Source organism: Peptacetobacter sp. (assembly GCF_029264495.1).
GTDB lineage: Bacteria > Bacillota > Clostridia > Peptostreptococcales > Peptostreptococcaceae > Peptacetobacter.
Window position 1 is genome coordinate 1 of the sequence record NZ_JARIBH010000040.1, and the last position, 57,671, is coordinate 57,671.

A 57,671-nucleotide genomic window follows, 5' to 3' on the forward strand; every position below is an offset into this window, starting at 1 on the left:
CCGAAGAATTCAGCGTAAACTTCATTTAAGTCATTGAATTCATTCATATCTTTTATGAAAACTGTAGTTTTTACTACATTAGAGAAATCAGCACCTGCTTCAGCTAGTACGTTTTTTATATTAGTTAAAGATCTAGTAGCCTGTTCTTTTATTCCACCTTCAACAACTGTCATTGTTTCTGGATCTAGTGGAACCTGTCCTGATAAGAATAATAAGTTTCCTGCTTTTATAGCCTGAGAATATGGTCCTAAAGCTGCAGGAGCATTGTTAGTGTGTATTACTTCGTGTTTCATTTTAAACTCCTCCTATATTTTATATATTGAGATATGTATATTTATTAACACTCTATATATATTATACTATTTTATTAATATTCATTCAAACTTTATTTTTATTAATTTTTTTAATTCTAATTTAATTTGTTTTTTAATTTTTATATTTTAATTATATTTCTTTTACACAGAAACCAGCTTCTACTAATGCTGATTTTACTCTTTTTATATGATCAAAGTCTAAAGTTTCTAATATAAATTCCGCTGTTTGATCTGTTAAACTTTCTCCAGATGCTAAACTTCCCTGATTTGCAGAAAGTATATTTGCACCTGCTTCACTTATTATGCTAGTAACTTTTGAGAAATTACCTGGTTTATCACTCATATTTACTTTTAAGCTAACTCTTCTTCCTTCTTTAGCTAAAGCAACTCCTATTATTCTGTATAATGTATTTACATCTACATTACCGCCAGATACAACACAAACTACGTTTTCCCCAGCTTCAGGTTTATATTTTCCACTTAATAATGCTGCTGTTGAAACTGCACCTGCTCCTTCTGAAACTATTTTTTGACTTTCCATCATAAATAATATTGCTTCAGCTATTTCAGATTCTTCAACAACTACTACATCATCAACTAATTCTTTTATTATTTCAAAAGTTAAATCTCCAGGAGTTTTAACTGCTATACCATCAGCTACTGTTGGTGCATTGAATGCAGATGTAACTTCTCCATTATTAAATGATTCTTTCATTGAAGGTATATTTGCTGTTTGAACACCTATAACTTTACAATTAGGATTTAGTGCTTTTGCAACTACTGCTACACCAGCTACTATTCCCCCTCCTCCAATAGGACATAATACTGTATCAACTTTATTATCTAGTTGTTCAAAGAATTCTAAAGCTAATGTTCCTTGTCCAGCTATTACAAATTTATCATTAAATGGATGTAGGAAAGTTGCTCCTGTTTCTTTTTGAACTTCTACAGCTTTAGCATATGCATCATCATAAACTGTACCATTTAATACAACTTCTGCACCATATCCTTTTGTAGCACTAACTTTTGCTAATGGTGCTGTTGCTGGCATTGCTATTGTAGCTTTTATTCCTGTTAATTTTGCACCTAATGCAACTCCTTGTGCATGGTTACCTGCTGAAGCTGCTATAACACCTTTTGCTTTTTCGTCTTCAGTAAGATTTGCTATTTTATTACATGCTCCTCTAACTTTAAAAGAACCTGTTTTCTGTAAATTTTCACATTTGTAATAAACATGAGCACCTGTTTTTTCACTTAATTTTATACTCTCTAAGACATCAGTTTTTTTAACTATATCTTTTATAGTTTCTCTTGCTTGTTTTACATCTTCTAAAGTAACTTGTAACATTTAAATCAACTCCTGTAATTATATATATTTTTTATTATTTCATTTTTTATTCTATAACCTTTTCCATAAAATTGCAACAAGTTTTGTTTTATTTTATTTTTATAGAAAAAACGCTATTTTACATTAATAAAATATCTTTTTGCTTGCTATTTTAATATATTTTTTTATTTTTTAACTTTTATTTATATTTTACATTTTAAAATTTCATTTTTTAGCATTTTAACTTTATTTTTACTCTTTACTTTTATAGTTTTTCTATTATAATTAAAGTTGGATATTGAGTTTTTAATTGATTATATTAGAAAATATTTCGATATAAAAATTTTATTCGATTAAATATATTGTAAAAATAAAATTTATTTAAGGTTATTAAAAGGAGATTTAAAAATGGTCAACTACACGAGAGAAGAAATTAATAAAATGTACAATAAGTTAAGTCCATTTGAATTTAAAAATGAGCTTATTGAAATAGCTAAAAATACTTCAGAAGAAAAAAATATAGCTTTACTAGATGCTGGTAGAGGTAATCCTAATTGGACTTGTTCTTCTGCTAGAGAAGCATTTTTTACATTTGGGCATTTTGCAGTTACAGAAACTAGACTTAATTGGGATTTAGGAAATCTTTCTGGTATGCCACAAAAAGAAGGTATAACTGAAAGATTATTTAACTATATAGAAGATAATAAAAATATGCCAGGCTCTTTCTTATTAAAAAATATAATTAATTATGGTATAAATGAAATGGAATTTGAACCAGATGAATTTGTACATGAATTAGCCGATGCTATAATAGGTGACAATTATCCATTACCAGATAGAATGTTGCCTCATATTGAAAAAATAGTTCATGATTATTTAATTCAAGAAATGAAATACAATATAGATGATGAGTATGGAGATATACAAGTTTTTGCTGTTGAAGGTGCTACAGCTGCAATGTGCTATATATTTGATTCTCTTATGGCAAATGAACTTCTTAAAAAAGGCGATAAAATTGCTATGATGACACCTATATTTACTCCTTATCTTGAAATTCCAAATCTTCCAAGATATGAATTTGATATAGTTAGTATAAATGCTGATGTTGTAGATGAAAATGGCGTTCATACTTGGCAATTTTCTAGAAAAGAGCTTGAAAAATTAAAAGATAAGAATATAAAGGCTTTATTTGTTGTTAACCCAAATAATCCTGCTTCTGTTGGAATGGATGAAAATACTTGTTCTGAGTTAATAGATGTAGTAAAAACATATAATGAAGACTTAATGATTATATCTGATGATGTTTATGGAACTTTTGTTAATGATTTTTCTTCTTTAATGGCTAAACTTCCTTATAATACATTAGGTGTTTATTCTTATTCTAAATACTTTGGTGTAACTGGTTGGAGACTTGGTACTTTTGCAGTGCACGAAAAGAATGTTTTTGATAAAAAAATAAAAGAATTAAAAGGTGAAGCTAAAAAATTAGTTGATAAAAGATATAGTGATATGTGTCTTAATCCTTCTGAACTTACATTTATGGAGAGAGTTGTTGCTGATAGTAGATTGGTTGCTCTTAACCATACAGCTGGTCTTTCAACTCCTCAACAGGTTCAGATGGCCTTTTTCTCAGCTTTTGCATTAATAGATAAGGTTGATGCATATAAAAAATTAAATATGAGTATTTGTAGAAGAAGACAAAGACTTTTATTTGAATCTTTAGGTATTGATTATGTAAATCTTGAAAACAGTGCTGCATATTACTTCCAGTTTGATATAGATGAATGGGGTAAACTAAATCATGGTCAAGATTTTGTAAACTTTATGCATTCTAACTTTGATGCATCTGATATATTATATAGATTAGCAAAAGATTATGCTATTGTTCTTCTTGGTGGTAATGGATTTGCTGCTCCAAAATGGTCAATTAGAGTATCTCTTGCAAATTTAGAAGATGAAGCTTATATAACTATTGGCTCTGCTATAAAAGATATATTAAATTATTATGTAAATTTATGGAATAGTAAAAAATCTAATTAGTTATATGAAGTGTTTTTTGCAAATCTCAAATAAAAAGATGTAATTATTGTAGTTTTTTGTTATAATCACTATTGGAATATTAATTATATTAGAAAGGTATGAATTACTATGACTACTAAAAAGAAAGTTGCTATTGTATTTACTGGTGGAACAATTTCCATGACAGTAGACAATAATGTAGGTGCAGCAATACCTACTTTATCTGGAGAACAAATACTTTCTATGGTTACTAATATAGATAAAGTTGCCGATATAGAAGTACTTAATTTTGCTGAAATCCCAGGACCTCATATGACTCCTTATAGAATGATGGAGCTTAAGAAGTATACAGAAGATCTTTTAGCTAGAGAGGATATAACTGGTGTTATTATAACTCATGGTACAGACTCATTAGAAGAAACAGCTTATTTCTTAGATTTAACTATAGACAATCCAAAACCAGTTATCGTTACTGGTGCTATGAGAAGTAGTTCTGAACTAGGATATGATGGTTCTAGTAATTTATCTGCTGCTGTTTGTACAGCTGTGTCAAAAGATGCTATTGGAAAAGGTGTTTTAGTTGTTTTAAACAATGAAGTTTTATTAGCCTCAGAAGCTACAAAAACTAATACCCTTGCTTTAAATACTTTCCAATCTTTAGTTGGAGGACCTCTTGGATATATTGACTGTAATGAATTAGTTTTATTAAGAGATATAGTTAATAGAAGAGTTATAAAAACTGATAAAATCGAATCTAAAGTAGCTCTATTTAAAGCTTGTGCAGGAGAAAATAGTGATTTTATTAAAGCTGCTGTAGATTTAGGTTATAAAGGTATAGTTATAGAGGCTATGGGTAGAGGTAATATTCCTCCTGAAATGTTAACAGGTGTTGAATATGCTAGAGAAAAAGATTTACCTGTAGTAATAGTTTCTAGATGTCATTCTGGTAGAGTATTTGATAGCTATGGTTATCATGGTTCTGGTAGAGATCTTAGAAATCTAGGATGTATATTTGGTGGAGATCTTCCAGGACAAAAAGCAAGAATAAAATTAATGCTTGCTCTTGGAGAAACTAATGATATGGATACTATAACTGATTATTTTGAAAAAGGTATTTATTGTTAATAAATTTGATACTTAAATATAAAAGAGGACTTCTATTAGAAGTCCTCTATTTTTATATCATCATCTGAATCATTATTTTTAGAAAAATATTTTTTAAAAGTTTTAATTATCCTACTAAGCAAGTCATTTGTTCTTCTACTTCTAAATAGTGTTGTTATAAATACTAATCCTAGTGATATAGCTCCTGCTATCATTAATGTAGATATTCCAGTTTTTACAGCGTTATCATAATCATTAGTTAAAAAACCATATAGTGTATTATATACACCATATCCAGGGACTAATATTATCATTGCACATACACTCATAACGGTTGATGGTGCATTATATATTCTTGCACATATTTCAACATAAATTCCAAAACATATTGTTGCAAAGAAAAAAGATAAATTATTTTCAAGTCCTGCTGTCAAGAGAAGTTTATATGATAACCAAGCTATACCTCCACCTATAGCTGATATTTTTAGATATCTACCTTTTATATTAAAAATCACTCCAAAGCTATATGCTGCAATTATACATAATAAAACTTCAAATGCTAATCTCATTTTAAACTCCTCCATATCTTATATATATATTTAAAACAAAACACATTCCTACCGTTACAGCTATTCCAATTAATAATACTTCTTCTATTTTCATAGCTCCAGATAGCAACTCACCATCTAATATATCTCTTATTGCATTTGTTAGTGGTAATCCTGGTACTAAAAGCATTATAGAACCCATTATAACTTTATCTATTGATGATATGAATCCAACCTCTAATAAAAGTATTGCTATAATAGGAATTATAGCAGCTCCTATCATATTTATAAAAAAGTCATTTATAGATATTTTACCGAACATACCTGTCATATATTTTACTGTACAACCTATAATAAAACTCGCAAGCATATCCATAAGTCCACCACCAAATAGTACAGTAAGAACAGCTGTACCTATACCAGCAAAAAGAATTTTTCTTTTTTCTGAATAATAGTTTCCTTTTTCTATCTCTTTTAAAATTTTTTCACATACATCTATATTAAATCCATAATTTGTTATAGTCCTTGAAAGAGCATTTATTTCAAATACTTTATTTAAATCTGTACTCCTCTTTACAATTCTTTTTACAACAGACCTTATTTCTCCATCTACAGTAGCTGAAACTATTACAGCTGTTGGTGTTGCAAAAACTCCTGTTTTTTCAATTCCAAATGCTGAACATATTCTAATTACTGTTTCTTCAACTCTATACGTTTCTCCTCCACTTTGAAGAAGTAATACTCCTACATCAGATGCAAATTCTAAAATCCTATTTACATCCATAAAAATACACCTCCTATTTGATTATCTTATGAATACATTTATCTACTTTGTATATTGTATATCTTGGTTAAAAATATTTCAATATTGTTATCATTTTTTATTTGAAAATTATCTTTCAATTAATTTTTGTATATAAAAAAGGATATCATATTTTGATATCCTTTTTAGATCTACTGTTATAACAATTATTTTACAACAATATTTATTAATTTTTTAGGCACTGCTATAACTTTCACTATATTTTTGCCTTCAACTAATTCTTTTATTTTTTCATCTTCTAATGCTGCTGTTTGCATTTCTTCTCTTGATATTTCAGTAGGAACATTCATTCTTCCTCTAACTTTACCATTTATTTGAACAACAACCTCTATTTCATCTTTAACTAGAGCTGATTCATCGTATTCAGGCCAACTTATATCAAATACGCTTCCTTCTTTACCTATCATCTGCCATAATTCTTCCCCTAGATGTGGAGTAAATGGTGCTATTATTGATACTATAGCTTCAACACCTTCTTTTATAACAGCTGAATTTCTTCCTTCAACTTCTTTGTATTTGTACATTTCATTTATTAATTCCATTAAAGATGCTATTGATGTATTAAATCCAAATTTTTCATCTAAGTCAGATGTTACTTTTTTGATTACAGTGTTTATTGTAAATCTCATATCTTTATCAGCTGAAGATAATTCTCCAAATTCACCTTTAGAATTTTTAACTTCTTCTGCTAATTCATCAACTAGTCTATATACTCTATTTAAGAATTTAAAGCATCCTTCAACACCTTGATCAGACCAATCAAGATCTCTTTCTGGTGGAGCTGCAAATAATATGAATAGTCTAGCAGTATCTGCACCATATTCATCTATTATTTTTAAAGGAGAAACTGTATTTCCTTTTGATTTACTCATTTTTGAACCTTCTTTTAAAACCATTCCCTGAGTTAATAGATTTTTAAATGGTTCGTCAGCTTCTACCATTCCCATACTATGGAATGCTTTCATAAGCCATCTAGAGTAAAGAAGATGCATTATAGCATGTTCTACACCACCTATATATTGATCTACTGGAACCCATTTATCAACTGTTTCTTTTTTGAATGGTTCTTCAGTATTTTTATTGTCAGTATATCTTAGATAATACCATGATGAATCTATAAATGTATCCATAGTATCTACTTCTCTTCTAGCAGGTTTACCACATTTTGGACAAATAGCTTCTGTAAATGTTTTTGAAGTTGTAAGTGGAGATTCTCCTTTACCTGTAAATTCAACATCTGTAGGAAGTAATACTGGTAAATCTTCTTTTTTTACTGGAACTATTCCACAATCATCACAATATACTACTGGTATAGGACAACCCCAATATCTCTGTCTAGATACTAACCAGTCTCTTAATCTATAATTTACTGTTCTCTTACCTTTTCCTTCTTCTTCCATTTTATCAATTATTTTATTAAATGCTTCTTTAGATGACATACCATTGAATTCTTCTGAATTTATCATTATACCATCTTCATCTATAACTGGAACTATTGGTAAATCATATTTTTTAGCAAAATCTTCATCTCTTTCATCATGAGCTGGAACTGCCATTACAGCACCTGTTCCATAATCAGCAAGAACATAGTTTGCTATCCATATAGGTACTTTTCTTCCATTTACAGGATTTATTACATATTTTCCTATAAACATACCTTCTTTTTCTAAATCAGTAGATGTTCTTTCTATTTCAGTCATTTTATGCATTTTTAATACAAATTCATCTACTGATTTTTCATATTCTGTTCCTTCAACTAATTCTTTAACTAGTGGACTTTCTGGAGCTAATACCATAAATGATACTCCATAAGCTGTATCTGGTCTTGTAGTATATACAGTTATAGTATCTTCTGAACCATCTATTTTAAATGTTAAATTGGCACCAGTACTTTTTCCAATCCAATTTTTTTGCATTGTTTTAACTTTTTCTGGCCAACCATCTAATTTATCTAAATCATTTAACAATTCTTCTGCAAATGCAGTTGTTTTGAAGTACCATTGTTCTAAATCTTTTTTTATTACAGTTGTTCCACATCTTTCACATTCTCCTTGTACAACCTGTTCATTTGCAAGAACTGTTTCGCAAGATGGACACCAGTTTACATAAGATTTTTTCTTATATGCTAATCCTTGTTCTAATAATTTTATAAATATTTCCTGAGTAAACTTATAGTACTCTGGAGTAGATGTTGCAACTTCTCTATCCCAATCATAGCTAAGACCTAGAAGATTTAATTGTTCTCTCATTTCAGCTATATTTTCCATTGTCCATTTATGAGGATGTATTCCATGTTTTATAGCTGCATTTTCAGCTGGTAACCCAAATGAATCCCAACCCATTGGGTGTAAGACATTAAATCCTTTCATTTTTTTAAATCTAGCTATAACATCACCTATAGAGTAATTTCTAACATGACCCATATGTAATTTTCCTGATGGATATGGGAACATTTCTAATGTGTAGTAATTAGGTTTTTCTGTTTGCTCAGTATCCATTTTGTACTGATTGTTTTCTTTCCAAGTTTTCTGCCATTTAGTTTCAATAGCTTTAAAATCGTATGTACTCATTTTTTCCTCCTTATATTTGATATACATATTTTTATCTATGTTGTATCAATAAATTTATAATTTAAAATAATTTCTATGTTGTTATATAATAAAAAAATCCTCAGCCCCTAAACAAAATGTTTAGGGACGAGGATATTATATACTCGCGGTACCACCCTAATTAGCCCTAAAAGGACTCTCTTAGATAGTCTTTATACCAACTACGGACGATAGATTCTATCTGACAAGTTCAGAAATTCATTATATTGATTCTCAGCTACCATCAACTCTCTGAAATAAATCCAATCTTACTACTTCAGTCTATCAAACATATAAAATTAATAAGAATATTCTAACATTTTTATTTTATTGTGTCAAGGCTACACAAATTTTATTTATAAAGATTCTACATCTATTACAGGTGCATCTTTCCATAATTTTTCTAAGTTATAGAAATCTCTGTTTTCTTCATTAAATACATGAACCATTATATCTCCATAATCTAATAAAACCCATTCTTGAGAATCTATACCTTCTTTTCCTCTTGGCTCTATTTCATATTTTGTCATTTCATCTTCTACACTATCAGCTATTGCTTTTACTTGTCTTGATGAAGATGCACTTGTTATTATAAAATAATCTGCTAAACTAGATAATTTTCCTATATTTAATACTATTGTATCTTTACCTAATTTGTCATCTATTGCTTTATATATTTCTTTTACCATCTGTTCTACTGTTAATTCTATTGCCATTACGTTCCTCCTAATTATTTTTATAATTAATTAATAAATTTATTATTTTTTAGATTAAAACTATTATATCATATAAATCTACAAATTTATTTATCATTTTTTTTAGAATTTTCTTCTTTTCTTTTTATTATCATAAAATTCCTAGCTGCTACTGATCTTGGATGTATTGTATTTCCTTTTTTTAGCATAAGAGCTATTGTGTTATCAAATGATTTTATCATAGCATCATCTAATTTTCCATTAGACACCAATTCTCTTAACTCTTCAACTCCTGGATAATCTCTCCCAACTTCTATTAAATCTGCTATATATATTATCTTTTCCATAAGATTCATATCGACTTTACCTGTTGTGTGGTATCTAACCGAACTTATTACATCTTCATCATCAATTTTAAAATCATATTTTGCTACATATGCTCCTATAACACTATGTGATAAAGAAATATTTCCAGTTTCTAATTCATCTAGTTCTATGTTGTATTTTTTAACATATTCCTCTACTTTGTCATTTTTAAAGTATTTTGCACAATCATGTACTACACCTGCTAAATATGCTTTTTCTTCATCTTCACCATAAATTTTAGCCATTTCTCTAGCACAATTTGCTACATTAATCGAATGTACATATCTTTTTTCTGTAAGCATACCTTTTAGAATTTCTTTTATCTGATTTAAATCCATCAATTTTTTGTCCACTTAACTTTTATATAAATTTTAGTGAACTTACCTCCCCTATTATTTTATTATTTTTTATATAAATTTTTAGTTTCTAAATATTTTTCTACAGATTCTGGTATTAAATATCTAACTGTTTTTCCATCTTCTATCTGTTCTCTAATGTAGGTAGATGATATATCCAATGATGGTACATAAACACTTATTATAGATGTGTTATATTTTTTTTCAAGTTGTTCTATTTTCTCTTGTGCCTTTAAAAGACTTATCCCCGGTCTTGTTGCTGCTATAAAGGTAGCCATTTCAAAGTTTTTTTTCATACCTTTCCAACTTTCAACTTCACATATTGCATCTGCTCCAGTTATAAAATAAAATTCAGCTTCAGGATATTTATTTTTTAAATCCTTAAGTGTATCTACGGTATATGTTCTTTCTTTTCTTTCTATTTCTAAATCTAAAGCTATAAATTTTGAATTTGTTTCAGTAGCAAGTAAAACCATATTATATCTATCATATTTATCTGTTTTTATACCAAGTTTATGTGGTGGATTTCCTGTTGGTATAAAAAACATCCAATCTAAATTATATTTATCCTTTATAAATTCAGCCGTAGCTAAATGAGCATAATGTATTGGATCAAATGTTCCACCTAAAATTCCAACTTTTTTTTTATTTTTTATATTTGAAAATTCTTCTATTTTATTATCATTTATTTTTCTGGCACTATCTACCAGTTCTAAAATACTCATTTATTTTAAAATCTCCTTTTATATTTATCATAACTATTGTATCATATATTTACTTTTTCTTGAATGCTTGTATTTTGTCTGTTTATACAATTATTGACTTTATATATCAAGTAGATTAAAATTAATCTATTATAATTTAGGAGGTTGATGAAAATGTCTACTATCACTAAAATTGAAGTTCAAAAAAGAAAAAAAGATAGAGTTAATATATATGTAGATGATGAATTTTTTATTGCTATTTATGCAGAGTTAGTATATACACACTCATTAAAAAAAGGACTTAGTATAGATAAAGAACATTTAAAATCTTTACTACATGATGAAATGTATATGAAAGCAAAAAATAAAGCTCTTTCCATATTATCAAAGTCTGACCAGTCAGAAAAAAAAATTCGTGAAAAATTATTAAATGATTTTGATGAAAATATAGTAGAAGAAGTTGTAGAATTTTTAAAAAGCTATAAACTTATAAATGATAATCTTCTTGCCGAAAAAATTGTTCATGATAATATGAATTTGAGTAGATTTGGCAAAAACAAGATAAAGCAAAATTTATATAATAAAGGTATTGAAAGTTCTGAAATACAAAATGCTATTTCTCAAATAGATCCTGATGAAGAATATAATAATGCAAAATATTTAGCATCAAAACGTCTAAAAAGACTAAAAGGTGAAGATAAAAATAAAATAAATCAAAAAATTTATCAACATTTAGCGTATAAAGGCTTTAGTTATGATATTATAAAAAGAGTATTAAGAGACCTTTTAAATTTTGATGAATTTGATTGTTAAGGAGGAAAATATGAAAAAGTTAATAATAGGAGTTTTATGCTTTGCCCTTGGTATATATAATTATTACCAATTAAAAAAAAGAGATACTATGAGATAATTAAAATATAAAACTTTATAAAAATATATAATTCTTAATTTTATTTTTCAACTAAAAAGCTCTTATGATTAGTTTAATATAATCATAAGAGCTTTTTTAAGTTATATATTCAAGTTATATATTCATAATACTTATATTAAATTTTTATTTATTTTTCTTTTTTCTAAGTATACCTAATCCTCCTGCTGCTACTAAAAGTGTAGACACAGAAGTCATTAATGATGAAGTATCTGCTGTCTTTGGAGATTTCTGTTTTTCTGTTTTATTACTTCCTGGTCTATTTGAAGATGATTGGTTATTATTAGAAGAAGACTGATTTCCTGGTTTATTTATACCTACACCATCTTTTCTTAAATAATCTGCTATTTTTATAAGTCTTTTATAATTAGTTACTTGTTTTCTTTCATCTTGATTTAATTCATTAAATAATTTTATTGTATCATTTACAGCTTTTATATTTGCTTTATTTTTATCAAAAGTTAAATTATCAATAGCCTTAACTACTTTTTTTACTTTTTCTCTATTAATATTAACTTTTGATATTATTTTTATTCTACCATCATTTTTATAATTTAAATTTTCTTTAGATTTTATGTATTCAGCTATTATTTTATCTAATTCCCCATAATTCTTTTCTGTACTTACTCCTGAAATAGAGTTATAGTCTGTAGACATATAATCATTCATTGCCACTAGATATTGTTTTGAATCTTCAAGATTTTTCCCTTTTACTTTGACATTTGTAACTCTATTTCCAGAAACTTTATTTGCATCTATTGTGTATGTTACATTTCCAAAATGTAAAAATGTAGAACTTGATTCTGGATATATAGATACACCTAATTCTATTGCATCTTTTATCTGCTTACCAGTTAATTTTTTTGTTATAACTGTATTACCAAATATAACTGATTCTACTACATCACTATATTTTATTTCACCTTTTGCTATATTTCTAAGCATACTACCAGCACTTGTCATTGATATTTCTGCATTAGTCTTTTTAAGAAGTGCATCATTAATCAAATTAGCAAGATTACTTTCTTCCTTACCAGCTATATAATAATCTCCTATCAATTCAGTTGATGTTTTACCAATAACATCTTCACTATTAAAATTATTTTCTAATTTGTTTTCTTTATTTGATTCTGATTTATTTACTTCCTCTTTTTTTAGGCTATTATTTTCTTCTTTTTTATTTTCAATATTGTCTTTTTTATTTACTTCTTCTTTTTTTGTATTTTCTAAATTTGAATTATCTTTTATATCTATATTCTTTAAAGATATTATTTCTTTAGAAGAATCTTTTTCTTTATAAGCAACTTCTACTTTTATTTTTTTTAATTCTTTATCTGATTTTATTTCTTCTTTTTTTATTTCTCTTTTAGTTTCAATACTTTTATTATTTTCTTCTTTTTTTGGAATACTGTTCTTTTTCAATTCTCTAGTTATTTCAGTAGAACTAAGTGCATTTATTTTATTATTATCTATATATATAAACATTTCTGCACCATCTTTTATTAATTTATCAACTTCTAAATTTATATCTTTTTTATTTGATTCTATTACAGCTAAATCAATTCCATTTATTATTTCATACACTTTATCATTTGTAACTTCTTTTTTAGTTTCTTTTCCATTTGCTAATATATCTAAATAATTTTTAAATTCTTTTCTTTCAAATGTAAAACTAATTTTTTTAATATTGTTATTTTCATCTTTCTCTTTTGCAAATACAATAGCATTTTGAGAAATAACCATTGATATCACTATTGCTGTACTAAATAATTTTTTATATAATTTCTTCATAATTATCCCTCCTTTATAATATCTTTAGATTAACCATTTATAAAGTTATACATTAAAAATTATATTATATACTTTTATTATACCAAATTTACATTTTTTTATTTATATTATTAATATTAATGTTACAATTATTATATTATATATTTACGTATTTATAATTACAAATAAGTTACAATTTCATTTTATTTTAATTATTTTGTACTTTTAAATTTATTTTAGTAAATATACTTAATTTTTAATTAATTATTAATATGGAGGAAAAAATGGTAAATTTAACACTTTTGGGATGTGGAGGAAATGTTCCTCTACCAAATAGATTTTTATCTTCTCTTTTTATAAATTTTAAAGGCAGAAAAATTTTAGTGGATTGTGGAGAAGGAACTCAAGTATCTATGAAAATGAAAAATTGCGGATTCAAGGATATAGATTTAATTTGCATAACTCATACACATGGCGATCATATTATAGGTCTTATTGGTCTTTTATCTACTATGGGAAACTCAGAAAGAACTAAACCTGTTACAATAGTAGGTCCTATTGGTATAAAGGAAGCTATGAATGCAATTACTACTCTTATAACTCTTCCATATAAGCTAAATATAATAGAAAATCCATCTGGTTTATTTTCATTGGCAGATCCGATTTTAGCAGATTTATCTATTGAAACAATAAATTTAGATCATTCAACAGAGTGTATTGGTTATAATTTTCATTTTGCTAGACATCCTAAATTTGATGTCGAAAAAGCTTCTAAAAATTTAGTCCCTAGAAAATATTGGAGTATTCTTCAGAGGGGAGTCAGTATTATGGATGATGAAAAAACTTATTATCCTGAGATGGTTCTAGGTGAAAGTAGAAAAGGTATTAAAATTTCTATGATTACAGACACAAGACCTATAGAATCTATACCTTCATTTATAGATGGAGCTGATTTATTTATTTGTGAAGCTATGTATGGAGACGATTTAGATATATCAAAAGCCATAAAAAATAAACATATGCTTTTTAGGGAAGCTGCTTCTTTAGCTGTACGTGGTAATGTTAAACAGCTTCTTCTTACACATTTCAGCCCTTCAGTAGATGATCCAAAAGTCTTTGAGAATAATGCTAAATCTGTTTTTAAAAATACTATATTAGGTTACGATCGTTTTAGTATAGATATAAATTTCCAAGAATAACAAGAATTGTATAGAAATAGAAATTATAATCAATATAATAATTTTATTCTCATAATTGTTTAAATATATAAAAAAGAGTTATCATACTGTTTAAAATCAATATGATAACTCTTTTTTTATAAACTATTGAACCGATCTTTTTGTAACTCTTTTTCTATCAGTATCTTTTTTAGCTTTTGCTGGTTTTTGTCCTGGGAAAAGTATTTTAGGATTTTCATTATTTTTTTTATATAAAGTAAACTTAAATCCTATAGCTTGAACAAATTCTGCTCTAATTTCTTCGCATATCGCATTTGCTGTTTCTTTAGCATCTAATCCTGCATTTTCTAATATAGTTACTTTAACTAATTCTCTAGCTCTAAGCTGATTTTCAATTTCTTCTAAGAAAGCCGCTGTAACACCTTCTTTACCTATCTGAGCTGTAGGTTTTAATGTGTTAGCAAGCGATCTTAAATAAGCTCTCTGTTTTCCTTTTAGCATATTTTTTCTCCTATTCTATGATTTTTTAATTGTAGAATTCAAATTCTAATTCATAAATTCTTACTAAATCTCCATCTTCTATACCCATTTCTCTAAGTTTATCAAATACACCTTGATTTTCCATAGCATTTTGGAAATATTGTAGTGATTCCATATCATCAAAGTTAACTGAGTACATAATTCTTCTAAGTGCTTTTCCTGTAACTTCGTAAACTCCATCTTCACCAAGTTCAATTTTAAGGCCTTCTTCTTCATTATTATCAAGTTCAGGTCTATATAATTCTTCTTCTGAAACTAATTCTATCTCTTCTGCTTCTGAAAGCATCTGAGTTACATATTTTATAACATCATCTACTCCATCTCTAGTAGCTGCTGACATTTTAAATACTTTGTATCCTCTTGATTCTATTTCTTCTTTAAAATTATCATATATTGTTTCATCATAAAGTAAATCAGATTTATTGGCAACTACTACTTGAGGTCTTGTTGATAATCTTTCGTTATATAGCTTTAATTCATCATTAATTTTTTCAAAATCTTCTATTGGATCTCTTCCTTCTAATCCAGATATATCCACTATGTGTATTAAAACCTTTGTTCTTTCAACGTGTCTTAAAAATTCATGTCCAAGTCCTATTCCTTCTGAGGCACCTTCAATTATTCCTGGTATATCTGCTAACACAAAACTTTCTCCAAATCCAGTTTGTACAACACCTAAATTTGGTGTAAGTGTTGTAAAGTGATAGTTAGCTATCTTTGGTTTTGCTTTTGTGACAACTGATAAGAATGTTGATTTTCCTACATTAGGGAATCCAAGTAATCCTACATCAGCTATCATTTTCAATTCTAAAACTACCCATCTTTCTTCTCCATCAGTACCTGATTTTGCAAATGCAGGAGCTTGTCTTACAGCGTTTGCAAAGTTCATATTACCTTTACCGCCATATCCACCTTTTGCTATGACAGCTCTATCTCCTTCATTTTTTAAATCAGCTATTACAAGACCTGTAGCTTCATCTCTTACAACAGTTCCTTGTGGAACTTTTAAAATAAGATCTTCACCATTTTTACCAGCTCTTCTTTTTTTAGATCCGTCTCCACCATTTTCACCATTGTATTTCTTTTTATATTTAAAATCCATTAATGTTCTAAGTCCTGTATCAACTTCAAATACTATACTTGCTCCTCTTCCACCGTCTCCACCATCTGGTCCACCAGCAGGAACATATTTTTCTCTTCTAAATGATACTGCACCATTTCCACCATTTCCAGCTTTTACGAATATTCTAGCCTTATCTATAAACATATCTTTTCACCTTCTTTTCATTAATTTTATTTATTTTATTCCGTTCTTTATAATATCTTAATATTATAAACTCATATATAATATTTTTATTTGTATATTATAAAAGGAGTGTTATATACACTCCTTTTCATTCTTAGCTGTAGTCCTGTAATTATTCAGCTATTGAAACTGGGTATACAGAAACTTTTTTTCTTTTTTTGTCTTTTCTTTCGAATTTAACAGTTCCGTCTATTAATGCGAATAAAGTGTCATCTCCACCTTTTCCAACATTGTTTCCTGGATGTATTTTAGTTCCTCTCTGTCTAACTATTATACTTCCTGAAGTAACTAACTGTCCATCGAATCTTTTAACACCTAATCTTTTAGAAACAGAATCTCTACCATTTTTTGAAGACCCTACCCCTTTTTTAGATGCTAATAACTGTAAGTTCATCTTTAACATTTGGAAGTCACCCCCTATTTTTTAAGAATTTTTATATTTTTTGGGTATTCCCGTTTGATTTCTTGAATCGCTAATTGAAAATGTTGTAATAAAAGCTGTGCTTTATCTATACATTCTTCTTCTACAATACATAATATATTGCCTTCTGAAGCTTCAACACTTTCAAATTTGACTTTCTGTAGAACATCAAGAGAATTTATAGTTGCTATTGCATGAGTCGTAACTGCTGCACAAACTATATCTTTTCCATATTCTGCATATTCTGCATGTCCTTTTATAGAAAATCCTTTTAACTGGAAATCGTCATTGTAGAAATATTTAACTTTAATCATAATAATTAAGCGTTTATTTTTTCAACTACTATTTTAGTGTATGGCTGACGATGTCCCTGTTTTCTTCTGTAGTCTTTTTTAGCTTTGTATTTGAATACAATAACTTTTTTAGCTTTTCCCTGTTCTAAAACTTTAGCCTGAACAGATGCTCCTTCAACTACTGGGCTTCCTAATACTAATTCACCGTCTTTTGAACAAGCTAATACATCGTTTAAAGTAACTACGTCACCAGCATTAGCTTCTAATTTTTCAACGAATAGTACGTCACCTTCTGAAACTTTATACTGTTTTCCACCAGTTTTTACTATAGCGTACATAAATACACCTCCTCGGTCACAAACTCGCCATTAAAGGTACCTTTTCAGGTTTTAAACCTTATCTGAGCGGCATTACAGTTATTTATTATACGTTATAAACTTTACTATGTCAACGTATTTTTTGCATATTTTTTATAAGTAATTTATAAATATATTTTACTATTTTACTAAGTCTACTATAAACTCTTTAATATTCGGACTACTAGATATTTCTATTTCGACTTTATATTTCAAACCTATTTGTTTTATAACATTCATATAACTATTTATTATTTTTTCTTTTATATTATCATTAAATATGATTTTAACTTTTCTATAAACAGTATTTCTTGTTATATTCATTATTTTTTTCTCAATAGAATCTAATATTGCATTATTTGATGCTTCTCCATATTTAGAACCACATCTAAAACAATCTGTTGAAAAATAGCTTTCTAATTCTTCTTTCTCTCTTCTTCTAGAAATTTCCATCAATCCTAAAGAAGTCATTCCTTTTACTTCACTTTTTCTTTTATCTCTTTTTAATTCTTCTTTCATTATATTTACTAATTTCTTTTTAGATGTATTTAGGATATTATCATCTATAAAATCAACTATAATTATTCCAGCAATATCTCTTATTATTATTTGATTTACTATCTCTTTTGCTGCTTCTTCATTTATTTTCATAGCTGTTTTGGCTAGATCTAAATTTCCAGTAAATTTACCACTATTTACATCTATAACAGTAAGTGCTTCTGTTTTTTCAATTATTAAATATCCACCATTTTTTAGCCAAACTTTTTTTGACAAATATCTATTTAGTTGTTTTTCTACTCCATATACATCAAATACATCTATATTTTTTTCTAATTTTAATATGTCCATATAATCACGATTGATATCTTTTAATAATTCTTTTATGTAATTATATTTTTTTTCGTCATTTATAATAATATTTTCAAATTCATTTGATATATTATCTCTTATATATTTTATAGCACTATCTGAATTTGTATATAGAAGTTTTGGTCCTTTTCCTCTTTTAAATTCTATTTCAACATTACTGTATGCAGCATTTAATTCTTTTATATCATTTTTAAAATCATTCATACTGCATCCTTGAGCTTCAGTCCTTATTATATATCCAGTTTCATTTTTACAATTACTGTAAAATAATCTTTTTAATCTAAGTCTTTCTTTTTCATCTACTATTTTATTGGACATTGTTACTCTTTTATTACTTGGAATGTAGACTAAATATCTTCCGGAAAAACTTATTTCTTGAGTAAGTTTTGCACCTTTTGTTCCAATTTCATCTTTTATTACTTGTACAATAACATCATCGCCTGTTTTTAAATTACTTTCTTTATTTAATTTTAGATATCCGTTCTTTTCTCTTCCAATATCTACAAAGCAAGCATCCATTCCTGATAATACTTTTTGAACTTTTCCTCTATATATATTAGATACTATACTTTTTTCTATCATATTATCTATATATATTTCTTTTAATTTTCCATCTTCTAAAATAGCAGTTTTTTGAGATGCTTCTAGTAATTCTATTATTATTTTTTTCAATAATAACACCACCTAATTACTATAATGGTGTAACTAACTGACCATCTTCAACATAATATAAATCTCTTCTTAATATATCTACATCTAAAGGATCTAGTTCTATGTTAAATAAAGATAATATCTGAGGAATAAATATATTAGTATTTAAATTTTGTATTGAACCTGTTGCAATTACTGCATTTAATGTTATTGATTCATCTTCTAAATCTAATACATCAAATGTTTTTATAAGTGGTCTTATATTCACCTCTACTATTTTTCCTTTTTTATTCTTCTTTGTTATTATTATTTCTTCTTTATTCATAAAATCTAATATTTTTGATTTAACAAATTCTTTTGAAAGTTTTCTTTCTAGGGGTATAGTCAATAAATATTCACCCCATTCAATTATTGAAGAAAGCGCTGGAGTTGTTTTATCAATTTCTTTACATTTTATAAATTCTATTCCTTTTGGAAGTTCTGGAGTTATTTTTTCTAAGAATTCTTTTTCTGTTAATTCATCTTCTATTTCTATATCTACATATTCTCCATTACTTTCTGTTCCAAGAGCTAATGCATTTCCATAACTCATTTTAGGATGTGGATTAAATCCTTGAGAATAAGATAATTGTATTTCTGCTCTTCTAAAAGCTCTTTGAAGTGTTCTCTGTAAATCTAGATGAGATATATAAATCATATCTCCTTCTTTTTTAAATTTTACTCTCATTATTTTCATTAGCAAAGTCCCCTTCCTATATCATGTATATTTATTCCACAACCATTGCATCCTTTTCTACAATCTGGTGTAATTTCTCCATTCAATGCTTTTTTCGCTTCTCTTATAAGGAATTTTTTGCTCACTCCGACATCTATATGGTCCCAAGGGAATACTTCATCTAAATCTCTTGTTCTATGAGCATAGAATGAAATATCTAAACCACAAAATTCCATAGCACTTTTCCATATTTCTAAATCAAAATGTTCATCCCAACCGTCAAATTTAGCTCCTAGTTCATGTGCTTTTAAAAGAACTTTCCCCAATCTTCTATCTCCTCTTGCAAATACCGCTTCCATAAGACTTGTATCTGAATCATGATAATTGTATTTTATGTTTCTATTTTTAAGTTTTCTTACTAAATATCTTTGCTTATCAACAACATTTGATTTTATTTCTTGTGGATTCCATTGGAATGGTGTAAATGGTTTCGGTACAAAAGTAGACGTACTAACAGTTACATTAAATTTTCCTTTTATTTTTCCATTATGAACATCTCTATATATATCCACAACCTCATATGCTAAATCAGATATTCCATCTAAATCTTCATAACATTCTGTTGGAAGTCCTATCATAAAGTATAATTTTATATTATTCCATCCCATTTCAAATGCTTGTCTAGATGCTCTTGTTAAATCTTCTTCTGTTATTCCTTTATTTATAACATCTCTTAATCTCTGTGTTCCCGCTTCTGGTGCAAATGTTAATCCACTTTTTCTAACTTTTTGAATTTTATTTGCTATTTCCATAGAGAAATTATCTAATCTTAATGAAGGTAATGATATACCTACATTTTTACTCGCATATTCATTTACTAAATAGTCAGTTAGCTGTTCTAATTCACTATAATCACTTGTACTTAAAGACACTAGTGATATCTCATCATATCCAGTAGTTTTTATTAGTTTTTCTAATATTTCTTTTAGCCTATCAAAATTCTTTTCTCTTATCGGTCTATATATCATTCCTGCTTGACAGAAACGACATCCTCTAGTACAACCTCTGAATATTTCAAGAACTATTCTATCATGTACTGTATCTATATAAGGAACTATAAATCTTTCAGGGTATTCAACTTTATTCATATCTCTTATTATTCTTTTTCTTGGATTTCTTTTTGCACAATCTCTATTTGGAGTTACACTTTTTATTGTTTGATCTTCATTATATTCAACATCATAAAAAGATGGAACATAAACTCCTTCTATCTTTGCTATTCTTTCCAAAAATTGCTCTCTAGTTTCTCCACTTTTTTTCCATTCTTTATATTCATTTATAACTTCTATATTCATTTCTTCCCCTTCTCCAAGAAGAGCTGCATCTATAAAATCAGACATAGGTTCACTATTGTATGCACATGAACCTCCAACCAATACAAATGGATCGCTTTCTTTTCTATCTTCTCTTAAAAGAGGTATTCCTGCTAATTCTAGCATATTAAGTATATTTGTATAACATAGTTCATATTGTAATGTAAATGCTACTATATCAAAATTTCTTATTGATTCTCTTGATTCAAGTCCAAAAAGAGGTATATTATTTTCTCTCATTTTTTCTTCCATATCTACTTGTGGAGCATATACTCTTTCACAAAATACATCTTCTTGTCTATTTATAACATCATATAAAATATGACTCCCTAAATGACTCATTCCAACTTCATAAATATCAGGAAAACAATGTGCATATCTAATAAGATCAGAATTGCTTGTATCTTTATGAATTGCATTTATTTCATTTCCTAAATATCTAGCTGGTTTTTCGACTTTTTTTAATATTTTTTTTAAATTTACTTTTCCCATATATTACTTATTTCCTCCAAATTTATTTTTATTTAATTAATGTTTTAATTTTCCATACAAAAATACTTATAATTATTCCAATTTAACATTTTCTTTATATATATTATACAATTATAAACTAATATTTACCATTATAAAATCTCACAAGATAATCAATTTGTTTTTAACCCCACGATTATATCCAAATAATTCTAATTTTCCACTATAATAGTTAAGTAATTATCTATGATTATGTTAATATAATTTTTTGTAATTTCAATATTATATTTTTTTATAATAAAATTTTAATTTATCTATTAATGAGATGTGATATAATATGTTTATACATATAGGATTTTAAAAAGCTAGTTAGCTTTTGTTAAATATTTATAAATTAAAAAGGAGGTAAATTTCAAAATGACTAATACTTTTGAAATAAAAAAAGATCTTTATTATACAGGTGTCAAAGATAAAGATCTTAAAGTTTTTGATATCATAATGGAAACTGAATTTGGTACTACTTATAACTCTTACCTTATAAAAGATGAAAAAACAGTTCTTTTTGATACTGCTAAAAAAGAGTTTAAAGATGAATTTTTATCAAATTTAAAAGAATTAACAGATATAAACGATATAGATTATGTTGTAGTTCATCATACAGAACCAGACCACGCTGGAAGTCTTAAAGCTTTATTAGAATTAAATCCTAATATAGAAGTTTATTGTACTAGAGCTGCAAAACTTTATCTTGATAGTCAATTAAATATGGAATTTAAGGCACATGTTGTTAAAGATGGAGAAACTCTTAATATAGGAAAAAGAACACTTACTTTTATTCATGCTCCTTTCCTTCATTGGGTTGATACAATGTTTACTTATGATGAATATGATAAAGTTTTATTTACTTGTGATGCTTTCGGTGCACATTATGCTTGTACAAGTTTAGATGAATCTGATCATAATGATTATCATAAAGCTAATAAATTATATTATGATTGCATAGTTAAACCATTTGCTAAACATGTTTTAACTGCTTTAGATAAAGTTAAAAAATTAAATTTAGATTTTGATACAATATTAACTTCTCATGGTCCTATATTAGATAGAAATATAGCCCATATAATTGCAATGTATTCAAAATGGTCTAAAGATACTGTTGAAGCAACTAAAAAAGATAGAGTTTCTATATTCTACTTATCTGCATATGGAAATACATTAGCGATGTCTAAAAAAATAGCTGAAGGACTTAAATCAGAAGGTGTTGATGTTGAAATATTTGATTTAGAAACTACTCCTCTTGATAAAGTTCATGATGCTTTAATATCTTCTAAAGGTATTATGCTTGGATCTCCTACAATAAATAAAACTATGGTTAAACCTATGTGGGATTTCTTCTCTATTGTTGATCCTGTTGCAAATACTGGTAAACTTGCAGCTGTATTCGGTTCTTATGGCTGGAGTGGAGAAGGTATATCTATTGCTCAAGCAAACGCAAAAGCAGTAGGATTTAAAATGCCTCTTGACCCACTTAAAAAGAAATTCTCACCATCAGAAGAAACTTTTGAAGATTGTTTAGAATTTGGTGTAAACTTTGCAAAAAATTTAGGTTTATAATATTTAAATAATTTTTATAGTATATAAATTTAAATAAACAATATTAATTATATAAAAAAAGAGTTATCTTTATAAAAGATAACTCTTTTTTTAGAAGTTTATTTTTTTTCTTCTCATATATATATTCATAACTAATCCTAAATTTGCCATAGATGTAAGCATTGAACTACCACCGTAACTAACAAAAGGCAATGTTACACCTGTTACAGGTATAACTGCTACTGTCATTCCTATATTTTGTATTATTTGATATCCAAACATTCCAAGTACACCTATTGCTATCAAAGTTCCATAAAAATCTCTAGCTTGTTGTGCTGCATATATAATCCTAAATATAAAGGCTATATATAGACCTATTAAAATTGTCATACCTATCGCACCAAGTTCTTCTCCAACTACAGCAAATATAAAGTCAGAATCTTGTACCGGTAAGAAATCTTCTTGGTTTTGACTTCCCTGATAAAGACCTTTACCTGTTATACCTCCAGATCCAATTGCTATTAAGGATTGCATAACTTGATAGTTCCCTTTTAAAGTAACATCTTCTGGATGTAAAAATGCTTCTATTCTTACTTTTTGATGGTCTGCCATAAGCATATACATTATAGGCATCATAGCTATTACTATTATAATCGTTCTTTTTATTATTTTGCTATCTAATCCAGCTGTGAATAACATTGCTGCTATTATACACATAAAAACAAGTGCTGTTCCAAGGTCTGGCTGTGCTAATAATAAACCTAAAAATGGTATTGCATACACGATTAAAGGCATTATATCTTTCAAAGTTCTCAATCTATCTCTTTTAGATTCTACTATTTTTGCATAACTAAGTATAAAGGTAAGTTTTACAATTTCTGAGGTTTGTAAATCTAGTGGTCCTAATTTTAACCAAGATCTAGCTCCTCCTCTTTCCGCCCCTATACCAGGTATTAAAACTACTGCAAGAAGAATCAAACTCACAAGATATAATTCTTTATAATATTTTCCAATTAAAGTATAGTCAACTAATAATATTAGTCCTATAATAATTGCTCCCATTCCAAACGCTGCACATTGTTTACCTATTTGGAAAAGAGCCCTTGTTGAATTTGTATTTAAATGAGTCGCACTACTCAATATAACAAGACCAAATCCAAATATCATAAGAACTATTGCAATTAATTTCCAATCTAATTGTTTAATTAATTTTAAACTTGATTTGTAATTCACCTAAATATCACCGTCCTTTTATTTAAGCTTTTGACTTAAACTAAGACCTAATTATTTATACTCTTCCTTTTAATGCTTTTAAAGGAATATTTGCTACAAGTGCAGACACTGGTTTATCAGTATCTTCCCCTCTGCATTTAGACATTTTTATTTCAAGTCCCTCTTTGTCTATTTCTGCATACTTAGATATAACTTCAATTATATCATTTTGTATTAACTCTACAAGCTCCGGAGAGCAGTCCACTCTATCGTGAACTAATACTAATTTAAGTCTTTCTTTAGCTATATTTTTACTAGATTTTTTATCATTTGAAAAACTTTTAAATATATCGAACACTAATTATTCACTCCCTATATTTATTTTGAAAAAACTCTTTTTAATTTTTGAAGGAAGCTTTCTTCTATTCTTAAATCTAATAGAGGTATTTCTTCTCCCATTATTCTTGCTGCAATATTTTTGTATGCTTGTCCTGCTTTAGATTTAGGATCCATTATGGCTGCTTCACCTTTATTAGTAGATATAATTACAGTTTCATCATCTGGAATCATACCTATTAATTCTATCCGTAAAATTTCAACAATATCATCTTTATCCATCATATCGCCTCGTTCTACCATATCATATCTAACTCTATTTATAGCCAATTTTATATCAGATATTTCATTTGCTTCAAGTAATCCTATTATTCTATCTGCATCTCTAACTGCAGAAACTTCTGGATTTGTTATTACAATAGCCTTATCTGCACCAGCTATAGCATTTTTAAATCCTTGTTCTATTCCCGCTGGACAATCTATTAATATATAATCAAAACTTTCTCTAAGCTGAGTGCAAAGTTTTTTCATTTGTTCTGGAGAAATTGCATCTTTATCTCTTGTTTGAGCAGCTGGTATCAAGTATAAATTTTCAAATCTTTTATCTTTTATTAAAGCTTGTTTTAATTTGCAATTTTCTTCAACAACATCTACTATATCATAAACAATTCTGTTTTCAAGTCCCATTACAACATCTAAATTTCTAAGTCCTATATCAGCATCTAAAACTACAGTTTTTTTCCCTCTAAGACTAAGTGCTGTACCTACATTTGCGACAGTAGTGGTTTTACCAACACCACCCTTTCCTGAAGTTATAACTATTACTTCTCCCATTTTATTCACCCCACACATAAATTTATTTACCAATTTGTGTTTCTAATATTATTCTATTTTCTGAAATAAAGGCTATTTCTGATTCTACCTTATCATTAACTTCATCTGATATTTCATTTTCTTCTGGTGCTTCAGCAATAACATCTGCAATTTGAAGAATAGTTGGACTCAAATTCTTAGCAGCTATATATGAAGATTTATCTCCGTCAGAACCTGCATGTACAAATCCAAATAAATTTCCAAATACAACTACATTTCCAGCTGCTACTGCTTTTGCACCTACATTCATATTTCCCATTATAAGAATATCTTTTCCAGAAACTATTTTAGAACCAGAATTCATATCAGACATTACAACTACATTTCCATCTGATTCTATAAAATCTCCAGATCTCATTTTACTTATATATTTAGTATATATTTTTTTCATTTCTATTGAAATATCATCTTCACTTTTTTTACTACTTTCTTCAATAAGTTTATTTTCTTGAATCTTTATATCATCTTTTTGTTTTTTATTTATTTTATATTTTTCATCTTCAGGATTATAAATATCTATATTGAACTTTGTAGTAATTAATTTTTTCAAATTATCTTTATTTTCTTCTGGTAAAAACTCTGATTCTATTTTATAAATTTTAGCACCTTCAAAAAATGATTTTGATGATTCTATTTTAGATATAACTGATTTTACAATAAAATCATAATCTTTTTCATCTTTTAAATCAATTATTATCCCTTTTTTACTTCCTTTAAATTCTATTTTTTCATATTCTGAATTCTTCAAAATATCCATCCTCCAAAATGTGCATTCTTAATCTCAAAATTAATTTTTAGCTTTTACACCATAATTTACCTGTTTTTCAGATTCTTCCTGCTGTTTTTTTTCTAGATACTGTTTTTCTTGTTCTTTTGTCATATTTAACTTTTGTTCTTTTGTTAATTGTCCATTATTATTTAAAAGACCAAAGTACTGACCTAAAACTTCTCTAACTGGGAACATAGAATAAACACTACTATCACCTTGTGGTATCATACATACTACTGCAATTTCTGGATCGTCTGCAGGAGCAAAGGCAACACTCCATGTGAATGTTCCATAATCATCTTTAAATCTATCGATTTGTTCGTCTGTTAAAGTCGGTTTAAGTTCTTTTATTGCTTTTCTTAAGTATTGAGAATTTATTTTATCAGTATCTTCAAGTTTAACTTCTATTTTTTTAGATAGTTGTTTTTCAATTTCTTCTTTTTCTTCTTTTTTTATAGACTTATCTTTTAATTTATTCTCTAATTCTTTTCTTTTTTCTTTAGATAATTCTTTTTCTTTTTTCGCTTTCATTTTATTTGCAAGTTTTTCAGCTTGTTTAATATCAACGCCATAAGAAGATGCATGAGATTTTAAGTATTGATACTCATTAGCTGTTGGTATTTTACCTGTCATTTCTGCTGATCCAGTTTTTGCTGCAACTGGTATTGGGAACTTAGACATTACTTTTGAACCAGTCCCTTTTGTAGCAACAAGCTTCATACCTTTAGTTAATTCTTTAAGTGATTCTGGATTTTTAAACGCTATTTTTTCTTTTTCTTTATTTTTATCAATTGTTACTGAACTATAATCACTAGAAACTATTTTATCAACTACTGATATATCTACTAAATATCCTCCATTAGCTATTGCTGCAACATATCTAGCTACCTGTGCTGGTGTATATGCATTTTCACCCTGACCTATACTAAGGTTGAAGGTATCACCAGTTCCCCACTTAGCTGAATTGAAATAGCTATATACTACTAAATCTGCTATTTCTTCAACTTTATCTTCTTTTACTTTTAATTTTCTTAATCTATCCATAGTCTCAACTCTTCCAGGTGTTTTTTCTTCACCTGACCAACTGACTATTTTGTCGATTCTTTTTTCATATTCATCTTTGTTTTTAGCTCTATTTATATCAGAAAAATCATTAGCCATTCTTTTATCTATATCAGCTCTTAACATATTTTGAACTGATTTTAATTTATCTCCAGTATTAGGAACTCTTCCAGCACTTTCTCCGATTTCGTCATCAAGACCCACTTTTTTATCAAAACCAAATAACTTAGCATATTTTAATATTTTTTCAGCACCCATATCAATATTTAAATCTTTATTAAGCATCCAGTTTCTTCCACTTCCTAATACAAAGAAATATATATTACATGATTCTTGTATTGCTTTGTATAAATTTGTCTGTCCGTGATTTCCGTGACCGTGGTTCCATACGTAATCCCCAAAAGTTTTAGTTCCAAATCTAATCACACCTGGGTCATTTATTGTATAACTAGGTTTTAGTCCACTTTCTAAAGCTGCCATTCCTGTAACCATCTTAAATGCAGATCCTGGCTGGAATGCACCATGAGTAGCTAAATTTATTAAAGCATTTGGAGCAAGAGTATCATTTTGATTTTCAGGTTGTAATGCTTTATAATCTTCTGTGCTAATTCCATTTGCAAATTTGTTCGGATCGAAGTCAGGATAACTCGCCATAGCCAATGTATCTCCAGTTTTTACATCTATAGCTATAATAGCTCCTGATTTTGCTTTAGGTACTGCCCCAGCACTTGCATCACCCAATTTACTATTAAGTGTTGCACCTGATTGTGCTTTTTTAATAACTTGTGTCAGAGCATCCTGTGCTACTTTCTGTAACTCCATATCAAAACTTAAATAAACTGTATCTCCAGAAACTGGTTCTTTTGAATCTAGTTCTCCACTTATACGTCCAAAAGCATCTACCTGTACTTGCTTATATCCATCTTTTCCTTTTAAGCGTTTTTCATAGTATTTTTCTATACCAGATAGCCCTACCATATCTTCTTTACTATATCCTTCTTTTAAGTAATCATCTATTTTTACAGAAGGTATTTTACCTAAATATCCTATGACGTGAGATGCCAATTCTTTATTTGGATAATATCTAACTGGTTGAGAATCTACACTTACTCCAGGTAAATTTATAGAATTTTCCTCTATTTGTGCGATTGTATTTTCCTTTACATTTTTTGCAATTGTAACAGGATTATACTGTGAATAACCTTGTGATTTAACCAAATCTTTTACTAACATTATCTTTCTAGCATCTTGGTTATTCATATCTTTATCTATATTCATTTTTTTACTATTTCTTAATTCTACAAATGCTTCTCTTGCTGTGGCTGTTTTATCTATTTTATATGATTCTAGCCAATCATATTTATCTCTTTGATCTGTAAATAGCCATTTACTTACTAATATAGGTGGATAATATCCCTTTTCGTTTAATTTTGATTGTAGTTCAACTGGATCTAAATCTCTATCTTCTCTTTTAAGTGTCCCTTCAGATATCAATCTATCTACAATTTCATAAAATGTCTTTTTTGCATTATATTTAAGTGGAATATTATTATCTTTTTTATAGTCGTTTATTGATTTATCAAATGTATAAAAATAATTTCCATTTTCCATATATATTGGAAATTCATCTATATATTCTTCTTTATTTTTTTCAAGAAGATTTATTATATTTAAAGCTATATCATTTGAAGTGAATTTAGACTTTTCATCTTTGTCCCTTTTGTTTAGACTATCTCCTGATATTTTAACTGCAAACTGATTCTTATTTCCTGCTAGAAGTCTTCCATATCTATCTCTTATTTCACCTCTTGGTGCTTCTATTGTAAGATTTTTATATGTTTTATTTTCTGCAAGTTCTGTATAATGCTGATTTTTTACAGTTGTAAGATATAATATTTTAGCTAATATTACAGCAAAAACAACAAGCACTATTTTTTTTATAGTGTCGAGCCTTGGTATATTTTTCTTTTCTTCCATAAAATCACCAACTATTCTTTACTTAGTTTCATAATAATTCCACCAAATAATTTATATATTAAATACCCTATAATAGTGTTTAATATTGGAAGTATTATAAATCCTTTTAAAATCATTATTAAAAATCCATCAGTTTTATAAGCTATAAGAGATGCTATAATCATTACTAATGATTGAAAAACTGTGGATATAGCTATTAAAGCCATTATCATACTAGTACTATTTATATAAAAATTCTTTTTATAGTGAGATATTGTATATGATATAACAGATAGTATAAGTGCATTTATTCCAACTATACCACCTACTGTGATATCAATTATAAACCCTAAAAGCAATCCTATTACACTTGCTTCTATTTCATCTATATAAAGAGATGACATAACTAGTACTGGCAAAAGTATACTAAAAGTTACTCCAAATATATCAATATAATTTATGATACTATTTTGAATAATTATAAGAAGAACTCCAGTAATAAAAAGCACTAATCTCTTCATAACATAATCTCCTTAACTTATTTTTCTTGGTTTTATAATCATTACATCATCAATATCTTTAAAATTAACATATGGTTTTATGACTACTGATTTAAGAGATTTGTTCTTATCATCTATAACTTTTTCTATTTCTCCAATAGGAATATCTTCAGGATATAATCCCATTCCTGATGTAACTATTGTATCACCTTGAACAACTTCATATCCAGAATCAAACATATAACCATTTAAAGTTCTATTACTTTCATATACTTTTTTATCTACTGCTGATGATGTATTACTTATAACACCTTTTGCTGCTGTATTATTTACTATTTTAAAACTTACTGCTGACTTGCTATCTAGTAAAGATATGGCTTTGCTACTATTTTTAGATACTTCGTATACTATACCTACTAGTCCTTTTCCATTTATAACTATACTATTTTTTTCAACACCATCGTTTTTACCTACATTTACAACAAAAGACTCATACCAATTTCCATCATTTTTTTCTATTATTGTTCCTGATACTATGCTTTTCATTCTATCTGTACTAACATAGTTTAATCCCTTTTTAAGTTCTTCAAGAGAATCTACTTTTGCAGATTTAGAATTTAATTCTATAATCTTTGCTTTTAGTTTTTCATTTTCTTTTTCTAATTCTCTCATTTTATTTCCATTTTTTCTAAAATTTGTAAAATCAGATATCCCTTGTTTTATAAATTTAGAAGCTGAATCTATAGGAGATGACGTTTTTGCGACTCCATCTGAAACAACACCTATAGAAAATGGAGACATTCCAGAATTTTTTATTGTAGATATGCCTACAATTCCAATTAAAGTGATAGCAACTACAATAGTTGCTACCACTTTTAAATTAACTTTCTTTTTCTTAAATTTATCAAATTTCAATTAAATCACCAACTTTATTTTCTAGCATTCATCATTAAAACTTTTTCAAATATTTCCTCATCTTCAACTGATTTACCTGTTCCTAAAGCAACACAGTCTAGAGGTGAATCTGCTATCTCAACTTTCATTCCTGTTTCTGATGCTATAAGTTTATCAAATCCTCTAAGTAATGCTCCTCCTCCAGTAAGCATAATTCCATTTTCCATTATATCTGATGCTAATTCTGGTGGAGTTTTTTCAAGTGTTGATTTTATTCCATCTATTATAGCATTTACAGGTTCTTTTAAAGCTTCTCTTACTTCTGTAGATGATATCATTATTGTTTTTGGTAATCCTGATATAAGGTCTCTACCTCTTATTTCCATTTCTTTTTCTTGATCATCTTTATAAGTTGATCCTATATTTATTTTTATATTTTCAGCTGTTCTTTCACCAATCATAAGGTTATATTCTTTTTTAACATATGCTACTATAGCATCGTCAAATTCATCTCCACCTATTCTTATAGATTTTGCTGCTACTATACCTCCTAATGATATTACAGCTATTTCTGAAGTACCACCACCGATATCTACAACCATATTTCCTTCTGGTTCTTCAACCTTAAGACCTGCACCTATTGCAGCTGCCATTGGTTCTTCTATTAAGAAAGCGTCTTTTGTTCCTGCTTGTCTAGCAGCATCTTCTATCGCTCTTTTTTCAACTTCTGTAACTCCAAAAGGTACACATATTGCAATTCTTGGACTTACAACACCTTTATTATCCGCTGCTTTTTGTATGAAATAGCTAATCATAGACTGAGTCACATCAAAATCCGCTATAACACCATCTTTCATAGGTCTTATAGCTACTATATTTCCAGGTGTTCTACCTATCATTCTTTTAGCTTCTTCACCTACTGCTAAAACTTCTCTACTATCATCTCTTATAGCAACAACTGAAGGTTCTCTTAATACTATTCCCTGTCCTTTTATATAAACAAGAGTATTAGCAGTCCCTAAATCTATCCCCATATCTTTTGTCATTTTTTGGAATCCACCAAATAATCCTTTTTTTTCTTTCTTTGCCATTTTACTTCTCCTTCCAATCTTAAAAGTATAACTAAATTAACTAAAATACTTAATTACATTTTTCCTTTTTCTTTAAAACTAAAATAAATTCCATCGCCAATTATTATATGATCTATTACTTCTATACCTATTATTTTACCACATTCTACCAATCTATTTGTAATATTTATATCTTCTAAAGAAGGTTCTACACTACCTGATGGATGATTGTGTATAAGAATAATTTTATTGGCACTTTTTTTTATAGCTTGTTTAAAAACTTCTCTAGGATGTACCAGTGAAGAATTTAAAGTCCCACAAGATATATTTATATCTGTTATTATTTCATTTTTAGTATTTAAAAGAACAGTCTTAAATACTTCTTCTTTTAAGTATCTCATTGATTCCATATAATATATGTATATATCCCATGGATTTTTTACTTGATACCTAATAACTTCAGATTCAGATACTCTTATACCTAGTTCTAGGGCAGCTTTTATAAGAGTTGCTTTAGATAATCCAATTCCTTCTATTTCACATAGTTCCTCTATTGATGCACTTTTTAAAAATCTAATTCCTTCATAATCTTTTCTTAATAATTCATAGGATAATTCTAAAACAGACTTATTTTTACTTCCTGTCCTTAAAAGTACAGCAATCAACTCTGCATTAGAAAGACTTTCTACACCATCTTTTAGCATTTTTTCTCTTGGGAATTCATCTTTAACACTATATTTTATATTTTGTTTTTTATTATCTTTCAATTTTTTAATTAAATAAATCTATTTTTATTAATTTCAAATAAATTTATACCAAATTCATTTTTAAATATTTCAGATGCATAAGATATTGGAAATCCAACTATATTGAAATAATCACCTTTTATATATTCTACAAGTATAGACCCTATTCCTTGTATTCCATAAGCTCCTGCTTTATCTTTGTATTCTCCAGTTTCTATATAAGCATTTATATCTTTATCAGATAACTCTTTGAATTTGACCTTACTTACACAAAAGTCTTTTATCTCTTTATTTTCATCTAAATAAATCATACTTATACCTGTTATTACACTATGTTCTTTTCCAGACATATTTTTTAACATTTCAAAAGCTTCTTTTTTATCATTAGGTTTTCCTAGTATTTGATTTTCTAATACAACTATTGTATCCGATCCTATCACTATACTACCTTTATTTTTCTTGGCTACATCAAAAGCTTTTTCATAAGAAAGTCTCTTTACCAAATCTTTTGGATTTTCATTTTCAATAATTGTTTCTTCAATACTACTTTTTATTATATCAAATTTTAGGTTCATATTCTCTAGAATTTCTTTTCTTCTAGGCGACCCTGATGCTAATATAATCTTCACTATCTCACCTCTTTAATCGCACTGTTTACGTACTTATTTAGTCTATCATTATATTATAAAAATTTCAATATATATGTCATGCTTTTTAGTTATACTGCGAATATTTAAATATTTTTTTTGAATATTATATGTATTTATTTTTGGTTTTAATTTTTCAGTAAATTTAATTTATATAATGTAAAATGGCAAAGAAAAATAAAAAATTATATTTAATTTTCAAAGAAAAAAAGAGATGTAGAATATTCTACATCTCTATTATTTACAAAAATAATCAATTTTATTTAATTACACTAATTTTATTGCTTTTTTAGGACATTTTTGCATACATAAGTGACATCCAACACATTTATCCTGATCTATTTCATGAGCTACTTTAAGTTCTCCTGATATAGCATCAAATTTACATTGTTTTGCACATATTGTACATCCTACACATAGATCTTTATCTATTGTTACTTTTTGTCTTTTTGCTAAATCTCCTGCTATTACTTTTGTTGGACATTTTTCAACACATACCATACATCCAACACATTTTTCAGGATCTATTTTAGCTATATTGTTTTCAACATGTACTGCATCAAATTTACAGTTTCTTTCACATAAACCACAACCAATACATCCAGCAGAGCAATTATCTTTAACTACTTTACCTTTTTGGTTATTGTTACAGTTAACTATTATTTCCTGAGAAGCTGGTTTTTCAACTATTAATCCTTTTGGACAAACTTCTCTACATTTACCACAGTTTACACATTTTTCTTCATCGACTACTGCTACACCATCTATTATATGTATAGCATCAAAAGCACAAACTGATACACATGTACCAAATCCTAAACAACCTTGTGCACATGATTTTTGTCCACCATTTAAAACTGATGCTGCTCTACATTCTTTAACACCATCATATTCAAATTTTTCTTTTGCTTTATCACAAGTTCCTTTACATATTACATGAGCTACTTTTCTTCCGCCTGATTCAGCTTCTACACCCATTATTGAACCTATTTTTTCAGCAACTGCAGCTCCACCTACTGGACATGCGTTTATTGGAGCTTCTCCTTTTACTATCGCTGCTGCACATCCACCACAACCTGGGTATCCACATCCACCACAGTTTGCTCCTGGAAGTGCACCAAGTATTTCTTCTTCTCTTGGGTCAACTTCAACAGCGAATTTTTTTGATGCAAAATCAAGAATTAATCCGAATATTAATCCTAATGCACCTAATAATACTACCGCTTTTAATATTTCCACTATTCTTCGCCTCCCCGTTTTATAACTTAATAAGTCCTGTGAATCCTAAGAAAGCGATTGACATTAAACCTGCTGATATTAATGTTATAGGGAAACCTTTGAAAGCTTCCGGAATATCTGACAATTCTAATCTTTCTCTTATACCTGCAAATATTACTATTGCAAGAGTAAATCCTATACCTGCTCCAAAACCATTTATTATAGTTTCTATTAAGTTGTATCCTTTATCTATATTAACTATTGCTATACCTAAAACCGCACAGTTAGTAGTTATAAGAGGTAGGAATACTCCTAGAGCCTGATATAAAGATGGACTCATTTTTTTGATTACCATTTCAACGAACTGAACTATAGATGCTATAACAAGTATAAACGCTATAGTTTGAAGATATTCAGTTCCAGTTTTTACTAATAATATCTGAATAAAATATGTTATAACTGATGCAAGTGTTAAAACGAATGTTACCGCAACTCCCATACCTACAGCAGTGTCAACTTTCTTTGAAACCCCAAGGAAAGGACATATACCAAGGAACTGAGATGTTATAACGTTATTTACAAGAACTATACTTAAAAATAATAGTACTAAATTCATTCACTTACACCTCCATTATGCCTTTTTATTTTTTATTTTATTGAATCCTGCGAATAAGAATCCTAAAGTTAAGAATGCTCCTGGAGGAAGTATGAATATTAATATTGGAGTAAAGTGTGCTCCAAATAAACTAAACCCAAATAAGCTTCCATTTCCAAGTAATTCTCTTACTGCTCCTATTACTGTTAGAGCTAATGTAAATCCTATACCATTTCCAAGACCATCTGCAGCAGATGCCACTGGTCCATTTTGACTTGCAAAACTTTCTGCACGAGCAAGTATTATACAGTTAACAACTATAAGTGGTATATATAGACCTAGTGCTTGGTCTAATACTGGTATATACGCTTTTAATAACATACCAACAATTGTAACGAATGTAGCTATAACGACTATAAAAGATGGTATTCTAACTTTATCTGGAATTACCTTTCTTAAAAGTGATATCGCTATATTTGAACATGTAAGAACTACCGCTGTAGATAGACCCATACCCATACCATTTATTGCTGAAGTAGTAACGGCTAGAGTAGGACACATACCTATTACCTGTACAAATGTTGGGTTTTCATCTATTAGTCCATTTTTAAAGACTTTACCGAAATTCATATAAAACCCTCCTTATTTATTTAGTGCATTAAATACATCTATTGCTGCATTTACACCATTTGTAACTGCTGTAGATGATATTGTAGCACCTGATATTGCAAGTATCTGATTATCTCCTGATGCACTTCCTTTAGCTACTTCAAGAGGTTTATCTATTTTTTTACCGTCATACTGTCCATTGAATGCTTCATCTTTAGATTTAGCACCTAGACCAGCTGTTTCTGACATTGTTCCTATATCAACACCTTTTATTGTTCCGTCGTTTGATATACCTATTATTACTTCTATTGGTCCACCATATCCACTTGGAGTGGCTTTAAAAGTGTATCCAACATTTTCTGAACCATTTAAAGCTTCATAAGCTTCTACAACAAGTCCATCCCCTTTTCCATCGAATTCAGAGGCGTCTATCTGTTTAAAATCAGTAGCATCTGGAAGCACAGACTGTCTAAGTTCATTGTTAGCCTGAATATTTCTTTCTTCAATTACAGGCGCTGTTATAGCATTAGTTCCTGCTAATAAAAATGATGCTACAGCACTTATAACTAATAATGTTCCACCAACTTTTACTGCACTATTCATTATTTAGCCTCCTTCCCAAATACTCTATTTTTAACAAATTTATCTATTAAAGGAGCTAAACAGTTAACAAGAAGTATTGAATATGATACACCTTCTGGATATCCACCATATAATCTTATAACTGATGTTATTATACCTGCAAGTACTGCATAAATAACTTGTCCTTTTTTAGTCATTGGAGATGTAGCGTAGTCTGTTAACATGAAGAATCCTCCAAGCATTAGACCACCTGCCATTAATTGATACATAGCAAACTGTAAGTTAAATCCACCTAAAAGGAAAGTTAAAACAAATACTGTTACTATATAACAAACTGGCATTACATAACTTATTATTCCTTTATATATAAGGTATACTCCACCTAATATAAGTAATATTGCACATGTTTCACCTATACAACCACCTGTTTTACCAATAAACATATCTGTTAATGATATATTATTAGCTGCTAAATCTGCTAAACCTGATGGTCCTGCTTTTAAGAAACTAAGTGGTGTTGCAGTTGATACAGCATCAAGATTAGATGCAGAAACCCAATTAACACCTGTTTTTGTCCAAGCTGTCATTGCAACTGGGAAAGATGCTAATAAGAAAGCTCTAGCTGCTAATGCTGGGTTGACAAAGTTACAACCTATACCACCGAATACCATTTTAACAACTATCATAGCGAATATTCCACCTAATAAACACATCCACCAAGGAAGTGAAGCTGGAACATTGAACGCTAATAATAAACCTGTTACAACAGCTGAAAAATCACCTATTGTACTTTTCTTTTTCATTATTTTACAGAATATGTGTTCTGATCCTACTGTACCAAGTATACAGAAGAACATTGCACTTAAAGCATTAAGTCTGAAGTAGAATAGACCTGCAAGTGCTGCTGGAACAAGCGCTATTACAACTTGTTTCATTATATATGATGTATCTTCATTACTTCTTACATGTGGAGAAGATGATACTATCAATTTATTTTCCATTGTTTTTCCTCCTGACCTTATTATTTTTTCTGTGCTGCCTGTTGTTTTCTTCTCTTAGCACCGATTTCTCTCTTAGCTGTTCTTATAGTTTGAACAAGAGGTCTTCTAGCTGGACAGATAAATGAACATGAACCACATTCTATACAGTCCATAGCATTTTGTTCTTCAGCTCTATCGAAATCATTTTGCATTGAGTATGCACTTATTAATAATGGCTGTAAAAATGCTGGACATACATCTGTACATCTACCACATCTTATACAGTTTTGCATTTCTGGAGTTCTAGATTCTTCTTCAGTTAAAAGAAGTATACCTGAAGAACCTTTATTAGTTGAAATTTCTGTATGCCACTGTGTGAATCCCATCATAGGTCCACCCATTATTACTTTACCTAGGTTTGTACCTTCTTTATATCCACCACACTGATCTATTATTTCATTAACTCTAGTACCTATTTTTGTTATAAGGTTTTTAGGTTCTTTTATACAAGGACCTGTTACAGTAGTTATTCTTTCAACTAATGGCATACCAGTTGTTATAGCATCTGCTATAGCAGCCGCTGTACCAACGTTGTCAACAACAGCTCCTGCAGCTATTGGTAGTCCACCTGATGGAACTTCTCTTCCAGTACATGCATATATTAACTGTTTTTCAGCTCCTTGTGGATATTTTACTTTTAATGTAACAACTTCAATATTTTCGAAAGCTTTTGCAGCTTCTTGCATTGCAGCTATTGCATCTGGTTTATTTTCTTCAATTCCTATAAACCCTTTGTTTACTTCTAAAACTTTCATTAATGCTCTACAACCTAAAACAACTTTTTCTGGTTGCTCTAACATTAATCTGTGGTCAGCTGTTAAATAAGGTTCACATTCTGCACCATTAAGTATTACAAACTCAGCAGTTGAACCTGGAGGAGGACATACCTTAACGTGAGTTGGGAATGTTGCACCACCCATACCAACTATACCAGCTTCTTTTATTATTTCTACGATTTCTTCTTTTGAAAGATTTTCTAACTCACCATGAGGTTTAACGCTTTCATGAAGTTCCTCTTTAAAATCATTTTCTATAACTATACACATTCCTTTACCATTAGGTATTTCATGTGGTTCAATAGCTATAACTTTCCCTGATACTGAAGAGTGTATATTAGCAGATACAAACCCACCAGCTTCAGCTATTTTTTGACCAAGTTTAACTTCATCACCTACTTCAACTATAGGTTTTGCCGGAGCACCTATATGCTGCTGAATAGGAATGTAAACCACTTTTGGAGCTTCAGCTCTTTCAATTGGCTTCTTGTTAGAGTACTCTTTTCCATGTGGAGGATGTGTACCTCCCTTAAAAGTTAAGAGTTTCATTGTTTTACCCCCTATCTATAATAAACAATTTTTCTATCATATATTAGTATACTATATATAATAAAAATACTTAAGCATTGTTAAAAAATTATCCTCTATTTTATATTATAGCTTCTAAAATATCTTTTATCCATTAGATATTAACTATATTTTTATTTATATTCAATACAAACTACACATAATTTGTATATATTTTTTATAAATATTCATCATATTTGTCTATTTTTCAACAATTGTATCTTGTATACATTTGTTTATATACATATCTTCTTTTAAAAACAGATATTCAAATAAATACATCCAAAATATTGATAATTATCCATACAACGCTATTTTACAACTATATTATTATAATTTAATTTAGAATTTTTTTCAATATTTTTCATGTTTTATCGTCATTTTTTATTTTAAATGAAATTTATTATTCATTGAAATTATTTATACTTGTCTAAAATAATGAAATTTTCTATAAATAAAAAGGAGACTATTTAAGTCTCCTAATTATTTTTCTATATTAAACAAATCTTCTTGCACCTAAAAGTGCATTTGCATAAAATCCACTTAAAGAACTAACTTTTACACATCCTGGTTTTGATTGTGTTCCACTACAATGTATAAATTTATCTCCACCTATGTAAATTCCAACATGACTTACAGAACCATTTCCACTTGTGTCGAAGTATAATAAATCTCCTTTTTTATAATCTCCTCTAGAAACAGGACTTCCTGATTGAGCTTGATCTCTAGATACTCTTGGTATGCTTATTCCAGCAGCATTTCTGTATACCCATTGAGTATATCCTGAACAGTCAAAACTAGATGGTCCATTTCCACCCCATTTATATGGAACTCCTAATAGAGTATATGCATAATCAACTATTTTATCTCCTGTAGCTGATGTTTCACCATTTCCATATGAGGTATCAGTATTATTTCCTTGATTGTTAGAGTTAGATGATGTTGAACCAGTTAGTGGCTCATTTGTAGAAGTTACATAATCTCCACTTATCCATCCTTTTACTCCATTTGCAGTTTCTATTTTATACCATCCATTTGATTTTTCTTTTACTTCTACAACACTTCCGCCAGATAAAGAACCCAAAATTGAATTATTCGTACCAGGTCCAGTTCTTATATTTAATCCTTTTGAAATAGTTACTTTTACCCTTCCTGAAACAGTACTTGAAGAATTATTTTGTGATGTATCCTGGCTATTTCCAGATTCATTTGTAGATGATACATATTTTCCACTTATCCATCCTTCTACTCCATTTGCAGTTTCTATTTTATACCATCCATTTGATTTTTCTTTTGCTTTTACAATACTTCCACCTGATAAAGAGCCTATTACACTATAATTTGTTCCCGGTCCTTTTCTAACATTAAGACCACTAGATACATTAATTTTTAAATTTCCTGAAATAATTTCTGATTCTTCCTGAGAACTTGTATTCCCAGAACTTGGAGATGAAACTATGTATTTACTACTTACCCATCCTATTTGACCATTATCAGTTTTTATTTTTGTCCATCCATTATTACTTTTTTCTATAACTTGTACTCTTGTGTTATTTTTTAATGATGTTATTACAGAACTTGATGTAGAAGCTGAACTTCTAACATTTAAACTTGAACTAACAGAAACATATGCCATATAGCCTGATTCTGTATTAGAATAAGATGAATCTGATTCTTCTATATTACTTGAAGCTTTTAAATATTGCCCACTTACCCAAGCAATTTTTCCTGAAGATGTCTTTATTTTTACCCATCCTTTTGATTTTTCAAGTATTGTTACAGTAGAATCTTTTTGAATTGTTCCCCGTTTACTATAATTTATTCCTGGTCCAGTTCTCATATTAAGTGCTTCTGCTATAACTTTAGCTGTTTCTTGAGCACTTGTATCTGTAGAAGATACTATTAATGTTGCTGCACTTATACCTAATGTAGCTATTGCCTTCTTCATCAAATCACTTCCTAATAATATATTTTTGTAACTTTATTTTTAAATTTCAATCTAGTTATTATTTTTTAATTTTAATCTAGTTAACTATAGAATAAATCATTTTAACAATTTTTTCTACATTTATTTAACAAACTTTATATTTTTATATTATTTAGCTTGTCTAAACATTTCTATTCCTCTATATTGGTCATAGTCATTTAGATAATTATTTGTTTCCAATCTTTTGTTTATTATCATATAATTATCTTTAATCCCTATACTTATAAATAAAGCTTCATCTATACAGTATTTTTCAATATCTGCATAAATCTTTTTAACTTCTTCTTCATTTGTTGCATTCTTTAATTCATCTAATTTTTTATTAAGTTCTGCATTATTTGGCACAATATTTTTCATTATTTCTGTTATATTTGGTACACTAGATATTTGCCATCCTGTTACAGCTAAATCATATGACTTGTTCTGTAGGGATTTTTGCATTCCTAAAGAATCTAATAAAACTACCTCTGATTTTATATTTGCTGCTTTTAAATTTTCCATTATCATATTGGCAGTTTTTACTCTTTCACTATTTTCTCTATTTACTATTATTTTTAATGTTATTGAAGATATCATTGATTTTATTTCTTTTTCTGTATAGTAAGGATTTTTTTCTTTTACTACTTTATTATTCTTCTTATCCTCAATATTATTATTGGCATCTTTTCCATTGTTTACGTTATTAATGTTATCTTTTTGTATATTTTCTTCTATATTTTGTTCTTTTTCTTCCTGTTTTTTGGTTCTTCTAATTATATTATTGTTTGTTTCAGGAGTAAGTTCTTCTTTTTTATCTTCTGTATTTTCATATACCTCTTGTCTGTCTTCATCCAAATAATAAACACTATTTCTTTGTATATTTCTTGTTTGATCTGATGAACCTGAACTTGATGAAGTATCATTTCCACCACTACTTGGTTTGTTTTCAGGTTTTACATCTTGATTTGGAGCTTGTGTTTCCCCATTACTAGGTTTATTTTCAGAACCATTGCTTTCAGGTTTTTTATTTTGAGTTGATGTATCTTTTGAAGTATTTTTTCCAGAATTAACCTTATTATTTGGCTTATTTGTTGCATTTACTTGTGTTTCTTTTACTTTATCTTTTTTATTTATTTTTATTTTTTTTATATATTTATTTACATTCTCTGGATTATATTTTTCAACTTTCAATGATTTTTCATAGTATTTTGAATTTGAATTTATAGGTATATAAACTGGTTTTATATTTCCCATATATCCATTTTCTATAATTGCATTTCTATCAATTGCTGAAAGTATTGCTCTTCTAAAATTAACATTTGATAAAAGAGGATTTGATTGATTAATTAATACAGCATCATAATCTCTTCCTTCATATTTCATTATTTTAAACCGCTTATTTTGAAACCGACTTAAATTATTTGAATCTGCTTTTACCATATCACTTTCAAGAGCTTCTACTGTAGATACAACAGCTTCTTCATTAGGAACTATATTTACATTTATATCCATTGCAGATTTTGGAATTTCTCCGTAATATTCTTTATTAATTTTTAAAGATATTCCTTCTCTTTCTGAGTAGTTTCCTATCTTATATATTCCATTTCCAATTTTATTTGCATCTATATTATTTATATCTTTTCCTTCTAATTGTTTTTTACTTATTATAGGGAATGTTAAATTTTCTTTTATAAACGGATTGTTTGTATTGAAATTTATAGTAAGTTCCTTATCTCCAGTCACAACTACATTTGCTATATTTTGAACCATATAGTTGTATGGACTATTTTTATTAGCTTTTATCGATGAAACTGTAAATGCAACATCTTCTGATGTAATAGGTGTTCCATCATGCCACTTTGCATTTTTTAATACAATATCTATTTGCTTTGAATCTGGTGATATCTTACTATTTTTTACCAATTTAGGTACTGCATTATAATTTTTATTTAATTCAAAAAGCCCGTCATATACTAAGTTTAGTACATTTAATACGCTTTCATCAGTATTTGTTATTGGATTTATAGTATTTGGTTTTTGTATAGCCAACTGTATTTTATCCGAATATGTTTTTTCAGAATTATTTTTTATTGCATTACTTTCTTTTTCATCACTTTTTAAATTTGTACATCCCCCTACTGCAAGAGATATCGCTAAAATAATACTTAAAACTTTAATTTTTTTCATCTATTTATCTTCCTTCCCGCAGTATATTCTATTATACATAGAATAGTTTTTATTAACTTTATCTACATATTTTAATGTTTCTTCAAACGGAATATCATGTAAGTTTATTCCATCTTTACTATACTTTTTATCTTCTAGCCACTTTCTAACATTACCCGAACCACCATTATATGCAGCTATTACTAAATCTTTTTTGCCAAATTCTTTATATAATCTAGATAAATACCAACATCCTGTTTTTATATTAGTTTCTGGCTCAAATATTTTTTTACTATCTATTTTTATTTCTTTTTCTGCCCATTGTGCAGTTGAATCACTTATTTGCATAAGACCTTTAGCTCCTTTGTGAGATTGAGCATCAGGAATAAATTTACTTTCTGCTTTTATAACACTATACACCAAATTAGGTTCTATATTGTATTTTTTAGAATATTTTTGGACATAATTGCTATATCTTCTCGGATAAAAAAATTCTTCTATTGAATTTAAATTTAATCCTATAAATATTAATGAGAATAAAATCAAAATCAAAAATATTTTTTTACTATTTTTTATTTTCAATTTCTATCTCCAAAACATTTAAAATTCTTTTTGCTTCTTTTTCTAAATAATCTATTGTTTTAGAATTATCTATAACAAAATCCGCATATTTTATTTTTTCAGATTGACTCATCTGTGATTTTATTCTTTTTATAGCTTCTTTTTCTGTACAGTTATCTCTAGATATTATTCTTTTTATCTGAATATCTTCACAACATGTTATAACTATTACTTTATCTAATATTTTATGATACATCCCTTCTATTAAAAGCGCTGCATCTAGTACCACTATTCTTTCACCTTTTTGTTCATAGTCTTTAATATCTTTTTTTATCAGATTTTCTATAGCTGGATGAGTTAATCCATTTAAAATTTTTAATTTTTCATTGTCTGAAAAAACAATTTGTCCAAGATTTTTCCTATTTAAAGTTCCATCTTTATTTATTACGGAGCTTCCAAATTCATTTTTTACTTTTTCCAATAAAGATTTATCATTATATATTTCTCTTCCTTTTATATCTGCATCTATTATTGGAATATTATATTTTTTTAGTATGTTAGAAAAACTACTTTTTCCACATCCTATATTTCCTGTTACTCCTACTTTTAACATTATATCACCTACTTTGTTTCATACCAAGATACACCTGTGTTTAAATCTACAGTTAGTTTTACTTTCATTTCAACTGCATTTTCCATTTCTTCTCTAACTATTTTTTCTACTATTTTAAGTTCATCTATAGGTGCTTCAACAATAAGCTCATCGTGTACTTGAAGTATTAATTTAGCATTAAGATTTTCTTTTTCTAATCTTCTAAATACATTTACCATTGCTATTTTTATAATATCCGCTGCACTTCCTTGAATTGGTGCATTCATAGCAGCTCTTTTCCCTCTATTTCTTTCCATGAAGTTTTTAGATTTTATTTCAGGTATATATCGTCTTCTATTGAACATAGTTTTAGAATAACCTTCTTTTTCAGCTGTCTCTATGACATTATCCATAAATTCTTTTATTTTTTCATATTTTCCAAAATAACTTTCTATATATTCTTTAGCTTTTGGAACTGGTATATTTAAATCTTCTGATAGACCATAATCAGTTTTACCATAAATTATTCCAAAGTTTACAGCTTTTGCAGCACTTCTAAGTTCAGGTGTAACATCTTTTATATCTACATTAAATACTTGTGATGCTGTCTTTCTATGTATATCTTCTCCATGTTCAAAAGCTTCTATCATATGAGGATCTTCACTCATATGTGCTAAAACTCTAAGTTCTACTTGCGAATAATCGGCATCTACTAACCTTTTTTCTTCATCAGAAACAAATACAGCTCTCAACCTTCTACCTATTTCCATTCTAACTGGTATATTTTGTAAATTAGGTTCTGTTGAAGATATTCTTCCTGTTGTAGTTATTGTCTGATTAAAAGTTGAATGTATTCTTTTATCTATTGGATTTATAAGCGATGTTAAACCTTCTACATATGTTGAATTAAGTTTAACTATTTGTCTATACTCTCCTATTTTATCTATTATAGGATGTTTGTCCTTTAATTTTTCTAATACTTCTGCATTAGTAGAATATCCTGTTTTAGTTTTTTTAATTACTGGTAAATCTAATTTTTCAAATAATATAACACCTAACTGTTTAGGTGAGTTTATATTAAACTCTTCTCCTGCATATTCAAATATCTCTTTCTCTAAAGAAGATATTATTTTAGTAAATTCAACCCCAAGTTCTGAAAGCATATTTTCATCTACTTTTATACCTGTATATTCCATATTTGCAAGTACTTCTACTAATGGCATCTCAACGTCATTAAATAATTCTTCTATTTTTGTATTTTTTATTTCCTCTTCCATTTTAGGAATAGCATTAATTACTGTATAAAGAACTGAAGATATATAATTAGAAAGATTATCTCTATCTAAATCTTCAAATCTTTTTGCTTTAACGCCTTTTCCTAATAGCTCTTCCTTTGTTTTAATAGACTTCATTAAATATTTCATAGCTATAGAAGCACATTCACTTGTATTTGTAGATGTAGAATCTATTAAGTATTCTGCTATAGCTATATCAAATGACATATTATTTAATTTTATTCCATATGGCATAAATGCTATATAATCTTCTTTCATATTATATCCATATTTATTTATTTTTTCATCTTCTAAAATATCTTTAAAATTATCTATCTCAGATTCAGGTATATAATATATATTATCTCCATTTAATGTTATATACATAGCTATTATGTTTTTTTCAAGTATATTTCCAGTCTTTGTTACTGTTTTAAACGCAAATTTCTTTTTCTCTTTTATAGCCTTAATTAATGTTTTTAAGTCTACACTATAATCTATATTAATATCACTTTTTTCATCTATGTTTTCTTTTCCGCTAATTTCCATTAATCTTTTTATAAGACTATTAAATTTTAAGAATTGGAATTTTTCAACTACTTCATCTATGTTAAAATCTCCAAATATCATCTTATCTAAATCAAACTCAATTGGAACATCTCTAACAATTGTTGCAAGCCATTTACTATGTATAGCTTCATCTTTATTTTCTTCAATTTTTTTCTTTATACTTCCTTTTAACTCATCTGTATTCTCAATTAAGTTTTCTATATTTCCAAACTGCTTTAATAATTTTATTCCTGTTTTTTCACCTACTCCAGGTACTCCCGGAATATTATCTGATTTGTCACCCATAAGTCCTTTTAAGTCTATAAATTGTGTTGGTGTCATTTCATACTTTTCTATTACTGAATCATAATTATACTCTTCTACATCCGCAACTCCTTTTTTAGTTATAAGTGTTGTCGTTTTATGAGATGCTAATTGTATAGCATCTTTATCTCCAGTAACTATAAATACATCAAATCCTTTATTTTCAGCTTCTTTTGATATTGTTCCTATTATATCATCTGCTTCATATCCATCTATCTCAAATCTTTCTATTTTGAAGGCATCTAATAACTCTTTTAATGGTTGCATTTGTTCAAACAATTCTTGAGGCATCTTCTTTCTTCCTGCCTTATATTCACTATATTCTTTATGTCTGAATGTAGGTGCTTTTCTATCAAATGCAACACTTATATGCGTTGGTTTATATAATTCTATCATTTTAAAAAGCATTGTTGTAAAACCATATATTGCATTTGTATGTAATCCTTCTTTATTATCCATTGTCTGAGGAAGTGCATAAAATGCTCTATTTATTATTGAATTTCCATCTATTATAATAAGTCTTTTATCCAAATTTTATCACTCCAATTTTCTTTATTTTAATTTTTTATTTTAATTTTGAATTCTCATTTTATTATATTTGTTACTTATATTATATTATCACAACATAATGAATTTTTTTAGTACTATATAATAAAAAATAAATCTTTTATTTTTTTATTTATATGATTATACTACTTGATAATCTTAAGTTTAATTGTTATAATTACTATTGTACTTGCCGCTGTGGCGGAATGGCAGACGCACATGACTCAAAATCATGCGGGAAACCGTACGGGTTCAAGTCCCGTCAGCGGTATTATAAAATTATATATCTTTTAAACACATTAAAAATACTGGTTATAATAACCAGTATTTTTCTTTTTGTAATCTAAATTTATTTTTATCTTTGCATATATCTAAATTGATAATTAAAAATTATTAATTATTATTATTTTTTTTGAATTTATACAATAAAAAAATCCCTTATAAAAAGGGATTTTTTTATTCGACGGCAGAAAATTTGAGGATGTGAGGGAGAACTGCCGCCGAATCAAATAGGGTAATTATATTATGTTCTTAAGAAAAAGCTAATCTTTCTATGCTTTTATAATACACATTCAATATGAATTTATTATCAATGTAATGTAAATATAATGTGAATTTTTTTAAAAATATTATGTTTTCAAACTTAATTTATCGATTTTCAGACGAATTATCTATCTCTTTTTATTATTTTTTGTAATAATCCTTTTATTCCTGTTGCTTCTTCTTTTATTTGTTTTTCTTCTGTTCCATTATTACTTTCGTCATCTGTGTTAACTTTCATTATAAATTTGACATCACCATTCATATCTTCACCGATTCCAGCATAATTATTATATTCTCTAGATAAATCAACTAGTACATCTTTAGTATCTATTATTTTTTCTAAATCTTTAATTTTGGCTGTTTTTGAAGATACTTCAGAATTAACTTTATCATTTGCTTGTTTTACACCATCATAAAGTTTTTTAGATCCACTTTGTAGTTCTTTTGTTCCAGATAATATCTTCTTAGAATTTGATGATAATAAATCTGATCCCTTTTTAAGTTCTGATCCTCCAGCTACAAGTTGATTTGCACCACTTTGTAGTTGAGTTGTTCCATTATAAAGCTTTTGACTACCTTCATAAAGTTTATCTGTTGATCCTTCAAGTTTTCCAGAATTTTCTCTTAATACATTACCAGCTTCAATAAGTTGTCCAAATTTTGATTTATATTGACTTGAACCTTCGCTAAGTTGATTTAATCCTGATGATAATTGTTTTGCCGCTGTTGATGCTTCTGCTAAACCACTTTTAGCTGAAGAAACCGCACTTGCTGCATTTCCTACTGCTTCTTCTTGTTTTGATGATATCGCTATTGAAGTTTGTGCTGCTGATACTATTTTTTGTGCGGCTGCTTTTGATTCTTCACTTGCATTTTCATCATTTATTATAGTTTGAGCTGCTGATACTATTCCTGAAGCTAATTCTTTATTTTTAGATATTGAACCACTTAGTTCAGAAATTGATCCACCTGATGATGCTCCTGATAGTGCTCCTGACAATTTTGATGCTCCTGCTGCTGCATTTTTTATTCCATTATCAATATCAGAATATGCACTATATACATTTTCTGTATTTTCTATAAACATTGAAACACCTGTTGTAAATTTATCTTGTCCTGCATTTAACCGTTCTATACCATTCATTAATTTTTGTGCACCATCACTAAGAACAGGTATATTTCTTCCCATAAGGCCTACTCCATCAGTTAGAGTTCCTATACCACTACTTAATTTTTGAGTTCCTGCATCAAATTTTTCATAATTATTTGCTAAAGTTGAAGTACCTTTATATAATTGTTCTGTTCCATTTAATAGTTCTTTTCCTGATTTTTTTAATTTATCTATCATATTTGATATATCATTCATATTTGTATTTGAATCAATATCATCTAATGCTGATATATCAGGAGTAGCTGCTATCATAATTTCTGGTGCTTCAAAATTATAGGCATCTGCTTCTATAGTTATAGTAGAACCTATTTTATCAAATAGTTTATTAAAATCTCCTCCCATATTTAAAGAAGACTCAAGACCTGGTGAAGATATTGCTGTTATTGCTGATGTTTTACCATCATCTACTACTTTTCCTGTATTAGATTTTATATTTTTAAAGTTTTTTCTAGGCATTAAAATTTCTGTAGCTGTTACAAATGGTACGTATACTGTTCTATTTTCTCCATTTATCCTTACATTTCTAGATTCATTGTTCTTTAATCTTATTGTTACTTTTAAGTTTCCTGATTGTCCTTTTATTTCATCTGCTGTTACACTTCTTCCATTTAATTCATATTCTATATCTGTTGTTATTGGTAATTGCTTATCTGTTTTGCCTTGGTAGTATAAATCTTCTTTTGTAGTATCCCAAGTTACTTTATCACCATCTATTGTAGGTTTTTCATCACCTTTTACATTTTTTATATCTTTAAGAATACTTTCATCATTTATTTTATCTAAAGACCCATCTCCACTTAACCATTCTGATACTATATTCTTTTCTACTGTTCCATCTTTTTTTAATATTGTATATACTGTTTCATCTTTCTTTATATAACTACTTTCCGCAAATACAGGAGATGCTGATGCTGTTAATATTGCTAATGTACAAACTGATGCTATTGATTTATCTATTGTTTTCTTTTTCATTTTTATCTCCTCCTTAGTTAATGTTTCTTAATTTTTAGGTATAAAATCTTTTGATGTTTTTTCTATCAATTTTTCACTCAACAATAATAATCCTGGTAATATAAATAATATTACAAACATACTTATTATTGCCCCTCTTGCCATAAGAGAACATAAAGAACTTATCATTTCTAATTTAGATATTATTCCAACACCTATTGTTGAACTAAAGAATGAAAATCCACTTGTTACAATAGATCTTCCACATTTTTGTATAGATATTCTCATTGCTTCATATTTATCTAAACCATTTGCCAGTTCTTCTTTAAATCTAGATGTTAAAAGTATTGCATAGTCTACTGTTGCTCCTAATTGAATAGTTCCTAGTACTATAGATGCTATAAATGGAAGTACTGTTCCTGTATAATATGGTATACCTAAATTTATAAATATAGCTCCTTCTATAACTAATACTAGTAATACTGGTATAGATGCTGATTTAAATATGAAGGCTATTATAGCAAATATCGCTATTATTGATACTGCACTTACCTTTTTAAAGTCTGTATCTGCTATTCTTATTAAATCTTCTGTTAAAGGTGCTTCTCCACCAATAAGCCCATCTTTATCGTATTTTTTAACTATTTTATTTAATTCTCTTATTTGAACACCACATTCTTTTGAAGCTGCTCTATATTTTGAATTTATCATAATCTGCTCATATCCACCTGATTTAACTTCAGATAAAAGGCTATCAGGTATTATACTTTGTACAAAACCTGGTCCAACTACTTTCTCTAATGCTACAACTGAGTTGACTCCATCTACTTTTTCAATTTCACTTACCATTTGATCAACTTTATATGATTCGATACTATCTTTTACAAATATCATATCTGTACTATTCATATCAAAGTCTTTTTTCATTTTATTTGTGGCTACTATAGATGGAAAAGTATCTGGTAATGTTTCATCTAAATTGTAGTAAACCTTTGCATTATTGTTACCATATATTGCTGGTATTAATATTATCAAAAATACTATTGTTAATTTCTTATAATTTTTCATTACAAAGTTAGAAGTTTTTTCAAATCCTGTAAGTATTATTCTATGTTTATGTCCATGTATTACCTTATCGAATACTAATATTAAAGATGGTAATACCGTTACTGTAGTTATAACTCCAAGAACAACACCTTTTGCCATTACTATTCCTATATCTTTACCTATAGCTAAATCCATAGCACATAACGCTATAAATCCTGCAACAGTAGTAAGTGAACTACCAGATATAGAAGTAAATGTATTTGTTATAGCATTGGTCATAGCTTCTATTCGATTATCCGTATTTAATAATTCTTCATCGTACCTATGTAGTAAAAATATAGAATAATCCATTGTAACCCCTAATTGAAGAATTGCACACAATGCTTTTGTTATATATGATATTTCTCCAAATATTATATTAGTACCAAAATTATATATTATTGCTATTGCTATATTTACAAGAAATATAATAGGAATTGCTGTATATTCCATAGTTAAAAGTAGCACTATCATAGTTAAAATTCCCGCTACTATTACGTAAAAAGGCATCTCTTTATCAGATAAATCTTTTGTATCTTTTATTATTCCTGACATTCCACTTAAAAATGCCTGTCTTCCTGCGATACCTCTTATTTTTTCTACTGCATTCATTGTCAATTCATCGGCTGTACCTTCTTTTAGTTTTACAACCATCATTGTTGCTTTTCCAGAGTAAAGCATATCTCTCATATCTTTAGGTATCATTTCATTAGGGAAAGACAAATCTATAAAATTATCTTTCCAAATAACTTCTTGTACACCTTTTACTTTTTCTACTTTCTCTTTAATTTTTGCTACGTCTTTATCTGGCATATTTTCTATTTCCAACATAGCAAGTGATCCGCAATTAAAATCTTCTTTCATGATTTTTTCTGCCTTCATAGTAGATACATCTTCAGGCAAATAGCTAAGTATATCATAATTTATATCTGTATTGATATAACCTATAACTGAAGGAATTAAAAGTAAAAATGATATTAAAAGAATTATTTTACTATGTTTTGCTATTTGCTCAGCTATTTTTTTCATACTCTTATTCTCCTTTCTTTTTGGGCATACCTAAATTTTATAACCTAATTATAGGGCATACCTAATAAAAAATCAATAAAAATAAAAATTTTTAGAAGATTAATATTACAATAGCAATAAATACTATTTTATTAATAAGAATATAAAATGAAATATATCTTTATATATAAATTTTTCTTTAATATACTATATAAAAAAGAAATAATAATATTAATTTATATTGTGTAGATGAAGAAAAAATAAATATAATAAAAAAAAGGTTGTTAAAATTAACAACCTTTTTTATATATTTTATAATAATTCTCTTCCACAAGCACTTCTTGCAGCAACTCTACCAAAATGAAGTGCATGCCCTATGCTATAACCACATGAAGGCACACCACATCCAAAGTTTCCTGTATTCGCAACTTCTCCAGATGCAAATAAGCCAGGAATAATTTTATTATTTTTATCCAATACATGTGCAGATATATCTATTTCTAATCCACCAAAAGTTATTGATGTAGCTGGTCTTAAAAAGATAGCATAATAAATATCTCCTCGTATTGCTCTCATTTCACTCTTAGGTTTTTGATAATCTTCATCAAATCCAATATCACATAAATAATTATATCTAGATATAGTATCATTTAAATTTTTAAAATCTACATCTATTTTTTTTGCTAATTCTTCAATACTATTTGCTTTTATCGCTTCTTTAGTTCCTAAGGAATATTTTAATAAAGGATATTTTTCAACTTCTTCACCACAAGTAATATACCATCCTCCTGCACTTCCTGTTTTAGCCATTTCAGCTCCTACTAAGCTATGGAACTGATATTCATTACAAAATCTTTTTCCTTCTAAATTTATAATTAAACTTGGTTCCTCATTAACACCAACTCCAGTATTTTCATTTAACATCATTGTTTGAAGATAAGGATGTTTATAATTTTTAGCTCCTATAGATTCAGCTATTCTAGCTCCATCTCCTTGACTTGATTCTGGACAATTATAATAATAATTTTTCATCCAAGGATATCTAGACTCTACAAGTTCTCTATTTGCAGCAAAACCTCCGGTTCCTATAAATACTCCTTTTGATGCTTTAATTGTTATAATACTTCCATCTATTACATCCTTAGCTTTTGCTCCAACAACTCTATTATTTTCAACTATTAATTCTGTCAATGCCGTATTTAAAATAGTTTTTCCACCTAATTCATGGAATTTATTATTAAGTGGAACTATAAAACCACCACCATATCCCATAGTTTGGCCACCGCCGCCCATACTATTATGAATTCTCCATGGTAATTGAGAAGAATGTGGTGCTTCTACATCTTGTACCTTAAATCCTTGCTCAGTCAACCAGTCTATATTTTCTGCTGAATGATAACAGAAATAATTTATTTTATCATCATCTAAAAAACTTCCCGCTGCTTTTTTTAAAAAATCAAATTGCATCTGTGGTGTATCTAAAATACCTTTTGATATTTGTGTTTTAGTGCCAGCTGCCATTATTTTTCCACCACATATAGCTGAAGAACCTCCTATTATGCCTTGTTTTTCAACAAGTAATACATCTGCACCACAATATTTTGCTTCTACAGCTGCTGATAATCCTGCTATTCCAGAGCCAAAAACAACAAATTCAGTTTCTATAACTCTATTTTCTTTTTTTAGTGGTGTTGGTACTTTTTTATTTTTTAGCTCATACAAATCTCCATCTGCTTGCTCTACACAATCACTCACAGCAGCTACTATTGCTTTACATACAACTTCTGCTCCTATAACATACGGTATATTTAGTGATTGGTATTTTATTATTTTAGGTATCCAATGCTCAAATGGTGAACTTTCTAATCCATAAGCTTGTCCATATATTTCTCTATGTTTTATAATTTTTATATCTATTATTTCATTTTCAGAAAAAGATACTTCTAGTATTATTTTTCCTTTTACTCCATATCCCTTTCCAGTATAAGTACCAGCTTTATACTTAGCCATACCATCCATCTCCTCTTTAATAAAGATTATTTTTTAGTATTTTTTTTAATAATATTCCTCATATATACAAAAGTCAATGAATTAGGCTATGTTGTATAAAGTAGTACTTTACTGTCATATAAGTAGTTATTACTTTTTATTTTTTTGTCTTTTACTACTTTTTATATATTTTATTTTTATATATTTTATTTTTTGTCTTTTAGATAAATTTGTTCAACTCTACTGCGTCCCTTATTATTTTTTCAAGATTCATATCATCTTTTAAAACTTTAGCTTCTTGAATTATTTTTTCAAGGTCTATATTTTCATGTATATCTAATATTGCAAATCTTGTTTTTACAACATTTATAATAATATCATCTAACTCTGCATCTAATGTTCCTTCATAGTATTGATTCAAAAGTTCACATTCTCCTGCACATCCAATAGCTATATTCATATATAAATCTTTATCGCTAAAATTATAATTACTTCCAACTAATTTTTCTTTAAATAAATTTAGTAATATATTTATATATTCTTTTCTAATAGATCTAACATTTGATGCCTCTATATAAAGTCTAAAAACTTTTTCTGACGTAGCAATTGCATGAGTATATATATATTGACTTATTATATAATTTGCTATTATATCATTTTCCTTTATTTTTCTGTCAGCTATTGTTCCATATATCTTTTCTAATAATTCTTTATATAGATAAAGTAGTATATCTTCTTTCTTTTTAAAATAATAGTAAAGATGTCCTCTTCCAAGACCTGCTGATTCCGCAATCTGTCTTATAGTAGTTTTACCATATCCATATTTTATAAAAAGTCCAGATGCAGTTTTTATTATGTGTTCTTTTAATGTATTCACTTCTGAATCCTTCATTATTATTTTCCCCCCAATTTATTTACTATGAAGAGTAGCATATATCCCTCCAGCGTCTATAAGTTCACTATGTGTTCCTCTTTCAGATATTTTACCTTCTGTTATAACTATTATCTCATCTGCATTTTTTATTGTTGAAAGTCTATGTGCTACAATTATATTTGTTCTATCTTTGCTTAGTTCTTCTAAAGATTCTTGTATTTCTCTTTCTGTTACATTATCAAGAGCAGAAGTTGCCTCATCTAATATTATAATCGGTGGATTTTTCAAGAATATTCTAGATATAGAAATTCTCTGTTTTTGACCTCCTGATAATTTAACTCCTCTTTCTCCTATATATGTATCGTATTTTTCTGGTAATGTCATTATAAAATCGTGTATTCTAGCTTTTTTTGCTGCTTCTATCATTTCATCCTCTGTTGCATCTGGATTTCCACAAATTATATTATCTCTTATTGTCCCTGTAAATAAAAATACATCTTGTTGAACAACACCTATATTTTTTCTAAGAGATTTTAAACTTACATCTTTTATACTATTTCCATCAATTTTTATATCACCAGAATCCAATTCGTAAAATCTAGGAATCAAACTACAAAGCGTTGTCTTTCCACCACCTGATGGCCCTACTAATGCTATAGTTTTACCAGCTTCAATAGATAAAGTTAAATCACTTATAACTTCATTTTCATCTTCATATGTAAATGAAGCATTTTCTATATCTATATCTCCTCTTATATTTTTAAGTTCTTTAGGATTTTTAGCTTCTTCTTGAACTTCTTGGTCCATTATTTCTTTAAAACGTTTAAATCCTGTCATACCATTTTGATACTGTTCTGTAAAGTTTACAAGTTTTTTCATTGGTTGTAAAAACATTTTTACATATAAAATATATGCAGCAAAATCTCCTATTGTTATTCTACCTGTATATGTATAATATCCTCCTACTATCAATGCTATCCACTCTAAAAAATCCATAAAGAAGTTCATACCTGAAAAATATTCAGCCATAGCTTTATACGATTCTTCTCTTGAATCTTTAAATATATTATTTATTTTATCGAATTTTTTCAATTCTTCATCTTCTGTACAAAATGATTTTGTTACTTTCATACCTGCTATACTATTTTCAAGAGTAGCATTTACCTCTCCTACTTTTACTCTTGCCTTCATAAATGCATTTCCCATTTTATCTTTTTTATGAGCGACAAACCAAACTGCAAATGGTAATACTGCGAATATTATTAAAGTAAGTGGTATGTCTATTCTTAAAAGTATTATAAATGACCCTAAAATTGTAACTAATGATATAAATAAATCCTCTGGACCATGATGAGCAAGTTCTGTTATATCCATTAAGTCATTTACTATTCTAGACATAGTCACACCTGATTTATTTTCATCAAAATATTTATTAGGTAATTTCTGAAGATGTCTAAATACAACACTTCTCATATCTGCTTGCATTCTTACCCCTACAACATGACCCCAATACTGCATAAAATAATTAAATCCTGCTTTCATTACGAATATTATCATAAGGATTATTGCAAATATAAATAATACATCTATTTTTTTGTTTGGTATAATATCATCCATTATATTTTTTGTCATAATTGGATATAAAAGATCACACATTGCTGCTGTGAACGCACAAATCATATCTAATATGAATAACTTTTTGTACGGTTTGTAATATTGTATAAATTCTTTTAACATAAAATTCCCCCTTCCATCTCATATTTTCCCATTTTACACCATATTTAACATATTTTCCATAGTATTTATAAAAAGGATAATATTTTATTTTATATTATAACAAATTTCATGATAGAAAATCATTTGAAAATCTTATATATGCACACAAAATCTTATGATATAATAAATTTATAGTATTATAGATTTGTTTTTAAATTTATTTTTTAAAACTATAAATAAGCAATCAAGCAAAAATGATATTTTTTATTAATTATTTTATGTTTTAATATTTATTTTTTTATATTTTTATACATTTTTATTAATCTTTAATACATTTGAATTTTAATATATAAATATTTTAATGGAGGCGTTATATTTTATGGATCTTAAACAACTTGAGGTTTTTGTTACAGTTGTAAAACATCAAAGTTTCTCTAAAGCATCTAGAGAACTTTTTCTAACTCAACCTACAGTAAGTACACATATACAAAATTTAGAAAATGAATTGGAAACTGTTTTAGTAAATAGAAGTAACAAAAGCATTACACTTACTGAATCAGGCAAAATACTTTATGAACATGCTATATATATATTAAATAATTGTAAAAAAGCTATTTATGATATAAAAGAATATTCTGGTAAAATAGAAGGATTAATTGATATAGCTTGTAGTTCTATTCCTGAAACATATTTACTTCCAGAATTTATGAAAAGTTTTTCTAAATCATACCCAGATGTTAAGTTTAGTATAAGCCACTATGATTCACAATTTGCAATATCAGAGATACTCGATGAAAGAGTAAGTTTTGGATTTGTAGGTTCTAAAATCAGCAATCCACAAATAAAGTACATAGATCTTATAGATGATAATCTAGTTCTAATTACACCATCAAATTTAAAGCTTGAAAATATAGATGGTGAAATAGATCCTTCTATTTTATCAGATTTTAATTTTATAATGAGAAAAGAAGGTTCTGGAACAAGGGATTTAATTTTTAAAACACTAAAAAAAGCTGGTTTTCCTACTTCTAAATTAAACATACTTGCACATGTCGAATCAAATGAATCTATCAAAGAAATGGTTAGAGCTGGTTTAGGTGTATCTTTTATATCTTCTATATCTGCTGATGAATATATAAAATCTGGAAAAATAAATAGTTATAAAGTAAAAGGAATTGATTTTTCTCGTAAATTTTATTTTATATACTCTAAAAAGAAAACTTTTACACCTCTAGAAAATAAATTTTTAAATGAACTATGTCAATATTTTAATTTGGATCATAAATAAAAAAAGCTGTGTAATTACTATTATGTATTTACACAGCTTTTTTCTATTATCAGAATTTTTATTAATTTTCTTTTGTTTCAATATCTTTTATTTCACACATACTACCATTTATACCTGGTTTATGTCCTGTTCTTTCTTCATATTCTTTTGGTGAAACAACTTCTATGCAATCTAATCTTTGTTTAAATCCTTTTTTAAACTCTTTTAAGTAAATTTTTCTAAGTTTTTCTCTTTCTTTAGTTTCTTCTACAGTAAGTCCTTCTGTTTTATTTTTTTTTGCTAATTCATTTATTCTATTTATTAATT

At 27.9% G+C, this 57,671-nt stretch carries 50 protein-coding genes, 1 tRNA gene and 1 other annotated feature (1 of these 52 running past the window's edge); of the genes, 7 read left to right on the forward strand and 44 right to left on the reverse strand.

Annotation, left to right across the window (positions count from 1 at the left end):
- On the reverse strand, positions 1-293 hold a 293-nt coding region (locus Q1J78_RS03805; protein ID WP_300276744.1), incomplete at its 3' end, for a Rid family detoxifying hydrolase.
- A gap of 151 nt (positions 294-444) precedes the next feature.
- Positions 445-1,662: a threonine ammonia-lyase gene (ilvA, locus tag Q1J78_RS03810; protein ID WP_300276747.1), complete on the reverse strand. Its 1,218-nt coding sequence runs from the start codon at positions 1,660-1,662 to the stop codon at positions 445-447.
- Positions 1,663-2,049: 387 nt separating this feature from the next.
- On the opposite strand from ilvA, the gene aspD reads away from it, so the two are divergent.
- Positions 2,050-3,681 (forward strand): aspartate 4-decarboxylase, encoded by a 1,632-nt coding sequence (gene aspD, locus Q1J78_RS03815; RefSeq protein ID WP_300276749.1) that lies wholly within the window; start codon positions 2,050-2,052, stop codon positions 3,679-3,681.
- 108 nt (positions 3,682-3,789) lie between these two features.
- Positions 3,790-4,785, forward strand: a complete 996-nt coding sequence (locus Q1J78_RS03820; RefSeq protein ID WP_300276751.1) for an asparaginase — start codon at positions 3,790-3,792, stop codon at positions 4,783-4,785.
- Positions 4,786-4,820: 35 nt separating this feature from the next.
- On the opposite strand, the gene Q1J78_RS03825 is transcribed toward Q1J78_RS03820, so the two are convergent.
- From Q1J78_RS03825 to nadD, 6 genes are all read right to left on the reverse strand, one after another.
- Complete coding sequence (locus Q1J78_RS03825) at positions 4,821-5,333, reverse strand: threonine/serine exporter family protein (RefSeq protein ID WP_300276753.1); 513 nt, start codon at positions 5,331-5,333, stop codon at positions 4,821-4,823.
- 1 nt (position 5,334) lies between these two features.
- Positions 5,335-6,096 carry a threonine/serine exporter family protein gene (locus Q1J78_RS03830; RefSeq protein ID WP_300276755.1) on the reverse strand — a complete coding sequence of 254 codons (762 nt, stop codon included), beginning with the start codon at positions 6,094-6,096 and terminating at the stop codon, positions 5,335-5,337.
- 185 nt (positions 6,097-6,281) lie between these two features.
- Positions 6,282-8,705 carry a leucine--tRNA ligase gene (leuS, locus tag Q1J78_RS03835; RefSeq protein WP_300276757.1) on the reverse strand — a complete coding sequence of 808 codons (2,424 nt, stop codon included), beginning with the start codon at positions 8,703-8,705 and terminating at the stop codon, positions 6,282-6,284.
- 119 nt (positions 8,706-8,824) lie between these two features.
- Positions 8,825-9,018 (reverse strand) — a binding site (T-box leader).
- A 61-nt stretch (positions 9,019-9,079) separates the two neighbouring features.
- Positions 9,080-9,439: a ribosome silencing factor gene (gene rsfS / locus Q1J78_RS03840; RefSeq protein ID WP_300276759.1), complete on the reverse strand. Its 360-nt coding sequence runs from the start codon at positions 9,437-9,439 to the stop codon at positions 9,080-9,082.
- 86 nt (positions 9,440-9,525) lie between these two features.
- On the reverse strand, positions 9,526-10,137 hold the full coding sequence (yqeK, locus tag Q1J78_RS03845; protein ID WP_300276761.1) for a bis(5'-nucleosyl)-tetraphosphatase (symmetrical) YqeK: 612 nt from the start codon (positions 10,135-10,137) through the stop codon (positions 9,526-9,528).
- Between the two features lie 47 nt (positions 10,138-10,184).
- Complete coding sequence (gene nadD / locus Q1J78_RS03850) at positions 10,185-10,865, reverse strand: nicotinate-nucleotide adenylyltransferase (RefSeq protein ID WP_300276763.1); 681 nt, start codon at positions 10,863-10,865, stop codon at positions 10,185-10,187.
- A 153-nt stretch (positions 10,866-11,018) separates the two neighbouring features.
- On the opposite strand from nadD, the gene recX reads away from it, so the two are divergent.
- A complete protein-coding gene (gene recX / locus Q1J78_RS03855; protein WP_300276765.1) occupies positions 11,019-11,657 on the forward strand; it encodes a recombination regulator RecX in 639 nt (212 codons plus the stop codon).
- 241 nt (positions 11,658-11,898) lie between these two features.
- On the opposite strand, the gene Q1J78_RS03860 is transcribed toward recX, so the two are convergent.
- The gene (locus tag Q1J78_RS03860; protein WP_300276767.1) at positions 11,899-13,563 is read right to left on the reverse strand and encodes a 5'-nucleotidase C-terminal domain-containing protein; all 1,665 of its coding nucleotides are present in this window, start codon (positions 13,561-13,563) and stop codon (positions 11,899-11,901) included.
- Positions 13,564-13,826: 263 nt separating this feature from the next.
- Between Q1J78_RS03860 and Q1J78_RS03865 the strand changes: the two genes are divergently transcribed.
- Positions 13,827-14,741, forward strand: coding sequence for a ribonuclease Z (locus tag Q1J78_RS03865; protein ID WP_300276769.1), 915 nt, complete (start codon positions 13,827-13,829; stop codon positions 14,739-14,741).
- 123 nt (positions 14,742-14,864) lie between these two features.
- Here the strand turns inward: Q1J78_RS03865 and Q1J78_RS03870 are convergent, their stop codons facing one another.
- From Q1J78_RS03870 to Q1J78_RS03905, 8 genes are all read right to left on the reverse strand, one after another.
- Positions 14,865-15,221 carry a YhbY family RNA-binding protein gene (locus Q1J78_RS03870; protein WP_300276771.1) on the reverse strand — a complete coding sequence of 119 codons (357 nt, stop codon included), beginning with the start codon at positions 15,219-15,221 and terminating at the stop codon, positions 14,865-14,867.
- 25 nt (positions 15,222-15,246) lie between these two features.
- On the reverse strand, positions 15,247-16,527 hold the full coding sequence (gene obgE, locus Q1J78_RS03875) for a GTPase ObgE (protein ID WP_300276774.1): 1,281 nt from the start codon (positions 16,525-16,527) through the stop codon (positions 15,247-15,249).
- 151 nt (positions 16,528-16,678) lie between these two features.
- A complete protein-coding gene (rpmA, locus tag Q1J78_RS03880) occupies positions 16,679-16,969 on the reverse strand; it encodes a 50S ribosomal protein L27 (RefSeq protein WP_300276776.1) in 291 nt (96 codons plus the stop codon).
- 14 nt (positions 16,970-16,983) lie between these two features.
- Entirely contained in the window at positions 16,984-17,301 is a 318-nt protein-coding gene (locus Q1J78_RS03885) for a ribosomal-processing cysteine protease Prp (protein WP_300276778.1), read from the reverse strand.
- Positions 17,302-17,306: 5 nt separating this feature from the next.
- Positions 17,307-17,618 (reverse strand): 50S ribosomal protein L21, encoded by a 312-nt coding sequence (gene rplU, locus Q1J78_RS03890; protein ID WP_300276780.1) that lies wholly within the window; start codon positions 17,616-17,618, stop codon positions 17,307-17,309.
- 159 nt (positions 17,619-17,777) lie between these two features.
- On the reverse strand, positions 17,778-19,187 hold the full coding sequence (locus Q1J78_RS03895; protein ID WP_300276880.1) for an Rne/Rng family ribonuclease: 1,410 nt from the start codon (positions 19,185-19,187) through the stop codon (positions 17,778-17,780).
- 10 nt (positions 19,188-19,197) lie between these two features.
- Entirely contained in the window at positions 19,198-19,893 is a 696-nt protein-coding gene (locus Q1J78_RS03900) for a TIGR03936 family radical SAM-associated protein (RefSeq protein WP_300276782.1), read from the reverse strand.
- Complete coding sequence (locus tag Q1J78_RS03905) at positions 19,893-21,737, reverse strand: TIGR03960 family B12-binding radical SAM protein (RefSeq protein ID WP_300276783.1); 1,845 nt, start codon at positions 21,735-21,737, stop codon at positions 19,893-19,895. Before Q1J78_RS03905 ends, Q1J78_RS03900 begins: the two co-directional genes overlap by 1 nt.
- A 396-nt stretch (positions 21,738-22,133) precedes the next feature.
- Between Q1J78_RS03905 and Q1J78_RS03910 the strand changes: the two genes are divergently transcribed.
- On the forward strand, positions 22,134-23,330 hold the full coding sequence (locus Q1J78_RS03910; RefSeq protein WP_300276785.1) for an FprA family A-type flavoprotein: 1,197 nt from the start codon (positions 22,134-22,136) through the stop codon (positions 23,328-23,330).
- A gap of 90 nt (positions 23,331-23,420) precedes the next feature.
- Here the strand turns inward: Q1J78_RS03910 and rodA are convergent, their stop codons facing one another.
- The 21 genes from rodA to polA form a co-directional block, all read right to left on the reverse strand.
- Positions 23,421-24,542, reverse strand: coding sequence for a rod shape-determining protein RodA (gene rodA, locus Q1J78_RS03915; RefSeq protein ID WP_300276787.1), 1,122 nt, complete (start codon positions 24,540-24,542; stop codon positions 23,421-23,423).
- 55 nt (positions 24,543-24,597) lie between these two features.
- On the reverse strand, positions 24,598-24,879 hold the full coding sequence (gene minE, locus Q1J78_RS03920) for a cell division topological specificity factor MinE (protein WP_300276789.1): 282 nt from the start codon (positions 24,877-24,879) through the stop codon (positions 24,598-24,600).
- 20 nt (positions 24,880-24,899) lie between these two features.
- The gene (gene minD, locus Q1J78_RS03925) at positions 24,900-25,691 is read right to left on the reverse strand and encodes a septum site-determining protein MinD (protein ID WP_300276791.1); all 792 of its coding nucleotides are present in this window, start codon (positions 25,689-25,691) and stop codon (positions 24,900-24,902) included.
- A 22-nt stretch (positions 25,692-25,713) separates the two neighbouring features.
- Entirely contained in the window at positions 25,714-26,478 is a 765-nt protein-coding gene (locus Q1J78_RS03930) for a septum site-determining protein MinC (RefSeq protein ID WP_300276793.1), read from the reverse strand.
- A gap of 39 nt (positions 26,479-26,517) precedes the next feature.
- On the reverse strand, positions 26,518-29,538 hold the full coding sequence (locus Q1J78_RS03935; protein WP_300276795.1) for a penicillin-binding transpeptidase domain-containing protein: 3,021 nt from the start codon (positions 29,536-29,538) through the stop codon (positions 26,518-26,520).
- A gap of 11 nt (positions 29,539-29,549) precedes the next feature.
- On the reverse strand, positions 29,550-30,038 hold the full coding sequence (gene mreD, locus Q1J78_RS03940; protein ID WP_300276797.1) for a rod shape-determining protein MreD: 489 nt from the start codon (positions 30,036-30,038) through the stop codon (positions 29,550-29,552).
- Between the two features lie 12 nt (positions 30,039-30,050).
- Positions 30,051-30,932 (reverse strand): rod shape-determining protein MreC, encoded by an 882-nt coding sequence (gene mreC / locus Q1J78_RS03945; protein WP_300276799.1) that lies wholly within the window; start codon positions 30,930-30,932, stop codon positions 30,051-30,053.
- 14 nt (positions 30,933-30,946) lie between these two features.
- On the reverse strand, positions 30,947-32,002 hold the full coding sequence (locus Q1J78_RS03950) for a rod shape-determining protein (protein WP_300276801.1): 1,056 nt from the start codon (positions 32,000-32,002) through the stop codon (positions 30,947-30,949).
- A gap of 53 nt (positions 32,003-32,055) precedes the next feature.
- Positions 32,056-32,748: a RadC family protein gene (radC, locus tag Q1J78_RS03955; RefSeq protein WP_330683199.1), complete on the reverse strand. Its 693-nt coding sequence runs from the start codon at positions 32,746-32,748 to the stop codon at positions 32,056-32,058.
- 8 nt (positions 32,749-32,756) lie between these two features.
- Positions 32,757-33,356 carry a Maf family protein gene (locus tag Q1J78_RS03960; RefSeq protein ID WP_300276803.1) on the reverse strand — a complete coding sequence of 200 codons (600 nt, stop codon included), beginning with the start codon at positions 33,354-33,356 and terminating at the stop codon, positions 32,757-32,759.
- A 285-nt stretch (positions 33,357-33,641) separates the two neighbouring features.
- Entirely contained in the window at positions 33,642-34,613 is a 972-nt protein-coding gene (locus Q1J78_RS03965; RefSeq protein WP_300276805.1) for an RnfABCDGE type electron transport complex subunit B, read from the reverse strand.
- Positions 34,614-34,632: 19 nt separating this feature from the next.
- Complete coding sequence (gene rsxA / locus Q1J78_RS03970) at positions 34,633-35,208, reverse strand: electron transport complex subunit RsxA (RefSeq protein ID WP_300276807.1); 576 nt, start codon at positions 35,206-35,208, stop codon at positions 34,633-34,635.
- Between the two features lie 15 nt (positions 35,209-35,223).
- Positions 35,224-35,817, reverse strand: a complete 594-nt coding sequence (gene rsxE / locus Q1J78_RS03975) for an electron transport complex subunit RsxE (protein ID WP_300276809.1) — start codon at positions 35,815-35,817, stop codon at positions 35,224-35,226.
- 12 nt (positions 35,818-35,829) lie between these two features.
- Positions 35,830-36,399: an RnfABCDGE type electron transport complex subunit G gene (locus tag Q1J78_RS03980; protein WP_300276811.1), complete on the reverse strand. Its 570-nt coding sequence runs from the start codon at positions 36,397-36,399 to the stop codon at positions 35,830-35,832.
- Positions 36,399-37,379: an RnfABCDGE type electron transport complex subunit D gene (locus Q1J78_RS03985; RefSeq protein WP_300276813.1), complete on the reverse strand. Its 981-nt coding sequence runs from the start codon at positions 37,377-37,379 to the stop codon at positions 36,399-36,401. The genes Q1J78_RS03980 and Q1J78_RS03985 overlap by 1 nt, the downstream gene beginning before the upstream one ends.
- A gap of 20 nt (positions 37,380-37,399) precedes the next feature.
- Positions 37,400-38,743 (reverse strand): electron transport complex subunit RsxC, encoded by a 1,344-nt coding sequence (gene rsxC / locus Q1J78_RS03990; protein WP_300276815.1) that lies wholly within the window; start codon positions 38,741-38,743, stop codon positions 37,400-37,402.
- A 514-nt stretch (positions 38,744-39,257) separates the two neighbouring features.
- Positions 39,258-40,709 (reverse strand): C40 family peptidase, encoded by a 1,452-nt coding sequence (locus Q1J78_RS03995; RefSeq protein WP_300276817.1) that lies wholly within the window; start codon positions 40,707-40,709, stop codon positions 39,258-39,260.
- A gap of 147 nt (positions 40,710-40,856) precedes the next feature.
- Positions 40,857-42,914, reverse strand: a complete 2,058-nt coding sequence (locus Q1J78_RS04000; RefSeq protein WP_300276819.1) for an ABC transporter substrate-binding protein — start codon at positions 42,912-42,914, stop codon at positions 40,857-40,859.
- On the reverse strand, positions 42,915-43,475 hold the full coding sequence (locus Q1J78_RS04005; RefSeq protein ID WP_300276822.1) for a lytic transglycosylase domain-containing protein: 561 nt from the start codon (positions 43,473-43,475) through the stop codon (positions 42,915-42,917).
- Positions 43,459-44,067, reverse strand: coding sequence for a dephospho-CoA kinase (coaE, locus tag Q1J78_RS04010; protein WP_300276824.1), 609 nt, complete (start codon positions 44,065-44,067; stop codon positions 43,459-43,461). The genes Q1J78_RS04005 and coaE overlap by 17 nt, the downstream gene beginning before the upstream one ends.
- A gap of 8 nt (positions 44,068-44,075) precedes the next feature.
- The gene (polA, locus tag Q1J78_RS04015) at positions 44,076-46,724 is read right to left on the reverse strand and encodes a DNA polymerase I (protein WP_300276826.1); all 2,649 of its coding nucleotides are present in this window, start codon (positions 46,722-46,724) and stop codon (positions 44,076-44,078) included.
- Between the two features lie 207 nt (positions 46,725-46,931).
- Here polA and Q1J78_RS04020 point away from each other — a divergent pair.
- A tRNA-Leu gene (locus tag Q1J78_RS04020) sits at positions 46,932-47,010 on the forward strand.
- Positions 47,011-47,406: 396 nt separating this feature from the next.
- On the opposite strand, the gene Q1J78_RS04025 is transcribed toward Q1J78_RS04020, so the two are convergent.
- From Q1J78_RS04025 to Q1J78_RS04045, 5 genes are all read right to left on the reverse strand, one after another.
- Entirely contained in the window at positions 47,407-49,425 is a 2,019-nt protein-coding gene (locus Q1J78_RS04025) for a hypothetical protein (protein WP_300276828.1), read from the reverse strand.
- A gap of 27 nt (positions 49,426-49,452) precedes the next feature.
- Complete coding sequence (locus Q1J78_RS04030) at positions 49,453-51,519, reverse strand: efflux RND transporter permease subunit (protein ID WP_300276830.1); 2,067 nt, start codon at positions 51,517-51,519, stop codon at positions 49,453-49,455.
- A gap of 291 nt (positions 51,520-51,810) precedes the next feature.
- A complete protein-coding gene (locus Q1J78_RS04035; protein ID WP_300276833.1) occupies positions 51,811-53,508 on the reverse strand; it encodes an FAD-dependent oxidoreductase in 1,698 nt (565 codons plus the stop codon).
- A gap of 199 nt (positions 53,509-53,707) precedes the next feature.
- Positions 53,708-54,379, reverse strand: coding sequence for a TetR/AcrR family transcriptional regulator (locus Q1J78_RS04040; RefSeq protein ID WP_300276835.1), 672 nt, complete (start codon positions 54,377-54,379; stop codon positions 53,708-53,710).
- Between the two features lie 18 nt (positions 54,380-54,397).
- Positions 54,398-56,098: an ABC transporter ATP-binding protein gene (locus tag Q1J78_RS04045; RefSeq protein ID WP_300276837.1), complete on the reverse strand. Its 1,701-nt coding sequence runs from the start codon at positions 56,096-56,098 to the stop codon at positions 54,398-54,400.
- Positions 56,099-56,456: 358 nt separating this feature from the next.
- Here Q1J78_RS04045 and Q1J78_RS04050 point away from each other — a divergent pair, with 358 nt between their 5' ends.
- Positions 56,457-57,365 carry a selenium metabolism-associated LysR family transcriptional regulator gene (locus Q1J78_RS04050; protein ID WP_300276839.1) on the forward strand — a complete coding sequence of 303 codons (909 nt, stop codon included), beginning with the start codon at positions 56,457-56,459 and terminating at the stop codon, positions 57,363-57,365.
- Positions 57,366-57,426: 61 nt separating this feature from the next.
- Here Q1J78_RS04050 and Q1J78_RS04055 read toward each other — a convergent pair whose 3' ends face one another.
- Positions 57,427-57,671, reverse strand: partial view of a DUF896 domain-containing protein gene (locus Q1J78_RS04055; protein WP_300276841.1) — the 3' portion only. It continues 13 nt past the right edge of the window; the window shows 245 of its 258 coding nt (coding positions 14-258); the start codon falls outside the window, past its right edge; it ends in the stop codon at positions 57,427-57,429.

Excerpts from the sequence above, each read along its gene's own strand:
- Q1J78_RS04035 (WP_300276833.1), bottom strand. The coding sequence starts at position 53,508 with ATGGCTAAGTATAAAGCTGGTACTTATACTGGAAAGGGATATGGAGTA.
- Q1J78_RS03905 (WP_300276783.1), bottom strand. The coding sequence starts at position 21,737 with ATGGGAAAAGTAAATTTAAAAAAAATATTAAAAAAAGTCGAAAAACCA.
- mreD (WP_300276797.1), bottom strand. The coding sequence starts at position 30,038 with ATGAAGAGATTAGTGCTTTTTATTACTGGAGTTCTTCTTATAATTATT.
- leuS (WP_300276757.1), bottom strand. The coding sequence starts at position 8,705 with ATGAGTACATACGATTTTAAAGCTATTGAAACTAAATGGCAGAAAACT.
- Q1J78_RS04000 (WP_300276819.1), bottom strand. The coding sequence starts at position 42,914 with ATGAAAAAAATTAAAGTTTTAAGTATTATTTTAGCGATATCTCTTGCA.
- coaE (WP_300276824.1), bottom strand. The coding sequence starts at position 44,067 with ATGTTAAAAGTAGGAGTAACAGGAAATATAGGATGTGGAAAAAGTAGT.
- Q1J78_RS03980 (WP_300276811.1), bottom strand. The coding sequence starts at position 36,399 with ATGAATAGTGCAGTAAAAGTTGGTGGAACATTATTAGTTATAAGTGCT.
- Q1J78_RS03830 (WP_300276755.1), bottom strand. The coding sequence starts at position 6,096 with ATGGATGTAAATAGGATTTTAGAATTTGCATCTGATGTAGGAGTATTA.
- Q1J78_RS03935 (WP_300276795.1), bottom strand. The coding sequence starts at position 29,538 with ATGGAAGAAAAGAAAAATATACCAAGGCTCGACACTATAAAAAAAATA.
- Q1J78_RS03900 (WP_300276782.1), bottom strand. The coding sequence starts at position 19,893 with ATGAAAATAATGAGAGTAAAATTTAAAAAAGAAGGAGATATGATTTAT.
- Q1J78_RS04030 (WP_300276830.1), bottom strand. The coding sequence starts at position 51,519 with ATGAAAAAAATAGCTGAGCAAATAGCAAAACATAGTAAAATAATTCTT.
- Q1J78_RS03825 (WP_300276753.1), bottom strand. The coding sequence starts at position 5,333 with ATGAGATTAGCATTTGAAGTTTTATTATGTATAATTGCAGCATATAGC.
- Q1J78_RS03870 (WP_300276771.1), bottom strand. The coding sequence starts at position 15,221 with ATGCTAAAAGGAAAACAGAGAGCTTATTTAAGATCGCTTGCTAACACA.
- Q1J78_RS03910 (WP_300276785.1), top strand. The coding sequence starts at position 22,134 with ATGACTAATACTTTTGAAATAAAAAAAGATCTTTATTATACAGGTGTC.
- nadD (WP_300276763.1), bottom strand. The coding sequence starts at position 10,865 with ATGAGTATTTTAGAACTGGTAGATAGTGCCAGAAAAATAAATGATAAT.
- rpmA (WP_300276776.1), bottom strand. The coding sequence starts at position 16,969 with ATGTTAAAGATGAACTTACAGTTATTAGCATCTAAAAAAGGGGTAGGG.
- rplU (WP_300276780.1), bottom strand. The coding sequence starts at position 17,618 with ATGTACGCTATAGTAAAAACTGGTGGAAAACAGTATAAAGTTTCAGAA.
- obgE (WP_300276774.1), bottom strand. The coding sequence starts at position 16,527 with ATGTTTATAGATAAGGCTAGAATATTCGTAAAAGCTGGAAATGGTGGA.
- Q1J78_RS03985 (WP_300276813.1), bottom strand. The coding sequence starts at position 37,379 with ATGGAAAATAAATTGATAGTATCATCTTCTCCACATGTAAGAAGTAAT.
- Q1J78_RS03995 (WP_300276817.1), bottom strand. The coding sequence starts at position 40,709 with ATGAAGAAGGCAATAGCTACATTAGGTATAAGTGCAGCAACATTAATA.
- minD (WP_300276791.1), bottom strand. The coding sequence starts at position 25,691 with ATGGGAGAAGTAATAGTTATAACTTCAGGAAAGGGTGGTGTTGGTAAA.
- rsxC (WP_300276815.1), bottom strand. The coding sequence starts at position 38,743 with ATGAAACTCTTAACTTTTAAGGGAGGTACACATCCTCCACATGGAAAA.
- Q1J78_RS03820 (WP_300276751.1), top strand. The coding sequence starts at position 3,790 with ATGACTACTAAAAAGAAAGTTGCTATTGTATTTACTGGTGGAACAATT.
- Q1J78_RS03885 (WP_300276778.1), bottom strand. The coding sequence starts at position 17,301 with ATGATTAAAGTTAAATATTTCTACAATGACGATTTCCAGTTAAAAGGA.
- Q1J78_RS04045 (WP_300276837.1), bottom strand. The coding sequence starts at position 56,098 with ATGTTAAAAGAATTTATACAATATTACAAACCGTACAAAAAGTTATTC.
- Q1J78_RS04040 (WP_300276835.1), bottom strand. The coding sequence starts at position 54,379 with ATGAAGGATTCAGAAGTGAATACATTAAAAGAACACATAATAAAAACT.
- aspD (WP_300276749.1), top strand. The coding sequence starts at position 2,050 with ATGGTCAACTACACGAGAGAAGAAATTAATAAAATGTACAATAAGTTA.
- rsxE (WP_300276809.1), bottom strand. The coding sequence starts at position 35,817 with ATGAATTTCGGTAAAGTCTTTAAAAATGGACTAATAGATGAAAACCCA.
- rsfS (WP_300276759.1), bottom strand. The coding sequence starts at position 9,439 with ATGGCAATAGAATTAACAGTAGAACAGATGGTAAAAGAAATATATAAA.
- ilvA (WP_300276747.1), bottom strand. The coding sequence starts at position 1,662 with ATGTTACAAGTTACTTTAGAAGATGTAAAACAAGCAAGAGAAACTATA.
- rsxA (WP_300276807.1), bottom strand. The coding sequence starts at position 35,208 with ATGAATTTAGTACTATTATTTTTAAGTATAGTTCTTGTAAATAACGTT.
- Q1J78_RS03950 (WP_300276801.1), bottom strand. The coding sequence starts at position 32,002 with ATGGCAAAGAAAGAAAAAAAAGGATTATTTGGTGGATTCCAAAAAATG.
- Q1J78_RS04025 (WP_300276828.1), bottom strand. The coding sequence starts at position 49,425 with ATGAAAAAGAAAACAATAGATAAATCAATAGCATCAGTTTGTACATTA.
- Q1J78_RS03865 (WP_300276769.1), top strand. The coding sequence starts at position 13,827 with ATGGTAAATTTAACACTTTTGGGATGTGGAGGAAATGTTCCTCTACCA.
- Q1J78_RS03860 (WP_300276767.1), bottom strand. The coding sequence starts at position 13,563 with ATGAAGAAATTATATAAAAAATTATTTAGTACAGCAATAGTGATATCA.
- Q1J78_RS04050 (WP_300276839.1), top strand. The coding sequence starts at position 56,457 with ATGGATCTTAAACAACTTGAGGTTTTTGTTACAGTTGTAAAACATCAA.
- recX (WP_300276765.1), top strand. The coding sequence starts at position 11,019 with ATGTCTACTATCACTAAAATTGAAGTTCAAAAAAGAAAAAAAGATAGA.